The following is a 56129-nucleotide window of genomic DNA, read 5'->3' as shown; positions in this document are numbered from 1 at the left end:
ACCCGCCCGCCGACGACGCCGTCCACCTGATGGCCACGGTCTGGGATCCCGAAACCGAGGTCGTTATCCCCGTCGCCGTCGGCTCGACGATCGAACTGACGAAAGACGGCGAGTCCGTCTCCGAACGCTCTCCGTGGACGATGATCTCCCAGGGGATGGGGTTCCACCTCGGCGACAACGTCCCGATCGACGGCAACGGCACGTACACCGCGACCGTCTCCCTCGAGTCGATCTCCGACGTCCGACTGACCGGCGAGCTGGCGGACCGTTTCGACGAGGGCGCGACGGCGACGTTCGAGTTCGAGATTACCGACGAGGCGCGCCACGGTCTCGTCGATCGAATCGAGTTCTTCGAGGAGGACCGCTGGGGCGACCGCGATGCGGTTCCGCCGATGGGGCAGAGCCACGATCACGGCGAGCACGACGAAGACCACGGCGAACACGGTAACGACCACGACGACGGCAATGATCACGACGACCACGATGGACACGCTGACGGCGACGACCAAGGTGACGATGCCCACGACCACGGCGACGACCACGGACACGGCCGCGACCACCACGACCACGAGATGCCGTACTCGTCGCTTCCGCCGACCGAAGACCTACCCGGAGAACTCCTCGGCGAGCCGACCCTCGACGACGGCGTTTACGCGACGACGTTGCTATCCGCGGGGTCGCGGTTCGTCGACGGCGACGAGCGCTATCTCGCCGTCTCGCCGCGGACGCCGTACAACCGCTGTGTGCTCTCCCAGCAGTCGCTCTCCGTTCGACTCGAACGCGAGGACGAGACGGTCGTCGACGAGGAACTGACCCCGACGCTCGACCACGAACTGAACTTCCACTACGGAGTGGCGCTCGAGGACGTCGAGGCGGGCGACGAACTCCACATCGTGGTCGAGAGCCCGCCGCAGGTCTCCCGCCACCAGGGGTACGAGACGGCCTTCCTGTCGACGGGCGAACTGACGCTCGAGGTCGAGGACAGCTGACGATGGGGAAAGGGAGACAGCCAACGATGGGCCGGGTGAGACATCTTTTCGCGGTCGTTCTCGTCGCGGCGCTCTGCGTCAGCGTGGGAGCCGCCGGCTTCGCCGGCACCGCCGGCGCGGGCGACAGCGCCACGATCTTCGAGGTCGAACCGGCGGACGCACAGGCACCGCCGGGCGAGACGATTCACGTCGCGATCGTGATGACCAGCGACGGTGGCTACGGCGGCGTCGGCGTCGAACGGGTCGCCTTCGGCGTCGAGTACGATAGCGACGTGCTGGCGCTCGAGGAGATCACCCGCGGGCCCTGGTTCGAACAGGACAACGAGACCGAGATCGTCGCCGAAACGGATATCGACGACGAGGAGGGGTACGCGTTCATCGATCAGTACCGCGACCCACCCGACGGCGGCTCGACCGGGCAGGATCGGATGGCGACGCTCACGTTCACCGTCGCCGACGACGCCCACGGGGAGACGTCGCCCGTGAACGTCACGGACGTCGAGTCCGAACTGATCAACGACTGGCCGCTTCAGTCGTTCACCCACAACGGAACCGTCTCCGTAGACGACGATACCGAGGTCGTCGGCGCATCGCCGCCCGAACCGGTCGAGGACGACGAGACGGCGGACGGAGACGGTGGAGCGGACGACGAACCGCTCTCCGGCTTCGGTATCGCGGCCGCGGTCGCAGTCCTCGTCGCGCTCGCGGCGGGCGTCGGCTATCGACGTGCGTAAGGTCCGATCGCTCGAGGGCATCGTATCGGGAACCCGCTTTTGTCGAAAAGTCTCGCTGAAACCGACCGTCGCCGCTAGCCCCGTCGCTCGAGGATCCGATCGATGATCAGCCGCGTCGAGAGGATCTCCTCGTCGTCCGCGGGGTCGCGCCCGCTCGCACGCTCGACGGTGCAGTCGATCCCGCGACGCTCGAGTTCGCTTTCGATACCCGCGGCGTCGTGGTGCTGGTCGTGGCCCAGCGCGATCACGTCGGGATCGATCTCCTCGATCGGGACGAAGATGTCCTCCTCGTGGCCGAGGATCGCCTCGTCGACGGCCTCGAGGGCGTCGACGACGTCCCGGCGCTGCGTCGCGGGACAGATCGGCTTCTCCTTGTGGTCGACGTTCGCCTTGCGCGCGACGATGACGTACAGTTCGTCGCCCATCGCCGCGGCCTCCTCCAAGTAGTGGACGTGGCCCGGGTGGATGATGTCGAACGTCCCCTGGGCGATGACCGTCCGCGTCATGTCCGCCTCCGCCGGGCGGCCGAACGGCTCGTCGCGAGTGTAGTCGTGAACACGGTCGTCGTCGTCGGCGTCGTCTCGAGAATCATACTAACGTCTGAGTTCGTCGTCGATATCCGCCTGCGTAAAGTCGAAGAAGTCCTCGGTTTCGGGAAGCTCCACGTCGATCACGTTCAACTGGGTCCGCTGGCCCTGTGAATCGAAGGCCTGCCAGTCCGAGCGGCGGTACGGCGCGCCGATGATGATGTGGACGCTGCCCCGACCGAACGTCTCTAAGTCCGCAGCGCTCGGGCTGATTACCCCGTTCGGGTGGGAGTGAACGCTGCCGAGTGCCTTCACGTCGTTCGGAATCTGGCTCGTCTTGACGGTCGCGCTGACGCTGTTGGACTCGGTACCGGGGACGACGAGAATGTCCGTGATGACGAGTCCATCACTGTCGAGCCCCAGTCGCTCCGCCTCGGTTCCCCGGAGGAATCCCATGTACTCGTTCGGGTGGGAGGCCTCGGAGGACTCGATGGCGAACTCGAGCGTCTCCTCGGCGATACCGAGAATCGAACTCGAGCGAAACAGCGCGTCGAACAACCCCATGTGACGTCCTGAGTGCTTGCGGTTGCTAAACGTTCCGATCAGGTACTCGACTCGAGTTTCCGTCCCGATTGGCCGCTACGTCGGTCCGGTCCAGTCCGCGCAAACTATGTGAATCATCCGTGATAATTATCGGCGGTCGCTCGGTGTGAATACACTTTTACGCGGAATAGCGGGGCGTTTTTCTGGAGGGTGTTCGTACCACGAGTCATGTCATTAGACGAAGACTCACTCGACTACCATCGCGAGGATCCGCCAGGAAAGATCGAGATTCGGACGACGAAATCGACGAGTACCCAGCGCGACCTCTCGCTGGCGTACTCGCCCGGCGTCGCCGCGCCGTGTCTGGCGATCGACGACGATCCGACCGAGGCCTACCAGTACACGGCGAAGGGGAACCTCGTCGGCGTCGTCTCGAACGGCTCTGCGGTCCTGGGTCTCGGCGATATCGGCGCGCAGGCCTCGAAGCCGGTCATGGAGGGGAAAGGCGTCCTGTTCAAGCGTTTCGCCGACATCGACGTCTTCGACATCGAACTCGACCACGACGACGTCGACGCGTTCGTCGAGTCGGTCGCGGCGATGGAGCCCACCTTCGGCGGGGTCAACTTAGAGGACATCGGCGCGCCCGACTGTTTTCGGATCGAAGAACGGCTTCGAGAGCGGATGGACGTCCCGGTCTTTCACGACGACCAGCACGGAACGGCGATCATCTCCGGGGCCGCACTGCTGAACGCCACCGAAATCGCCGGGAAGGATCTCGAGGAACTCTCCGTCACCTTCGCTGGCGCGGGCGCTGCGGCGCTCGCGACCGCTCGGTTCTTCGTCTCGCTCGGCGTTCGGAAGGAGAATATCACCATGGTCGATATCGACGGCATCCTGACGACCGCTCGAGCGGAGGCCGACGATCTCGACCCCTACAGCCGCGAGTTCGCCCGCGACGTGCCCGACGGCGAGTTGGAAGACGCGATGGTCGACGCGGACGTCTTCGTCGGGCTCTCCGTCGGCGGCATCGTGAGCGCGGAGATGGTGCAGTCGATGGCCGACGAACCGATCCTGTTCGCGATGGCCAACCCTGACCCCGAGATCGACTACGAGACGGCGAAAAACGCCCGCGACGACACCGTCATCATGGCGACCGGACGCTCGGACTACCCGAATCAGGTCAACAACGTCCTGGGCTTCCCGTTCATCTTCCGCGGGGCGCTCGACGTCCGCGCGGCCGAGATCAACGAGGCGATGAAGGTCGCGGCCGCGGAGGCCATCGCCGACCTCGCGAAGAAGGACGTCCCCGACGCCGTCCGCAAGGCCTACGGCGAGCAGCCCCTGCAGTTCGGACCCGAGTACATCATCCCGAAACCGCTCGATCCCCGGGTGCTGTTCGAGGTGGCCCCCGCCGTCGCCCGAGCCGCGATGGAGTCCGGCGCCGCGCGGGCGGAGCTCGATCCCGAGGCGTACGTCGAACGCCTCGAGGCCCGTCTCGGGAAGTCCCGAGAGATGATGCGGACCGTGTTCAACAAGGCCAAGAGCGATCCGAAACGCCTCGCGCTGGCCGAGGGCGGCAACGAGAAGATCATCCGGGCGGCGGCCCAGATCGACGAGCGCGAGATCGCCCAGCCGGTCCTGATCGGCGACGAAGACGAGATCAAGACGACCGTGGCGAATCTGGGACTCGAGTTCCAGCCCGAGGTCGTCGATCCGAGCGCGGGCGACTACGAGGGGTACACCGACGCGCTCTACGAGCGCCGCCAGCGCAAGGGCGTGACGCGAACCGAAGCGGTGGACCTGATCCGGGACAGCAACTACTTCGCGTCCGTGATGGTCGATCGGGGCGACGCCGACGCGATGCTCACCGGGCTGACGAACCACTATCCGTCGGCGCTTCGACCGCCGCTGCAGGTGATCGGGACGGCTCCCGACACCGACTACGCCGCCGGCGTCTACATGCTCACGTTCAAGAACCGCGTCGTCTTCCTCGCGGACACGACCGTCAACCAGGATCCCGACGAGGAGGTGCTGGCCGAGATCACCCGTCACACGGCGGATCTGGCCCGACGGTTCAACGTCGAACCGCGCGCCGCACTCCTCTCGTACTCCGACTTCGGCAGCGTCGACAACGAGGGGACGCGAAAACCCCGGCGGGCCGCCGAACGGCTTCGCGAGGATCCGAGCGTCGACTTCCCGGTCGACGGGGAGATGCAGGCCGACACCGCCGTCGTCGAGGAGATGCTCGAGGGCAACTACGAGTTCACCGACCTCGACGAGCCCGCGAACGTGCTCGTGCTCCCCAATCTCGAGGCGGGGAACATCTGCTACAAGCTGCTCCAACGACTCGGCGGCGCCGAAGCGATCGGCCCGATGCTCGTCGGCATGGGCGAACCGGTCCACGTCCTCCAGCGCGACGACGAGGTCACGGATATCGTGAATCTGGCCGCCGTCGCGACCGTCGACGCACAGGGCGAGTAGCTACTCTTACAGCTCCGTCGAGCCCCATTCTTCAGCGGTGTTTTAGGTGAAACGTACGCTCATAACATATGCGAACATACTGCTGAGATTCCTACCAGTTCCAAATGATATCCGGCGAGCCGTGCTGAATACAAAGCGCGTGTGCCTCATTACCAGTGAGACTATTCGTCGCCCTGTACCGTCGTCATATAACTATCCAGAATGACTCTCGGCCCAGTCACGCGATCAGCAATATGGGTTGCTTTTTCCTAGATACCTCCTCACAGCGCCTCTTAAAGTGACTCGGCATAGTGTATTTTCAAATTCTCGTGATGCACCCAATAAATACGTCTTAGATGTTTCCGATTGAAAATCACGGGATAGAAATTTATCACTGTTTTCAGAGAGTTCCTCACTGAGTTTCTCAACGATATCATCTGGGTCGATATCCTCTTCTCGATAAGATTGACCAAGAACAACTTGATTAGGATCTCTATCAACCAATTTATCTATATTCCATAATGATCCAACGACCCAGGATTCGCTTTCGTCCGATAATAGATATCCATATTCGATATACACTTCCTCAATGTCATTGGAGATCTCCTCAAGAGCCTTATCACGCAGATGGTGTGGGATTTCACCCTTGATCAACAACCTAAGCCTTCTGAAGGGTAAGGAAAGTCTCCTTAAATTTTCTATGTCTTGTCGATAGATGTCTAATATTTGGCTAAGCACTACTGCTGCTAAACCACCAGAAAACGAGAACAAAACAACCAGAAGCGTTTCCATACGATTATTATTATTCAGCCGACTTTTAAAATTCACCTTTTAAATTCACCTGTTCATCGATGAGTTTTCTGAGCAGTTATTCTCAAACTCGTCTGATTGTTTCGTTCCCATTTGGTCCACCACTCATATTTTCCGCTGCCGGTACTGTCATTCATCCGCAGTTTTATATTACTGCTTTCCGCGTCCCGTTCGTAGAAAATCCGATATTCCACGCGATCCGATAATCCAGTGAGGGATACTGTGTCCCGACTTGGGTTTTCTTCCCGATCGATTAGCCGAGAGACATCACCTGTCCACTTACCGTCCCGATCCTTGCTGTTCCTGTACTTACCGCAGAGGGTGCCAAACCTATCATGTTCTACGTGTTTCAACAGAGCCATCCCATCGGTCTCGCGGTCGGTCTCGAGGACACGAGACAGTCGGTAACGATGGGCGGTGGTGACGACCGCCGCGAACGACAGCGTCGCTCGCGGGCCGAACTGTGTCTTCACCGACAGCCTCCGGCGACAGCGTCGCTTCTTCTTGACAAGGGTTATACGCGACCGTCCCAAACTACGGGCCAAGATGACACGAGCGTCCGCCGGGGAACCCGGCGCAGACGACGGGGATTCCGTCGTCTACGATCTCGCTGCCGAGTGTACTGCAGACGACGTCGAACACGGCCAGGCTTACCTCGCCGCAATCAACGGCATCGTCGACTACGGCGTCTTCGTCGATCTCTCTGAATCCGTCTCTGGGCTCGTCCACGAATCCGTTCTCGAGGGCACCTACGGCGTCGGCGACGAACTCGTCGTCGAACTCGAGGCCGTCCGAGACAACGGCGACATGGCGTTCGAACCCGCCGACGTCGGCGACGACTACGCGGTCGAAGCCGTCGCCCACGACTACAGCCTCACCGGAACCGACCGCCTCGAGGCCACGATCGGCGACCAGATCCACCTCGAAGGCGAGGTCGTCCAGGTCAAACAGACCGCCGGCCCGACGATCTTCCACGTCGCAGACGAGTACGGCGTCGTCCCGTGTGCGGCGTTCGAAGAAGCCGGCGTTCGCGCCTTCCCCGCCGTCGAAGTCGGCGACGTCGTTCGCGTCACCGGCACCCCCGAACACCGCGAGGGATCGGTCCAGATCGAGGTCGACGGCCTCTCGAAACTCGAGGGCGACGACGCCGAGGACGCCCGCGAGCGACTCGCAGAGGCCCTCGAGGCCCGCGCCGAACCCCACGACGTCGAGCCGCTGATCGACTGGCCCGCGTTCGAGAAGCTCCGACCGAACCTCCAGGAGGTCGCGAAACTGCTCCGCCGGACCGTCCTCGAGGGCCGTCCGATCCGCGTCCGTCACCACGCCGACGGCGACGGGATGTGCGCTGCCGTCCCCGTTCAGATCGCTCTCCAGCGATTCATCGCCGAGGTGCACGAGGACGAGAACGCGCCGCGACACCTCATCAAGCGTCTCCCCGCGAAGGCTCCCTTCTACGAGATGGAAGACGCCACGCGGGACCTGAACTTCGCGCTCGAGGACCGCGAGAAACACGGCCAGCAGCTCCCCCTCCTGCTCATGCTGGACAACGGCTCGACGGCCGAGGACGTCCCGGCCTACGAGACGCTTTCGCACTACGACATTCCGATCGCGGTCGTCGACCATCACCACCCCGACCCCGAGGCCGTCGAGGATCTCCTCGACGCCCACGTCAATCCGTACCTCCACGACGAGGACTACCGGATCACGACGGGGATGCTCTGCGTCGAACTCGCGAGGATGATCTACCCCGACATCACCGACGAACTTCGCCACGTCCCCGCCGTCGCCGGCCTCTCGGATCGTTCGAAGGCCGACGCGATGAGCGACTACCTCGAACTCGCCAACGAAGAAGGCTACGACGATGAGCGACTGCAGGATCTCAGCGAGGCGCTGGACTACGCGGCCTTCTGGCTGCGCTACAACTCCGGCGATCAGCTGATTCAGGACTTGCTTCAGATCGATTCGAACGACGAGGAGCGCCACCGCGAACTCGTCTCGTTCCTCGCGGACCGCGCTCGCGACGACGTCGACGTCCAACTCGACGCGGCGATGCCGCATCTCGAGCACGAGGATCTCGACAACGGCGCCCACCTCTACCGGATCGACGTCGAGAACTACGCCCACCGCTTTACCTACCCCGCACCGGGGAAGACCACGGGCGAGATCCACGACCGCAAGATCGAGGAGACCGGCGACCCCGTGATCACGGTCGGCTACGGTCCCGACTTCGCCGTCCTCCGCTCCGACGGCGTTCGACTGGACATCCCGCAGATGGTGACGGAGCTCGAGGAAGAGATTTCGGGCGGCGGCGTCTCCGGCGGCGGCCACCTCGTCGTCGGCTCGATCAAGTTCGTCAAGGGCAAACGCGAGGAAGTGATCGACGCCCTCGTCGACAAGATGGAGGACGCGGAGATCGACGAGGCGCTCTCGAGTGCCGCGCCGATCGACGACTGAGCGGCTCCCTTTCGGTCGGTTCCATCCTTCTCTGCGATCCGTTTTGAGACGGAGCGACAGCTGGATTCGGTTTTCGTTTGGAACTGAGTGAATCACGTACAGCGGCGCGCGCCGGATCGTGATGGCTAAAACGAGGACTGCGGTGTGACTCCGTGCGAGAGCTGTTGTCGACTCGAGTTTAATCCGAACCGTGTCGCGGCGTGTAGCCACAGTCGACGCACTCGAGCGACTCGTGGTGGGACTGGAGGGAGCCGGTACATTCGGGACAGCGGTAGTCGTGGGTTGTGGACTGACTGGTTGCCATGTTCGGACCGGAGCACTCGATGCGTATAAGCTCGCCTATTATCGAGGTAGAAGTATTCTGTGACAATAAGATGCGTATATATGACTGTGTATGCTGTTGAACGGTCACTCGAGTAGACGGTCCCGACGATAGATCAGTGGCGTCTGTCGGATCGCACTCTCGTCGACTAGAACTGGTAGCGTCGCTCGTCGTCCATCGTCGGATACTGGTCCGCGCCGGTCATCTCTTCGAATGTCATCCCCGAGAGGTACTCGTCGTAGGTGACGTCGTAGGCCGAGCGAAGCTGGAAGTCGAGTTTGCCCGTTTCGACGGTCGACTGAAACAGCATGTGGATCGCCCGCCGGACGAGTTCGTCCGTCTCGTCGGGTTCGAGGGCCGCCTCGAGCAGGGCGAGTTCGTTCGTGGTCTCCCGGTCGAGTGAGACAGCGAGGTCGTCGCCGAAGGCGGTGTAGGACTCCTGTACGTCGTCGTTGAGGTCATCGAGGCTCATACGGGTGGAGACTCGAGCCGACGGGATAGGGCTTTCGTGCTATGGGTGTCCGATTTGGGAGGTGGCGGCTGTGACGACCAGTGTGCTGTGGTATTGCATTAAAAAGGACATCTACGAAGACGAGCACTCTGCTGGCACTGGCGGCGAGGATTGCCACGTCCTCCCCAACCGATTCGCTCGCTCTTTCCAGTCGCTCACTCATCCCTCGCACGAAATTGTGCCGCGGTTCGCTCTCCGCTCACCGCGGGCACAGCGCGCGCCACCGCACGTGGTCCGATCGGACTACAGAAACACGCTTCTCCCCCACCGAAACGATCGACCGAGAACCGCCACCAGTAAGACGGCCCGGTCGCTAGCCCGACCAATGAGCGAGCGCGACGGTGCCGGCGACGCGGACGGGGTCGACGACTGGTCGCTGCCCGAGGACCTCGAGGCCGTCCAGACGGCCCTGATCGAGTGGTACGAGGGCGACCACCGCGACTTTCCGTGGCGGCGGACGGACGACCCCTACGCGATCCTGGTCAGCGAGGTGATGAGCCAGCAGACGCAGTTGGACCGCGTCGTCGAAGCCTGGGAGGAGTTTCTCGAGCGCTGGCCGACGACGGCCGACCTCGCCGCGGCGGACCGGGCGGACGTGGTCGGCTTCTGGACGAGCCACAGCCTCGGCTACAACAACCGGGCGAAGTACCTCCACGAGTCGGCCGGCCAGATCGAAGCGGAGTACGACGGCACCTTTCCCGAAACGCCCGACGAACTGCAGGAGTTGATGGGCGTCGGTCCCTACACCGCCAACGCCGTCGCGAGTTTCGCGTTCAACAACGGCGACGCCGTGGTCGACACGAACGTCAAACGGGTCACCTACCGCGCCTTCTCGCTTCCGGACGACGATTCGGCCTTCGAGGCGGGCGCGAACGACCTCATGCCCGAGGGCGAGTCGCGGGTCTGGAACAACGCGATCATGGAACTCGGCGGCGTCGCCTGTACGCAGACTCCCCGTTGCGACGAGGTGGGCTGTCCGTGGCGCGAGTGGTGTGACGCCTACGCGAGCGGCGACTTCACCGCGCCCGACGTCCCCACCCAGCCCTCCTTCGAAGGGAGCCGTCGGCAGTTCCGCGGGCGCGTGATCGGGACCCTCCGGGAGTACGACGAACTCGAGTTGGACACGCTCGGCCACCGAATCCGCGTCGACTACGCGCCGGAGGGCGAGTACGGCCGCGAGTGGCTGACGGGGCTCCTCTCCGACCTCGAGTCCGACGGACTGGTCGACCTCGAGCGAAGCGACGCCGACGACGAACTCGTCGCGCGACTGCAGCGCTGATCGACGGTTCGAACCCAACCGACGGTCAAATCACGAGGAAGACGAGAATCGCCACGACGATGAAGATCGCTTTCAAGCCGGTGTTGACGACGATCACCTTCGTGCCGAACTCCGAGCCCCAGATGCCGTACTGAAACGGGATCGAGCGCTTGACCGTGCCGATGGTCAGCGAGAACAGGCTCCCGACGAGCAGCGTGATCACCGCCTCGGTCGGCGTAAGCACGTCCCCGATCATCGGTGCCACGGTGATCGCCCCCGTCGTCGGATCGACGAGCGAGACGAGGATCACCGGCACCGCCGCGGCCGGGAGTCCGAGGAGTCCGGCGATCGGATCGACGACCGCAGCGGGCTCTTCGACTCCGACTACGGCGAGCGCGCCGACGAGTTGCTCGCTGTACTCGAGAGCCACGAAGACCAGCGAGTAGACGACGGCCAGCCGCGGGACGATCGATCGGAGCCGCTCGAGCGTCTTCTCACCCGCCTGTCGAAGGGTGTCCCGATGCGTTCGACCCCCATCGTCACCCTCGCCGTCTTCGGGCACCTCGGGGTCGACGACGCTCCCGTCGTACTCGTAGCCCCGCAGTAGGAGCGCGCCGGCGAGGAGCCCGACGACCGAAATCGCGAGCGAGATGCCGGCCCGCGCCCCGACGTACATGAGTCCGGCGTGGAGCCCCAGAATCGGGATCAGGACGGGGCCGTAGTAGGTGAAGATGTGCTGGACGAAGCCGAAGAAGGTGTTGATGACGACGGCGACTAGCGTCGCGCGGTCGTCGAGCAGTCCGGACTCGCGAAACTCCGCGAGCATCCCGTAGCCGGCGGTGACCGACACCGTGTTCGTCAGGACGGCGGCCCCGACCTCGTCGGGCAGGTTGGCCGGCTCCGTCAGGTATCGTCCCACGCGGGCGATCACGTCGACGATCCCGTACGCTACGGCCAGGTTCGCCAGTCCGACACCGATGCCGATGAGCACCGAAATCGTCAGGACCCGCGGGAGAGCTTCGGTCAACAGGACGGAGACGAGCGACTCCACGCCGATCCGTTCGAATCGCCGAAAGAAATGGCCGTCGGATCGCGTCAGTTCCTGGAACCAGTCGACGCGACCGGTCGGAAGCCCTGTCGCTTGGCCCGCATATTTGAGTCCCGTTCCCGAAGACCACCCATGGCCGACGTACACGTCACCGCAGTCTGTGGCAGCCTCCGCGACGCGAGCACTACCCGAATCGCCCTCGAGCGCGTCCTCGAGGCGGCCGAAGCGGGCGGTGCGAGCACGGAACTGATAGACCTTCGCGAGTACGAACTGCCGATCTTCGACGCGGATCAGGATCGAGAAGACGCGGGCGACGCGGCGGAACTCGCGACCAGCCTGCGCGAGGCCGACGCGATCGTTCTCGGCTCGCCGGTGTACCACGGCTCGTACGCGTCGCCGCTGAAGACGGCCCTCGACTACTGTGGCTTCGACGAGTTCAGGGGGAAGACCGTCGGCCTGCTCGCGGTGTCGGGCGGCGCGTTTCCCGTGACGGCCCTAGAGCACATGCGCTCGATGTGCCGAGCGCTGAACGCGTGGGTAATTCCTCACGAGGCCGCGATCGCGAACTCCCACTCCGCGCTCGAGGACGGCGAGTTCGTCGAGGAAAAACTCGAGGAGCGGGTCGCAACACTGGGGCGACGTGCGGTGCAGTACGCCACGATCGAGCCGGATCCGGACTCGTTCCAGGGCGACCAGAACGTCGGTGCGGAGGGGAAGTAGTCAGGGCTCGAGCAACTGTTCGAAGCGCCGCTGGTGGGCGAGGAAGGCGAACAGTGCGAAGACGACCACGCCGACTTGCAGCGCCTCGATACGAATCACGAGCGTGGTGACCTCGAACGCCAGCGGCGGCGTCGCGATCGCCCACTCGGTGAACCAGGCGGACGCGAGCAGCAACGACGCCCCGACGGCGAGCAACAGGCCGGGGACGAACGGCGTCCGTGCCGTCCGGGACGGCGACCGGTGCCGGAACACGTGTCGCTCGAGGGTAAACTGCCCGACGAGCACGCCGGCGAGCAGTCCCGTCGCGACGAGCACGCCGGCGACGCCGCCGATCCGTTCGGCGACGAGCAGCCAGCCCACCCAGCCGCCGGTCAACAGCAACGCGGCGGCGAGTCGTCGCGGCTCGAGGAGATCGCCCAGTTCGCTGATCGTCGCGCCGAAGACGCCGGCTCTGAGGAGCGCGCCGCAGAAGAGAATTCCCAGTCCGGCGAGTGCGGTTGATGTCGTCCGCGAGTCGACGACGAGGGTAAACCAGAGACCGACCGCGATCGCTTCCACGGTGGCCGCCGAGAGCGCTGCAGTCAGCCCGACGACCCGCCTGCGGGTCGTTCGGCCGAGGACGCCAGGCTGACGGATGACGCTCATACACCGTCCCACTCAGGCCGTCCCTTTCGTTATGTGAGCCATTCTGCCACATGGTGGCGCGGACGTAATCGCGCCTTTGCCGGCTCGGAATTTATACGGCGGTAACGAATCGTTTTGCTAATAGGTCGACCGAGACGGTACTCTCTCGAGCGGATACCCCAAGTAGCATCGTCGGATCGATACGACAGCGACCCCGGTATCGTTCACAGGCCGAGAACGATCCGGACCGGCGGTCTCGCTGCCGCCGGGCCGCTCTCCGTGGTCGTTGGACGGTCGCTCGAGGAACTGAAACCGGCCGCTCGGGGGATCGTTCGATCGAGTAGGGGACGGTTACTCGAGCGAACGGACGATGGTAGTCGACGTGTACTGTCCGCACAAACGATTCGTGCGACCGAAACGTTGGACAGAACTATTTAGGGGGATGTGGTCGGCACTGATTATGCCCGAAACCGAGCAACAGGACAAGACGCTGGCCGAGACCGTCGTCAGAGAAGCAGTCGGAATGGGAATGGAGTCGCCCCTGCGGGATTCCATCCTCGAGGCCGTCGAGGAGGCGGACGGATCGACGGGCGGGAAGACGAATCTGCCGCTGGCGGGCGCCCTCTTCGGGGCCGGCGCTGCGCTCGGCTTTCTCGCAGGTCGACAGTCGCCCGAACTCGAGGACACCTCGCTCGAGGATCTGCAGGAACCCGAGATCATCGAAGACGTCGTCGAGGAGACGACGTCGACCGCCGAAGAGACGATGAACGACGACGACTCCGAAGCGGAGATGGACGCCGAGGCGGAAGGCGAGAGCGGCTCGAGCCGGCTGCCGCGGATGCTGCTCGTCGTCGGTCTCCTCGCCGGCGTTGCACTTATTCGCCGTCGGCTCTCCGCCGACGAGGAAGACGAGTGGGAGCCGATCGAGGAGTTCGAACCCGCGACGAGTGCGGAGCCGGAGGAGTTCGACGAGGAAGACGAGATGGAGGTCGACGCTGACGACGAGGAAGAAGAGGAAGAGTAAGCCGCGGAACTCGGTGCCGAGTGTCGTCGAGCGGCCGATAGCCGAAGCGTTCGTTTTCGCGGAGACGGTTGCGACCGACGGTGGTCTGAAACGGCGTTTCGTCCCATCTGTCCGACCGAAACGCGAAGATGCTCGTTCGAGCACGATTACCTAACCGTAGTGGGACGAACGGAAGCTGGCCGACGGCTGACGAAGGAGCTAAGGGGGCGACGCCGACAGTGTGAACCCAATGGAGACGACCCACCGCGTCTTCGTCGGTGACTCTCGAGACCTCGCCGCGATCGACGACGACTCCGTCGAACTCGTCGTCACGTCCCCGCCGTACCCCATGATCGAGATGTGGGACGAGCTGTTTACGGCGCTCGATCCGGCGATCGGCGACGCGCTCGAGTCCGGCGACGGCCGCGCGGCGTTCGACGCGATGCACGCCCAGCTCGACCGCGTCTGGGCGGAACTCGAGCGCGTGCTCGTCGACGGCGGCATCGCGTGTCTCAACGTCGGCGACGCGACGCGGACGATCGACGGGAGCTTTCGCGTCTATCCGAACCACGCCCGCGTGCTCGAGGCGTTCGAGTCCCGCGGCTTCGATCCCCTGCCGGACGTGCTCTGGCGCAAGCCGGCCAACAGCGCGGCCAAGTTCATGGGCAGCGGGATGATCCCGCCGAACGCCTACGTGACCTTAGAACACGAGTACGTCCTGCTCTTCCGAAAGGGCGGCGAGAGCCGCGGCTTCGAGCCGGGGGCCGACCGGCGCTACGAGGCCGCCTACTTCTGGGAGGAGCGCAACCGCTGGTTCACTGACGTCTGGACCGACGTCCAGGGCGAACTGCAGGCTCTCGACGGCGGCGACGGGGAAGCGGACCTCCGCGATCGGTCGGCCGCCTATCCGCTCGAGATTCCCTATCGTCTGATCTGCATGTACTCGGCCTACGGCGACACCGTCCTCGATCCGTTCTGGGGGACGGGAACCACGACGCTCGCGGCCATGTGTGCCGGCCGCAACTCGCTCGGCTCGGAGCTCGAGGCGGCCTTCGTCGAACGGTTCGACGACCGCGTGCCCGACGTGCCGGCGCTGTCTCGGTCGGTCGGTCGGGCGCGCCTCGAGCGCCACCGCGAGTTCGTCGCGAGCCGTCGCGAGGACGGGAAGGGATTCGAGTACGAGGCCGACTACTACGACACGCCGGTCGTCACCAAGATGGAGCGCGGAATTCGACTGCGCGAAGTCGAAGCGATCGAGTCCATCGACGCCGATACCGACGATGGAAACAGCGGCGACGGCGACGAGTACGGCTATCGGGCCGAGCACGCGCCGCTTGGCCTCGGCGAGGACGGTCGATAGCTCGTACCGGCCACGTTTTTTGGACCGGAGCGCGAACGAGCGACTATGACGCTCGACGAATACGCGACGGCGGTTTCGGCCCTCGAGCCGAGCGAAGGCGAGATCGAAACGACCGAACTGGCCGTCACCGACGACGTGCTGGTCAAGGCGTTCGCGCTCGGTCCCGACGCCGAACTCGAGGCTCACGACCATCCCGACAGCACGAACGTCTTTCACGTGCTCGAGGGAACGGTGACGGTCGTGCAGGGCGACGAGAGCGAGGAGATTTCGGCCCCCGGCGTCGTCCACCACGAACGGGGCGTAATCCACGGCGCGCGAAACGAGACCGACGAGACGGTCGTGTTCACGGCGAGCCTCTGTCCGTTGCCGTCGTGATTCTCGGCTGCCCCCGCCGCTTCCGTCGTGATTTAGTGGTGGCCCGCGTAGAACCGGTGTGAACGACGCTATCGATCTCGACCGATTCGACTCGAGGCGGTCGACGGTCTACGGAAACCGGGGGATGGTCGCGACCAGCCAACCACTCGCCGCAGAGGCGGGCCTCTCGATCCTTCGCGACGGCGGGAACGCCTTCGACGCGGCCGTCGCGACGGCCGCCGCGCTCAACGTCGTCGAACCGACGTCGACGGGACTGGGCGGCGACGTGTTCGCGCTCTATCGAACCGCCGACGGCGACGTCGGGGCCATGCGATCCTGCGGTCCCGCGCCGGCCGACGCGACGATCGAAAACGTGACGAACGCGCTCGAGGAGACCGACGAGGAAATCCTCGAGCGCTACTACCCCGAGTCGCGGGGCTACGCCGTCGACAGCGGGGCGGGCGCCGACGAGTTGGGAATGCCGTTCCTCGGCCCGCACGCGGTGACCGTCCCCGGTACGGCCCGTGGCTGGGAGACCACCGTCGAGGAACTGGGGCGACTCTCGCTCGCCGACGCGCTCGAGCCGGCGATCCACTACGCGACGGAGGGGTATCCGGTCTCGCCGGTTATCGCCCACCACTGGGAGGGGGCGAAGCGACTCTTTACGGACGAACACGCCCGCGAGGCGTACCTCTTCGACGGCGAGAGTCCGGATCCCGGGCAGACGGTTACCATGCCGCGGCTGGGCGAGTCCCTGCAGCGGATCGCCGAGTACGGGGCCGACGACGTCTACGAGGGCGATATCGCGGACGCGATCGTCGACGAGATCCAGTCCGCGGGCGGCTTCATGACCCACGAGGACCTCGCCGACTTCGAACCCGAGTTCGTCGACCCCGTCAGCACGACCTACAACGGGGCCGAGGTGTACGAACTGCCGCCGAACAATCAGGGGCTCGTCGCACTCGAGGCGCTGAACATCGCCGAGGAGATCGGTGCCGGCGAGCACGCGTACGACTCCCCGGAACGGATCCACGCCTTCACCGAGGCGATGAAACTCGCGTTCGTCGACGGCCACCACTACATCACGGATCCCGAATTCGAGGAGGTTCCGCCGCTCGCCTCGAAGTCCTACGCACGCGAGCGTGCGGCGGCGATCGGTGACAGCCCGATCCAGAATCCCGCGGTCGGCGTCCCGAACGCCAACGCCGAGGACGCCGACACCGTCCTGTTGACCGTCGGCGACGAGGAGGGGAACCTGGTCTCGTACATCAACTCCCGCTTTGCCGGCTTCGGTAGCGGCCTCGTCGCGGGCGACACCGGCATCGCCCTGCAGAACCGCGGCGCGTCGTTCTCGCTCGACGCCGATCACCCGAATCGCCTCGAGCCCGGAAAGCGGCCGTTCCACACACTGGTTCCGGCGATCGCGAAACTGGACGAGGACGACTGGCTGGCCTTCGGCGTCATGGGCGGCTACATGCAGCCCCAGGGCCACGTCCAGGTGCTCTCGAACCTCGTCGACTACGGCATGAGCCCGCAAGCAGCGCTCGACGCGCCGCGCTGGCGATACCGGGAGAGCGGCTCGCTCGGGATCGAGGAGCGACTCCCGAACGCGGCCAAACTCGCTCGGATGGGCCACGACGTCGGCGTCCTGCCCCCGGTCATGTTCGGGGGTGCACAGCTCGTTCGCAACCGCAACGGGACGCTCTCCGGCGCGACCGAACCCCGAAAAGACGGCATCGCGATCGGCTTCTGAGTCGTGAGGGCTCCGAGTCGGTCATCGTGCTCGAGGCACTCGAGTGAGCCTCGGCGAACGTATCCAGTCTCGGGTAACACGACCTTTTTACGCGCGCCGGTTCCATCGGAGATATGACTCGCGGTCTCGAGGTCCCTGAGGCGGTTCAGGTCCGAGTGCTTGCAGTCGGCTCGTCGCCGTGGCTGCAGACGTCGACGAGCGGGCTGGAAGACGGCGATCTCGCCGTCGACGGACCGGTCGAAGCCGTCTCCGAACTCGACGCAGCGCGATTGGACGCTGTGGACTGTGTCCTCACGGACGACGACGCGGTTCTCACGTCGCTCGGCGAGACGCATCCGGTCGTCTACGCCATCGATGCAGCGGCGTGTGAGTCGATCGAACGGTTTCGGTCCGACGGTGCGACCGACGTGATCGTCAAGCAGCGGGCCGACGATCCCGAGTGCGAGCCCGCCCTTCTCGGCCATCGGCTTCGGCAGGCAGCCGAACTCGCCGCCGTCCGTCGAACGGCCTCGCGGCAAGAAACGTGGTATCAGGCGTTGCTCGAGCAGTCGTCGGATCTAGTAGTCGTCACCGAGGCCGACGGGACCATCACCTACGTCGGCCCATCGGTCGAAGCAGTCGGTGGCTACGATCCCGAATCGCTAGTCGGCAATCACGTGACCGAGACCGTCCACCCCGAGGACACCTCGACGGTTCGCACCGCGTTCGAGGAGCTCCGTGAACAGGCACCGGGGACGTCGGTCTCGATCACCTACCGGTGTCAGCACGTCGACGGCTCCTGGTACGTCCACGAGGCCGATCTCACGAACCGGCTCGCGGACGACGACATCGGCGGAATCGTCGCCTCGATACGGGACATCACGGAGCACCAGCAGGTCGAACAGGAACTGGACGACGCGCTCGAGCGCGTGACGGACGCGTTCTGTGCGCTCGATTCCGACTGGCGATTTACGTACGTCAACGAGCGAGCGGCGACCTTGCTCGACACCGATCCGGGGGAGATCCTCGGCCGAAAGATACACGATCAGTTCCCGGAGCTTCGGGATACCACCTTTCAGACGTCGGCGATCGAAGCGATGGAGACGCAAGAACCCGTCTCCTTCGAACGGTACTACGAACCCACCGACTGCTGGTACAACGTGCGGCTGTTCCCTTCCCCGTCCGGTATCTCGATCTACTTCACGGACGTCACTGACCGGATCGAACGCGAGTCTGAGCTTCGGGAGCGAACGGAGCGACTGGAAACGCTCGTCCAGAACGTTCCAGTCGTGCTCTTGGTGCTCGACGCCGACGGGACGATCACGCTCGCCGAGGGGCGCGCCCTCGAGCGATTCGATCGCCGGTCGGACGATATCGTCGGCGAGTCGCTGTTCGACGTCTTCGAGGGTCACTCCCAAATTCTCGACGACGCCACGGCAGCGTTGGACGGGGAGGCGGCCCACTCTTCGGTCCGAGTCAAGGATCGAGTCTTCGAATCGTGGTACCGGCCGATCGTCGACGATGGGTCGACCGATCGCGTCATCGCCATCGCCGCCGACGTCACCGAGCGCGCTCAGTATCAGGAGGCACTGAACGCCCTGCACGAGGCGACGAGTCACCTGCTGACCGTCGAATCCAAACAGGCCGCCTGCGAGTACATCGTCGACGTCGCGGCGGACGTCCTCGACCTCGAGAGCGTCGTCTACCGGTTCGACGACCAGCACAACGAACTCCTGCCGGCCGCCTACTCCCAACAGTTCGAGTCGACCTTCGGTCGGCCACCTCGCGTCAGCCCCGACCAGAGCTCCGTCTGGCAAACGTTCGTCAACGGGGCCCCTTCACGCCTTCACGACACGCCGGAAGCGGATCGATGCTGCGAGGCGGCCGTCACCGCTCGCAGTGGCCTCTACGTTCCGATCGGCGAACACGGAACACTCGTCGCTCTCGATCCCGAACCGGCGCAGTACGACGACGACACGTTCGAACTCGCCCAACTGTTCGCGACGACGGCCGAGGCCGCCCTCGACCGGATCTCCCGGACGCGTCGACTCCACGGTCGCGAGCGGGAACTCCAGCAACAGAACATCCACCTCGAGCGGTTGAACGCCGCCAGTCGGGTCCGCCAGGACATCGAGCAGTTGCTCCTGATGGCCGACTCTCGAGCCGAGATCGAACGGGGGATCTGTGACCGCCTCGCGGATCTCGAGGCCTGCTCGTTCGCCTGGATCGGCGAACCCGACCCGAGCGGCAATCGACTCGAGACGCAGGCCAGCGCCGGACGTGAACGGGAGTACCTCGACGCGGTCTCGGTGACGACCGTCGACGACTCCGCGGCCGAGCCGACGGGGCGGTCGGCACGGACGCGGGAGCCGACGTACGTCGAAAACGCCGCCGATTCGATCCGAGACGGAACGTGGCGGGTCGAAGCCCTCTCGCGAAACTACCAGTCGGTCTACGCCGTGCCGCTCGTCTACGACGGATTCCTCTACGGCGTGCTGTCGATCTACGGCGACGACCGCGACGCGTTCGACGAACCCCTTCGCGAGACGCTCGCCGAACTCGGCGAACCGATCGGGTACGCGATCGACGCGGTCAAGCGCAAGGTTGCACTGCGCGACGACGACGTTGCGACCGCCGAACTCGAACTCGAACTCACCGACGAGTCGTTGCTCTGTCGGCTCGCCAGTCGGCTGGGAACGCGCGTGACGTTCGAAGGTGCGACGATACGGGAGGACGGACCGCCGACCGTCTTCGCCGTGGCAGACGCGCCGGTCACGGCCGAGCAGACGACCGACCTCGCCGATATCGGCGGAATCCACGGCGTCACGGTCATCGCCGAAACCGAGGACGAGACGCTGTTACAGCTTCAGTGTACGGAGCCGTTTTTCGGCACCGTCGTCGACTCTCACGGTGGAACGCTCCGGTCGTTCGTCACCGACGAGTCGACCACCAGAGCCATCGTCGACGTTCCAGAATCGATCGAAATCAGGGACCTCCTATCGGGGCTCAACCGCCGCGGCTTTTCGGTCTCGATGATCGCGCGCCGCGAACAGGCGACCGCCGACCGGTCGACCATCGACGCCAGCGCGCGCAACTCGCTGCTCGAGCAACTCACCGATCGGCAGCGGGAAGTCGTCCAGACGGCGTACCACGGCGGGTTCTTCGAATGGCCTCGGCAAACGAACGGCGAAGAGATCGCGGACTCGCTCGACATCTCCTCGCCGGCTTTCCACAAGCACGTGAGGGCCGTCGAGCAGAAGCTCTTCAGGACGCTCTTCGACGAGGCGTTGTCGGAGGGTTAATTGCTTAACCCCTCTCTGAGAGGGTGGGCTACACAGTTAACGGTCAGGCTCTTCAGTGCAACTCGTGAACGGAAAGATGTCTTCCCACAGACCGCACTGGGGGTGCGCAGAACTCTATGACCGAGATGACTTCACAATCACCGTCCGTTCTAACGGAGGAACAGTACGCTGTGCAGTACGATAGACTCGATAACGAACCACTGAGCGTCGCCGTCGTCGACGCGGTTGCGACGTTCTGTAACGACGACGTAACCGAACTCGAGCCACTTCACTATACGATCAACGCCGACGCACTCGAACGGCTGTTCGAACCGCGGGCAGACGGACTCCGATCCGGCGGCTCGGTAACGTTCGAGTACAACGACTGTCTCGTAACCGTCGGTGCCGACGGCGAAATTCTGGTCGAAACGGCGTAACTCGCTCGACGTCACGACGCTTCGACTCGCGGGCCGGAACCGAACGTCTCTGCTCTCGACTTCCGTTCCGTCGGTTTTTCTCGGATCAATCGTCAGGAGCGTCGCCGTCCGGGGCATCGAAAGTACCACCGCTGCAACCGTCATCGCGAGCAGCCATCTCGCTATTCCAGCGTTCGACACATCGCTCACCGCGTCGGCGCGGCTCACGACGGTCGAACCGGCGGCAGCTCACAATGGTCGATATCAGTCGCCGTGGGACTCCTCCGTCGAATCGCCGGTCGAATCCGGGAGGTGATCTCCCACGGTCAGATCGACGGCGCCCGTGCTGTCGACCCGAACCGTGTACCCGCGGTAGGGAAACTCGATCGTCACGACGCGGTCACTCGAGGCGCGTCCGCACGAGTCGACCAGCCGGTCGAGCGCCTCCGGATCGATGACGTCGTGAAGCGGTGGCTCGAGGTCCGTCGGTGAAACGCCCTCGGACGATGCGATCTGCGCCAGTACTTTGTGGCTCGGTGGGACCCCCGTCCCCATACCACGCCATGCTATGGTGTGTCGCATAAAACTAGCGAAGCACTCGCGAAAGAATTAGTTGCCTCGTGCGGGACTCAATAGAGTCACAACTCGCTCGAACAGTCGGTAGTCGGCGCGTTCGACGGGAATGGTTGTAAACGGCAGTGCGATGGCGACCGATCGTGTCCAGTGCCGGGCGGCCAGTAGTTTTAATCGACGATGGTCGAATATCCATCCGGCGAGGGGAGGACTACTGTCGTTGCCGATGGTACCCGGCCACTCGAGACGGCCGGACCTCGCCAGTGATCGAGATCCTGTCGCTCGAGACGATCGACAGCCGATCTTCGATCGGCCTGTCCACTGACACACCACGGCGGATGGGGTACGGTGACGCCGGCTCCGGCCGGCGTTTTTCGAACGGCTATAGGTACATGTCTCTCTTCACGCCGGTAAAATCAGCGTCGTATCGTCGTACTGTGGAGAGTCCGATCACTCGTACGATGGCCGTGGGTTCAGTTACGAATCAGCTATTTCTGTGAGAGGCGCGTGTCGAACTACCACCGTCGATCGGGTACTGTCGGAGCTCAGTGGAAGGATCGCGCTCGATCCAGTCCGGGAAAATGACTGTCAACGGACCGCGTGTTGGCGTTAGTATCCGGTGTAGAATACGAACCGCAATGACCTCACCACCCAGACGATTCGCGCTCGGAGGATCGGTCGTTGCTGCAGCCGTCGTGACGATCCTCCTCGCACCGTCGACCGCAACTGCGACCGCGCTGTCGTTCGGTGTGGTGATGATCGCGGGGATCACGCTCTCGTACGGGATCAGGTATCTCGGACTGTCTTGGGCGGATACCGCATACCCGATGCCCGAACCGACGAGTAATTCGCCCGAAGCGGCGACTGAAACGTCCTGAGCAGATGCTAAGGCCCTCAAATGGGCGATTCAGGAGGGAGATTGGCGTCACGATCGCGTCGTTGTTCGGACTGTTACTGCTCGCGTCGTTCTCGCTCGAGGAAACCGAACTCGTCGGCTCCCAAAATCTGACCGTCGGCGAGATTGGTGAGTGGCGCGACTAGTTGTTCCCGCGCTCACGCTTCTCGTCCTCGCGCCCCCTTCGTCTTAACTCCGTCATCGTGGTGGGACAGATATGCCCGGTTTCACCACCCGATTCGGATTCGATTGGTCTGTGACGACACTCATCACCGCGGTCGGCCTCCTCTCGATTGTAACGGGATTACTGGCAATGGTAACCGAGCCGATGCTCGAAGCGGACGGGGTGTTCGCTGCCCTGCAGATCGCGTCCGGATTTAGCGGCGTTCTCGTCGGCTTCGGATTGTTGGCCGCCGCGTGGGGGATGCGCCGTGACTACTGGCTTGGGTACGCGGCCGCCGCACTACTGCTCGTTCTCTCGACGGTTCACGGTGTCGTGCAAACGCGTTTCGTCTCGATTCCGTTGGTCGTCGTCTCGCTCGCCGGAGTCGCGTTGCTCGTCCGCCAACGACGGGTGTTTACGCGGTCGATTTCGCTCACTCCGACGCAGGCCGGAACGCTGTTCGCCATCGGTGCCTTCTTCGTGTACGGGACCGTCGGTACGTACGTTCTCCGAACTGATTTCGACCAAGTGGACACCCTCGTCGACGCGCTATACTACACCTTCGTCACGGCAAGCACCGTCGGCTATGGGGATATCCATCCGACGACCGAAAACGGACGGTTGTTCGCCATCTCACTCGCTACTCTCGGCCCGGCTACCGTCGCCGTCGCCGTCGGGAGCCTCTTCTCTCCCTTTCTCAAATCACGCTTCGAGCGAACGCACGCTCGTGTCCGGCAGTTGAACCGCACGACGAGCGACGACGTCGTCCTGCTGGGCGATTCGAGTCTCGATGAGGCGGTGGTCGAAAACTTGGCGGAGCAGGTCTCGTTGACGGTGCTGACGGCTGAGGAAGAGTGGGCACGCAGCCTCTCGGATCGAGGGATCGACGTCCGCAGTGGCGACCCGACCGACGAAGAGACGCTCGAGGAACTGGCTCTCGAGGATCTGACGGCTGTGGTGATCGCAGTGGACTCCCAAACCGTTCCGTACGCCGTAGTCGCAGTGAGACGAGCCGACCCCGACGTCTCGATCGTCGCAGTGGCGACGACGGGAGATGCGGCGGACGTGGCGGAGTTCGACACGGACGTGACGATCGACCCGAAGGTATCACTCGCGAGAACGGCCGCCGCCGCGGCGCTCGGCCGCGATGCTGACGCCGTCTGAGTACGTCTCGAGTGGGTGCGCCACGATCGGCTCACGAGATCGCTGATGAGAGCGGGAACTCGTTCGAGCTACCGGTTTCGTTGCTCAATCGCGAAATTGCGGTACGTTTCACCCGCTGTCCAAACGAGGGACGGTGCGACCAGGAGGACCGCTCCCGGTTACTTCGAGCGAAGATAACGATGGTCGCGGCGATTGCGGGTCTAAGCAACAGGATGACGGGGAGTCCGCCGCAGGTAGACCAACGACCGAAGAAAACGAAACTTCAGGCCGCATTGCGTGTTACCTAGCGGACGAACAGCCCCTTCGCGCGCCGCGCCTGGGCCGTTGTTTCCTCTCGGTAAATCAGATGGAAGGGCATACCCATCAGCGCAAACAGCACCCCAGGGGACCTCGGACGCGTCGAATCGGTATTCATCCTGTTGCTCGTTACGACCGCAGGCGTTCCGGCACCGGAAGCGACGACTGCAACGCTTCTGTATCGGGCGGCGACGTACTGGGCTCTCTTCCGCTTGGGGTCGGAACCGTCACGGTGTTCCAGCCGATTCGGTTGCGGACGAATACCCAGAAGGCGAAGTAAAATCTGAGGTAGCGTCGTCGAACAGCGGGAGAAGGGATAGTCTCGAGTACCCCGTCGTGAATCGGTGTGCTATACACTCGAGCGAAGTATTACGGTTGTGCACGGTCGCTCGACACCAGCCATCGGTAGCAATCGTGCTCGTATTCGGTAGATCCTCTCCCAGCTACGGAAGAGAAGTGACACAAGACTACGAATTGCGTTGCTACTCCCTCTCACCAGTCCCGGACGTGCGTTGATCAGCGTGGAGCAGTCGCGGTAATTGCTGTTGAACGAACACTACCGTAACGACCATGACGATCGGACCGAGAAAAATTCCGTACCAGCCGAAGACCGGCGGGCCCAGAATATACGCAAATAGGATCAGCCCAGTCGGAAACAGTCGTCCCGAAAGCGTCGGTCGCACGTAGGTTCGGATGATGCCGTCGAAAAGGACGCCCATGACGACGTAGAACGCGACGGGAAACCAGAGGCCGGTGGGGTCCGTTCGAATCGCCGTCAGCGCGAGGTAGCCGACGATACTCGCGTACACGATATTTCGGCCGACGAGCGGAATCACCGACGCGAACCCTGTCACGATCGCCAGCAAAAGGACCTGTGGAATCTCGAGTCCCGCCGGTGCGATCGCGTTGAACCCTGCGTATACGACGCCGGCTAACAGGACGATCGCGAGAATCGTCAGCGTATACCCGAAAAAGATCGACTGCAATCCCGCGTCAACGTTCCGTAGATACGTCGTTACGTTGGGTCTCTCCCCGACGATTTCGGTTCGAAGCCAGCGTCCGAGACGGCGTTCGTCGCGGACCAGGAAGAACGCGAACAGAAACGTGACGAACAACAGATACGACGCGGTGAGAAATCGACCGACGAGCCCGCTGAGCCACTGTCCGACGGTGGCGAGTCGCGGATCAGTCGCGAGGTCCTCCGCGACCGGATACAGTTCCATATCGGTCGTCGGGAGTTCGTCGGTGTCTACGTCCGGCAAGAACCGCTCGAGAACGGCGTCGAAATCGGTTAGCTCCAGGGTCGCGATCTGAACGATCGCCAGCGACGCGACGACGAACAACACACCGACGAACGGGAGGACGACGAGCACGAGCGTTACGGTCGCACTCGTTCCCGAAGAGAGACCTCGTTGGTGGAGCCGTCTCGAAACGGGCCGAGCGACGTAGTAGAGGAAGATCCCGAAGACGATCCAGCCGAGGTAGTCGCTCAAGGCAGCGATCAATACGATCGCGAGCGCGAACGCGAACGTCCACCACCAGCCTCTCGACCGAAACCACGCTGCGTCGGCGTCCCCGTTCGGGATCATGGGCAGGGAACGGACATCGTTGAGGAAAAAGACGCTTTGGGTGGTGTCAGGTAGTTATGAATCTCGACGTCGTCCGTACCCCATGGTCGTTCCAGTATCCGTAGAAGAAGTCATGGGTGCCGTCGAGACGGCACCACGGGACGATACTGCCGATGCGGTCGCCAGACGCTTTGCCGAGTCCGGACACGAACCGATCGTGACCGTCGACGACGGCGATCCGATCGGTATGGTTACGCGCTCCGATTTCGTGTCGCTAATCGCGTCGAACGAGCCGATGACGCGGACGACGCGCGAGTTCACGGCGGAGCCACGCATCTCTATCGAACTTTTCATCGATCGACTTCCAACCGCCGCAAACGGGGAGCATTCCGACGAATGAGCGATCGAAAGTTGCACACCCGTGACCGACTCTTTTGGGTACTACTCGCCACGGCGATCGGTCTCACCGGCATCGGGTTGTTGTTCGCGTGGGAGCACGAAATGAGATACGTCAGCCTCGCACTGTTCGCCGCGTTCGTGTTGTTCGTTCTCGTGCTGTACATAATCGGTCGAGAAGAGAACGAAGAGTTCAGCGGGTGAGTCGAGTGCTGGGATCCGTATTCGGTAGTCGATTGCGCAACTGCGTCTCTCGACTACTCCGCTACCGTTACTGGGTCGGTGCTGGCTCGGAATACTCTCGAACCCAGATATCGATGATCAGTTTCATCCGTGGATGGTTCGATCGGTGCCACAACTCGAGTTACAGCAGGTCTGCGCGATGAGCCTCGTACAGATTCTCCCGCTGGCCGTCGTGATGATCGCAGGGCCACAGATACTCGCGCCCATCTTCCTCGCCACGAGCGAAAACTGGCGAGCGAACTCGACCGCGTACGTCTTCGGTGCGGCTCTCTCTATCAGTCTCGTCGTCGGCATCGCGTACCTGATCGGAAACAGTCTCGGCGGTGGTGGTGGCGGCCTGTTGGGGCCGACCGGACAACAACTCCTCTACGGCGCCGTTTTCGTCCTCCTCCTCTATGCGGCAGTAGAGACCTATCAAAAGCGGAACGTATCGGAGCCACCAAAGTGGATGGGGAAGTTGACCACCGCGACGCCGCGGTTCTCGTTTCGATTGGGATTTCTCCTGCTTGGGTTCTTCCCGACCGACATCGTCACGTCGATTAGCGTCGGCACCTACCTCGCAGCCAACGGTGATCCGATCACGCACGCGGCAGGATTCGTCCTACTGACGCTCTTTATATTGGCGACTCCATTACTCAGCGTGTTCGTGCTCGGTGAGCGAGCCGAAGCCGCACTCCCGACGCTTCGCGACTGGATGGACGACAACTCGTGGATTATCTCCGAGGCGGTGATTGTCCTCTTCATTGTCCTGGTGCTTCAGAACCTCCTCGGATAGGCGTCCACAACTGCCGAACGGGCGTCCTGCTGTCACCCACGAGTACGTCTCCGATTGGACGTCGACGCCATCATCACTGGGTCACACGGCCGGTCGAATCTTACGCGACAGTTGCTCGGAAGCGTGACCTCGAGCGTTCTACGGATGGACGATATTCCCGTTCTGGTCGTCGAACGGTCCTCGTGAAGGCAGTTTCGTCACCGCTCGTTTCGAATCGTCCGAGACGGAGACTATCCCGTTTGTCGACGAGAACTTCACCGTCAGCGCACCAGCGGAGATGTAGTGTTAGGAACGAAATGTCCTCCGTGCAATACCCGTGCCCGGTGTTCGACAAGATCGTGGCGGAACTTGTCACCGATCGACGCACGGCCGCGGACCCCCTCAGCTCTATTGGGATACGAGTCGTTCGATATCTATGCGATCCATACGAACGACACTACTCGGGACCGCCGCACTGGTCGGGTTGTGGATCGGGTGGGGTGCGTACGTCATCCGAACGACCGAACGCGTCCCCTCGGAAACGCTGGAGACCTTCGACGACATCGAGATCCGCCGCTACCCGCGCACGGTCCGTGCCGAGACGACGGCTCCGGACGCGGCGACGGCGTTCAGGCGACTCTTTCGCTACATCTCGGGCGATAACACGCGAAGCGAAGACGTGGCGATGACCGCACCGGTTACAGTCCGCGGGACGTCGATTCCGATGACCGCTCCCGTTCGAACGGGGTCGGGCGGCGACGACGTGACGATGGCCTTCTACCTCCCGCGAACGCACACCGGCGAGACCGCTCCGGTGCCGACCGATTCGGACGTTCGGCTCGTCGTCGATCCGCCGCGTACGGTGGCGGTACGGCGTTTCTCGTGGTACGCGACCGACGAACGCGTCGATCGAGAGCGAACCCGTCTGCTCGAGGGCCTCTCTCGGCGAGCTATCGAGATACGCGACGAGCCGGCGCTCCTCCAGTACAACGATCCGTGGACGCCGCCGTTCATGCGTACGAACGAGGTCGAAGTCGAGCTCGAGGCCGTACCGGAGTCGACGCGACACTGAGAAGCCGGTAGCGTACGACGACTTTTAGTCGGATTCGAGGGAGGGCTCCGAACCTACGAGAGAGCAGAGCTCTCTCGAGCCTTCGCTCGTTCGTTTCACTCACTCGCGAAGACCACCGGGTTCTCCGCCTCCCCGGGCATTTTCCAGCGTCGTCACTCACTACGTTCGTTGCTTCTTGGGAAAATGCCCGGGGAGGGCTCCGAACCCCCGGAAGAGCTTCGCTCTTCCGTGCCCTCGATCGTTCACTGCGTTCACTCTCGAGGACCTACGGATTCGGAGCGAACCAGTCATGCTTCTCAGTGTTATCACTCGTCTTCGACTCGTGATGTGTTGAGAAGCATGCCCGGGGAGGGCTCCGAACCCTCGATCTCCGCATGTCCCAGGTCCGAGGCTCGGCATGAGTCCTCGCGGGGACACGGAGGCTTCCAAGGCGAAACCGCACCGAATCTCTGAACCCTATGAGTGCGGCGCTATGTCCAGCTAAGCCACCCGGGCTCACTCTCAGATAGCCCCGTCTGTTTCTTTAACCTTCTCATTCGACCCCGGCGTGCAACGCCGACCCACGGATTTATCACACGGCCTTCCCAACTACCCGCGCATGAGCGTTCCCGGAATCGTCCAGTCTACTCTCAACGGCGAGGAAATCGCGGCGCGCGTCTCTCTCGGTGGCGAGAACGAACTCTTCATCACGCCCTCGAGTACGCTCGTCTACAGCTCCGAAGGCCTGCTGAGCGACGAGTCGATCGACGAATACCCCCACGAGGCCGACCGACTCACTCTCTCGGAAGGCCGACGCAAGACGAAGTTCACCCTCGAGTACCCGCTCGAGGGAACGAAATCGTTCAGCGTCCCCAGCGGCAAAACTGACGACGTCTTGCACCCGGTGCTGGCCGGCGTCCTGAACGGCAACGGGATCACCGATCCCGGCGAGACCGTCGCCAAGACCTACCGCTTCAGCGAACTGACGCTGATCATCACCAGCGACAGACTCGTCAAACACATCGGTGCGGCGGTCTGGGACGGCGACTACGAGGAGTACCACTTCGAGGATGTTACGAGCCTCTCCTTCGAGGACGGTAGCGTCGCCACGCAGATCGTGCTCACCGTCGACGGCCGACCGCAGCGGATCAAAGCCCCCAATGAGCAGGCAAACGACCTCCGGGAACGGCTCCAGCGAGCCCTCTTCGAGTACCACGACGTCGGTTCGCTCGAGGAGCTCAACGAGAAAGTCGGCGGTGACGACGAGGCCGAGCAGAGACAGCGGAGCGCGTCGGTCGACTTCGGCGAGGGCGTCGATCCCCTCGACGCTAACCCGCCGTCGCTGGACGATCACGAACGCGTCGACGAGGCGGCCGGTGGCGACCAGGAACCCGTAGCAACCCCCGATCCGCTGACGGATGAGACGCCGCTCGCGGGCTCGGACGCGAACGAACCACAGTCCGCGGCAGACTCGAGGCAGACGAGTGAACCACAGGGCCAGGACCCCGCACAGGCGTCCACGCACCGCGAGCAGACCGAGACGCAGTCGGCGACGCAGGCGCCAACCGAGACCGACCCGGCCAAGGGACAGGAGACTGACCCGGCGGCGAGCGAGGCCGAAACTTTCGAAATGTCGGCTGAGACCGTGAGCGAACACGACCGCGACCTCGAGGGAACCGAGCCGACCGAGATCGACGCGAAGCCTGCCGAGATCGATACGGTCTCGACGCAGGACGACGGCGGACTCGGCACGGACTCGACGCCATTGCTCGGGACCGACCCCGAACTCGATGACGACGTCACCGACGAACTACTCGAGCGCGTCGAGGCACTCGAGGTCGCCGTCGAGCGACAGACCGAGGTCATCGAACGCCAGCAAGGGACGATCGAGCAACTGATCGCCGAACTCCGCAAGCAGCGATAAGAGCGTCCCAATTCTCTCCACAGGGAGCGTCCTCAGTCCTCTCGGCCGGTCACCTTCCGAATGCACGAGGAGCCGAAGGGCCCCAATTCGCCGGCGTCGAGATCGATGAAGTAGCCCGTCGAGACGCCCGTCCCGCAGCGCTGGCAGGAGAAGTCGCCCTCCTTCGTGATCACGTCCTGTTCGAACCGGACGTACTGTCGGCTCTTCGGGCGGATGATGCCGTCCTCGCGCTCGACGATGCCGCGGAGCTCCGCCTCGTCGAGGATCGTCCGCGTCACCGTCGGATCGGTCGTCACCGTCTCGATCCGGTCGACGACCTCGGGCAAGGGAAGCGACTCGTGCTCGAGGCGCTCGAGCAGCGCCAGGCCGAGCGCGACCCGGTCGTCGCTCACGTCGGCGGCCGTGTCGGGTCCGGTCTCGTCGCGATCCATCGATGAGTGCTGTCGGCCGCGAGCGAATAAACGTTGTGTCGTCCGCCATCGACGGCGCCCGATCTTACCCATTGAGACACAAAAGTTTCAACGCTCGATGAAAAACTGGAATCGATGACGCTGTCGTCGGTGAAACGCCGCGCGCTCGTCGGGGCGGTCGTGATCGGTGCGATCGTCGCGATGGGCGTGCTCGTCTCGCCGTCGACGGTGCTCGGGGCCGTCGAGTCGTTCTCGGCGGATCCCTATCTGTTCGGACTCGTCGTGGTCGGGCTCTATCTCGTCCGACCGCTGCTCGTGCTCCCGACGACGCCGCTGGCCGTCGTCGTCGGCTACGGCTATGGCGTCACGCTCGGGATCCCGATCGCACTCGTCGGTGTCGTGGTGACCGTGATCCCCGTCTTCCTCGTCGCTCGCTGGTTCGCCGACACCGGTACGAGTGCGTCGAGTAACACGCGCGCCGACTCCGTGCAAGCCTCGATCGAAAGCGCGTTCGGCTCGCTCCTCGAGCGGGCGGGGAGCGTCGTCGCCCGGTACTATGATACCGCGGGTCCGACGCGCGGCGTCGTCGTCTCTCGATTAGCACCGATTCCCTCGGACGTCTCGACGTGTGCGGCGGCGGTCAGCGGCGTGCGACTCCGACAGTTCGTGGTCGGGACGGTCGTCGGCGAACTCCCGTGGACTGTCGCGGGCGTCGTCGTCGGCGCGTCGGCCGCCACCGTCACCGCGGGCGGGCTCGGCGAACTCGGCGTTACGCTCACCGTCGCCTGTCTCGTCGCCGCGTCGGTGCTGCTCGCCGGTCCGGCGTATCGCGTCGTTCGAACGCACAGGCAGACGGGGACTACCGGTCGGTCCACGGAGAGCTAACTCGAGATCGGTTCGCAAACGCGTCTCATATCTTCCGCCTCACTCCTCGACCAGCGAGTCGCTCAGCTCCGTCAGATCCGACTCGAGTTGCCGGTAGGCCTCGGTCTCTTCTAACTCGTCTACCGACTGCTCGTCCTCGAGCGTCTCCATCTTGTTCGAGAGCGCGGCGAGTTCGCGGCGGCCGTCGTTGCTGAACTTGGCCTGCACGCGAAGGCTCTCGATGATTCGGGTCAACTGGGTTCGCGTCACCGGTTTAGTCACGTAATCGTCGATATCCAACTCGACGATGTCGAGTCCGGGATCGACCGCTGTGACCATGATCACCCAGCAGTCGTGGCCCGCGGCTCGGATTCGTTCGAGAACTTCGTCGCCGGTGAGATCCGGCATGTGCCGATCGAGCAGGACGACGTCGACCGCCGGACTCATCGCCCCGAGCGCCGATCGGCCGTCGTAGGCGGTCAGCACCTCGTACTCTCCATCGACCCACATCGCGTAGAGGTCGGCGAGTTCGCGCTCGTCGTCGACGACGAGGATCGTCGGTTGTGTAGACATACAGGTCGCTTACTCGAGACCACAGCGCGTCGACTTGTATCAGTACCGCGCAACTCACGTCCTGAGTCGGGTGCTGAGTCGCGATCACCGGAAGGGATCCGAGCAATCGATAATGGGGCCGTGTTGCGGACAGACGTACTTGCAGTGGCGTTTGAACAACGGTTCCCCGCAGTGCGGACAGGCCGGCGCGCCGCCCGAGTCGACACTGGGCCCGTCCACTCCATCCGCCCCGTTCCCGTCTCCGTCGTCGTCGGCAGCCATACCGCTCGGTACCGCCCCGACCGTGCTAAGTGTGGTGCTCCCAGTCGAGGCGGCCGGCTGTTCGACTCGCGGCTGACGGTGGGTGGCTTCCTTCGAGCGAGAGAATCGCTATCGAACGCGCCGACCGAAATCGACCATTTATGAGGCGGCGCTCGAGTGTCCTCACCAATGTCCCATCGGTGGCTGTACGCGTGGGCGCTCGGCTCCGTCGCGTTCGGTGGCGTCTCCTTGATCGTCCCGCTCTACGTCGTCTCGCTCGGCGGCGATCCGTTCACGCTCGGCGTGCTCGCCGCCGCAGCCGCGTTCGCCGGAGTTCCCGGCGCGCTGGCGTTCGGCGGGCTGGCGGATCGCACGGGTAAACGCCGCGGCTTCGTCGTCGCGGCACTCGGTCTCGTCGCCGTGATGGCGGCTCTCGTTCCGCTCACGGGGTCGATTCCGATCGTCGTCGGCGCGAACGCCGTCGTCTGGTTCGCCTCCGCGGCGGCGTTACCGATCCTGACGCTCCTCGCGGTTACTGACGTCCCAGACTCCCAGTGGAGCGCCCAAATCGCCCGGCTCAACACCTATCAGGGCGTTGGCTGGGCGCTCGGACTCCTCGCGGGTGCCGTCTGGACCGCCGGCGCGGAGCTGGTCCTCGACCCGCTCGCCGCCCAGCAGGGGTTCCTGCTCGCCTGTGCCGGCTGTGCCGGTCTGAGCTGTCTTGCCGCGAGCCGACTGTTACCGCCGGACCCCCGGCCGGGCAAGGAGCCCACGCCGCAAAAGCTTCGACGCGCGATTCGGCGCGCCGGTCGGTTCAACATCCGTGGCGTCACGTTTCCGTTCTCCCCGGTGCGCGTCGATCCGCGAGACCTCCACCCCAGCAGACTGGCCCGTCGGTTCACGCCGGATCTCACCCTCTACTTCGGCGCGATCGTCCTCGTCTTCGCCGGCTCCGCGGTGTTTTTCGCCCCGCTTCCCGCGTTTCTGGGCGACGCTGGCTACGGTTCCGACGGCATCTTCGCGCTCTATCTGGTCTCGAGTATCGCGTCGGCGATCTTCTTCGACCGCGTCGGTCGTCTCGCGACGAGACACGACGCCGAACTCGTCCAGATCGCCGGACTCCTCGGCCGAGCGGTCGGACTCCCGCTCGTCGCCCTCGTGGGCATCGTCTTCGGCGCGACGACGATCGGTCTCATCGGAACCACGGCCGTCTTCGCCCTGATCGGGCTCTCCTGGGCCGTGATCGCCGTGACGACGGGGACGATCGTCACCCAACTCGCGCCCGCGGGAGTCCGCGGCGAGGCCCTCGGCGTCTACAGCGCGCTCATGGCGTTCGCCGGCGGGCTCGGGAGCCTCCTCGGCGGTTGGCTCGCCGCCTCGAGTTACGGCCTCGCGTTCGCCGTCGCCGGCGGACTGGTGCTCTCGGGTGCCGGATTGGTCGGCCTGTTGTGGCACCGAACGGCGGCCGTGACGGCGTTGCGTCGGTCGGCTAGCTGATCGGTGGACGATTGTTCTGCGGACCAGCGACAACGGACTCGAGCGTCCGCTGGCGCTAATTCGGTGGCGTCAAAAAAGATCGGTCGTGCGTCGTTCGAACCGTTACTGAGCCGTGAGTACCGTTGTTACCGGCTCAACACTCCGACCAGCCACAGCTCTCGCACGTCTTGCAGCCTTCGGAGAAGTACAGCGACATCGAGCCGCAGTCGGGACACTCCGGCGACTCGCCGGCGTCGATGAGGTCCTGTGTGGCGTCGTCGTCGGCGTTAGCGCCGCCCTGTGCGGCGGCAGCGCCGCCGTCGGTCTGCGGACCGTCGTACTCGACTTCGGTGTCCGCGTCGGCGGACTCCTCGAGGGTCTGCTGTTTCGGGTACGGCTTGTCGATCTCGTCGTCGAGGTAGCGCCGCATCGCGGTGCCGATGGCGTCCGGAATCGACTGAATCTGCTCGCCTTTGTCCCAGGCGACTTTCGGACTGCGCGTCCCGCAGAGTTCGTCGACGATCTCCTCGGGGTCGACGCCGGAGCGAAGCGAGGTCGAGATGACCTTCGCCAGCGCCTCGGTGAAGGAGTTGGTGAAGCCGCCCGAGTGGCCGATGTTCGCGAACAGCTCGAACGGCTGGCCGGTCTCGGGATCCTCGTTGATCGTCACGTAGACCTTGCCGTAGCCGGTGTCGATGCGCTGGCTCACGCCCTGCAGCGCGTCGGGTCGCTCGCGCTTCTCGGTGAAGTCGACCGTAACCTGCTCGTCGTCGAGCAGGCCGCCGACGTCCTCTTCGAGGACGTCTCGGACTTCGTCGCTCTCGAGGAACTGCTCGAGTCCGCCGAAGATCTCGTCGATCTGTTCGACGAGGGCCTGTGCGGCTTCGGTCTCGTCGGCGAAGTCTGCGTTGTCGGCGCGCGTGGTCAGCACCTGCTTGGAACGGGTGCCGTCGCGGTAGTAGGTGACGCCCTTGCCGCCGTTCTCGTAGACCCACTCGAAGACCTCCTTGGCGTCCTCGAGCGTGGAGTCGTTCGGCGCGTTGACCGTCTTCGAGATGGCGGAGTCGACGCCGGCCTGTGCGGCACACTGGACGGCGGCGTGCTGTTTCGCCGAGAGATCGCTCGTGATGACGAACAGCTCGCCGATGGCGTCGGGAACCGTCGAGAGCCCTTCGACGCCCTCGAACTGATTCGTGGCCATCTGCTCTTGGGCCTCCTCCTTGACGGCGTCGACGTCGATGCCGTTCTCCTCTAAGGTGCGCAGGAAGTAGTCGTCGAACTCGACTAACATCTCGTCGCCCTGCACGTCGTCGGTGACGTTCTTGTAGTAGGCGACGTTGTAGATCGGCTCGCAGCCGCCGGTCGTGTTGCCGACCATCGAGGTCGTGCCGGTCGGTGCGATGGTCGTCACGTTGTGATTTCGGATGGGGAAGCCGTCTGCCCAGTCGTCGGCGTCCTCGCCGGTCTGGTGCTCGAACCACTCGCGGTACTCGGTCGGCGTCGCGTACTTCGAGTCCTCCCAGTCGGCGAAGGAGCCGCGCTCTTCCGCGAGGTCGTGGCTCGTCGCCTTCGCGCCGTGGTTGATGTGGGTCATCAGCTGACGGGCGACCTCGTTCCCCTCGTCGCTGCCGTACTTGATGCCGAGCTGGATGTACAGCTGTGCGAGTCCCATGACGCCGAGACCGATCTTGCGCATGTCTCGGACCTTCTCCTCGATCTCTTCGACCGGGAAGTCGGACATGGTGACGACGTTCTCGAGGAATCGCGTGCCGTACTCGATTCGCTCGTCGAACTCGGCGTAGTCGATGGCCTCCTCGAGGAAGGCGTCGACGGCTTCGGCCTGCGTGTCGTACTCGTCCGCGTGTTGCTCGCTCCAGACGCGCCAGTCGGGCGCCTCCTGATCGGCGAGCGTCGAGAGGTTGATGTGGCCGAGGTTACAGGCCTCGTGCTCCTCGAGCGGCTGTTCGCCACACGGGTTCGTCGCCAGAATGCGGTGGTCCGGCTCCGCTTCGACGTCGAAGGAGTGCTGTTTATTCACTCGCTCGAGGTAGATGACGCCCGGTTCGCCGTTCTCGTGGGCGCCCTCGACGATGCGCTCGAAGATGAGTTCGGCGGGGATCGAGAGCGGTTCGCCGACCTCGACGTGCTCGCCGAGGTCGTAGCGGCCGTACATCTCTTTGGTTTCCTCGGTGGCGATGTGGGGCTCTTCGGTCCGCGGGTTGGTGAACGTGAACTCCTCGCCGTTCTGGACGGCCGCCATGAAGTCGTCGGTGACGCCGACGGAGATATTGAAGTTAGAGAGATGGCCCTCGACGGCGTTACGCAGATGTTTGGGAACGCGACCGTCCTCGTCGATGAGGCTGCGCGCCTCCTCGAGCGCTTCGGAGAAAGTAGTGTAGGTGTAGTCGTCCGGGTCGTTCAGACGGAGCGTGTGCGCCAGCGAGACGTCCTTGTTCTTCGCGTGGATGAACTCGATGACGTCCGGGTGGGAGACGCGCATGATTCCCATCTGGGCGCCGCGTCGGGTTCCACCCTGTGCGATCGTCTCACAGAGCTGGTCGTAGGTCCGCATGAACGTGATCGGTCCGGAGGCGATGCCGCCGGTCGAGCCGACGGAGTCGCCGAAGGGGCGAAGCTGCCAGAAGCCGTAGCCGACGCCGCCGCCGGACTGGAAGACCTCCGCGGCCTTCTTGGCGGTCTCGTGGATGTCCGAGAGATCGTCGTCGGGCGACATGACGAAACAGGCCGAGAGCTGCTGGAGTTCGTCGCCGGCGTTCATCAGCGTCGGCGAGTTCGGCATAAAGGAGAGTTCCGACATGCCCTCGATGAACGTCTCCGCGACGTCCTCGACGTGTTCGCGTACCTCGTCGGGGAGTTCGGGGACGATGGTGTCGTAGGCGAACTTGTTGACGTTGCGCTCGGTGAGGACGGTTTCCGCGTCGTCGTCCGCGGTAATTCCTTCGCCGAAGACCTCCGCGGCGAGTTCGTCCCGGCGCGGGTGGCCTGGCTTGAGCTGGTCGGGCGTGACCGTGATCTCGAGGTCGCGTTTCTCGGCCTCGTAGACGGCTTCAGCCAGCGCGATGTTCGTGCCGACGCGCTCGAAGAGATCCTCCTGGGTCTCGGTGAGTTCGCCGTTGGAATCCTTCCGCAGGTAGCGTGCGGGGAGGATGTTGTGATAGGCGTTGTCGGTCATGCGCGCCTCGAGCGTGTCGCCGTCGGTGCGCTTGATCGGGAGTGTCAGTTCTTCCGCGGAGAGCTCCGATTCGCTCATGCGCGGGTCACCTCGAGGCGACCGCGCCGCGGGGTGGCGATTCTGTCGTGGGTCCGGGTCCTGCATTTCATCGTTCGTGACGAAGGTTCGGTAGTCATCGATACATCTTAAAACTGGGTGTTGTTGTCCTGCTTTTCTTGTATTAGGACAACTGTGGTTGTATAGATGGCTCTGTACGCTATGGTTTCGTCTCCGACCACGACGTTCGAAACGGTCGTGATCGGTGCTGTCTGGGACTACAACGCGGACGCTCTTAACGATTTTCAGACCGAACTGAAAGTAGCCGTGAGTGGGATAACCCACCCCTGTGTCCGGTGATTTTCAGTTTCAGAGCGGTCGTTTCCGGCCCCGTCGGCGTTCTCCCGTCGATGGTAGTCACGATCCGAATTTTGTCACGATATCCAGAAAGATTACGTCCCTGTAGTACGGGGAGTCGATATGGTCGAACCATCATCGATGGTCCTGCTCGTACTCGCGGGACTTGCTGCCGTCGCGGTCGCCATCATTGCGATCCGCATCGCGATCAAACTGGCAATCCGAGTCGGAATCGTCTCCGCCGTCGTGCTCGCCGGCCTCTATACGGCCGGCGTGACGGACCTGTCGTTCATCCCGTTCTTTTAATTCGACCGAGAGCTGTCCTCTCGGCTACTGACCCGTGACGTAAATATCCGTCCCCGGGAGCGGCCCGGTGCGAACTCGAACGTATAGTTAGCGTGCGTTACAGCAGTGCGCTACCGTTGACGAAGATACAGCAACGAATCCCTCGGCACTGCCGGACAGTTCAGTCCTCCGCGACCGACTCGAGGAAGTTTTCGATCACGTCGTGACCGACCGCCGTGAGCACGCTCTCCGGGTGGAACTGCACGGCCTCGATCGGATGCTCGCGGTGGCGGACGCCCATGACGAGCGTCTCGTCTCCGTGTTCGGCCGTCGCCGAGACCTCGAAGCAGTCCGGAACCTCCGTTGCGACCAGCGAGTGATACCGCCCCGCGCGGAACCCCTGCTCGAGCCCCGCGAAGACGCCCGCACCGTCGTGGTCGACGGCCGAGGCCTTCCCGTGGATCGGGTCGGGCGCTCGGCCGACGCTGCCGCCGTACTCGTAGACGGCGGCCTCGAGGCCAAGACAGACGCCGAGCGTCGGCACCTCCGGACTCAGTTCCCGGAGAACCTGCATCGTGACGCCGACGTCGCGGTCGTTCTTCGGATGTCCCGGGCCGGGGCTGATGATGATGGCATCCGGGTCGACCGCGCGCACGTCCTCGAGCGACGCGGTGTTTTTCAGCACTTCTGTCTCGGTGCCGGCCTGCTGGCTGACGTACTCCACGAGGTTGTACGTAAAGGAGTCGTAGTTGTCGACGAACAGCACCGTCAGCGGCTCCGTCTCGCCCTCACCGTTCGCGTCCGCTACGCGTTCGTCGCCCGTCGCGCTCATCGGCTCACCTCCGGGCTCTCGAGGGTGTCGTCTGCGGCGCACTCCTCGTCTTCGTCCGACTCTTCGATCTCCTCGAGTGCGGCGAGCACGCCGCCCATCTTCTTCTCGGTCTCCTCGTACTCGGACTCGGGATCGCTGTCCGCGACGAGTCCGGCGCCTGCTCGCACGGTAATTCGATCTCGCTCCCCTTCTGTTCGCGGGTCGTCCCTCCCCGCTCGCTGATCCGCGGCGTCACGCGCCGCGCCTTCTTCCACCGTCGCGGTCCGAATCACGATCGCGAAGTCCGCGTCGCCACACCACGAGTAGTAGCCGACGCCGCCGCCGTAGAGGCCGCGGGGTTCGGTCTCGAGGTCGTCGATGATCTCCATCGCCCGAATTTTCGGCGCCCCCGAGAGGGTGCCGGCGGGGAAGGAGGCGCGCGTCGCGTCGAAGGCGTCGGCGTCGCTCGCGAGGTCGCCCGTCACCGTCGACTCGATGTGCTGGACGTGGCTGTACTTGAGGACGTTCATGAACTCGTCGACGCGGACCGAGCCGGCTTCGGCGACCCGGCGCACGTCGTTGCGGGCCAGATCGACCAGCATCGTGTGCTCGGCGCGCTCCTTCTCGTCGGCCAGCATCTCGCCCGCGAGCCGTCGGTCCTCGACGGGACCGGTTCCTCGGTCGCAGGTGCCGGCGATCGGGTTCGACATGATCTCGGGGCCGCGCACGGAGACCAGCGTCTCCGGACTCGCGCCGACGACGGTCAGGTCGTCGTGCTCGAGCAGGTACATGTACGGCGAGGGGTTCACGTCCCGCATCGCCTCGTAGAATCCGAGCGGATCGACGTCGCCGTACAGCTCTCGCGTCCGGGAGACGACGCCCTGGTAGATGTCGCCGTCGAGGACGTGCTCTTTGGCGCGCTCGACGCTCTCCTCGTAGACGTCTTTGGCGCCCGCGACCTCGTCGGTTTTGACGAATCCGCCCGTCTCAGGGGGCTCGGCCCCGCGCAGCGTTGCCGCGACCGCGCTCGCCTCCTCGAGGAGCGCGTCGTAAACGGCGTCCGGATCGTCGTCGGCCTCGAGGATCGGCGTACAGACCAGCGAGATCGTCCCGTCGCGCTCGTCGAACGCGAGCGTCTTCGTCGTCAGGACGAACTGCGCGTCGGGGAACCGCGACTCGGGCCGTTCGAGGCCGACCTCCTCGAGCCAGAGGTCGTAGACCGCGTCGTAGGCGAGAAAGCCGACGAGCCCGCCGGTCAGGTGCTGGCGATCGTGGTTCGGCGCGTTCGCGAACCGAACGTCGGGCATCGCCGCGCGGAGGGCGTCGACGGTGTCGCCGTCGTCGGTCGTCTCGACGAGGTCGAGCGGGACGTCATCTTTGAGTGCTTCGACGGTCGTCCCCTCGGGTTCGACCGTGACGACGGCGTCCGGATCGTAGCCGACGTAGGAGTAACGGGCGTGGCGATCCGTCTGCGCCGAACTCGGCCGGAACGCGCCGTCCGGATCGCTCGAGGCGGTCTTCTCCGCGCTCTCGAGCAGGAAGGCGTACGGCGACCGCTCCCGGTCGCTCGAGGGCGACCGTCCAGTGAGCGCGGCGTAGGCTTCGAGGGGCGTCGTCTCGACGTCGAGCGTTGCGACGGTTCGAACGACCGCCGGTCGGTCGTCGCGGTCGCCCGCGTGCTCGCGGAAGGTCTCGCGGTCGATGTCGAGCGTCGGCGTCGCGTCGGATTGGGGGTCTGGGTCACTCATGCTGGAATCGATTGGTCAGAGCTCCGCCGGTCGGCGGGCGTTCGTGGCTCGGGTGATAAACGATCGAACGGCGTCGGGGTCCTTGACGCCACCTTCTGCTTCGACCCCGCTGGCGACGTCGACGGCGAACGGTTCGACCGTCTGGACTGCGTCCTCGACGTTCTCGGGGGTGAGTCCGCCCGCGAGGATCAATGGGGACTCGAGGTCGACCGCGGCCAGTCGCGTCTGTTCCCAGTCGTGGGTTTCACCGGTGCCGCCGCCGCCGTTCTCGCCCGGCGTGTCGACGATGAGCCCGTCGACCACGTCGTCGTAGGTCGCGGCGGTCTCGGCATCGTCCGCGTCGACCGCGAGCAGGAGTTGGGCGTCGATCTTCGCGCGCAGGTACGCCAAATCCCCCGGTCGGATGCTCCCGTGGTACTGGACCGCATCTGGTTCGATCTCCTCGACCAGTTCGATCGCCCGGTTCGGTCCGGACGGCATCGTCACGAGCACGGTCGTCACGAACGGCGGGGCCGCGGCGACGAGCGCTTTCGCCCGCTCGATGGAGACCTCTCGGGGCGTGTCGACGGACACGTCACAGATGATCCCGAGGGCGTCGGCTCCGGCGTCGACGGCCGTCTCGAGGTCGGTCTCGCTGGTCAGGCCGCAGATCTTCACGCGAGTCATCGCTGGACCTGCTCTGCGGTTCCAGAACGGAGTTGCTCGAATTTCGTCGCCGCCGACCCGGAGTCGATGGCCTCGCGCGCGGCGTCGGCACCGGCCTCGAGCGAGTCGGCCTCGCCGGCGACGTAGATCGCCGCGCCGGCGTTCGCGAGGATGACGTCCCGTTTGGCACCCGTCACCGTCCCCTCGACGATGCCGCGCATGTCGTCGGCGTTCGCTTCCGGCGAGCCGCCCGAGATGGCCTCGATATCGTGTTGCTCGAGACCGAGATCGGACGGCTCGAGGGTGTATGCCTCCACGTCGGAGCCAGTTACTTCCGCGGCGACGGTCTCCCCGTGGATCGCGATTTCGTCGGTGCCCGCGCCGTGGACGACCAGCGCGCGGTCGACGTCCATTCGCGCGAGGGCGTCCGCGAGGACGGGGACGAGATCGGGGTCGTAGACGCCGACGACCTGTGCGTCTGCCCCGGCGGGGTTCGTCAACGGCCCGAGCACGTTGAACACCGTCCGCATCCCGAGTTCCTTGCGCGGGCCGATGACGGCCTTCATCGCGGGGTGGAAGACGGGCGCGAGCATGAAACCGATCCCGTCGCGTTCGATGGCGTCTTCGACGGCCGGCGGTTCGGCCTCGACGTTGACGCCCGCGACCTCGAGGACGTCCGCGCTGCCGGACGAAGAGGAGACGGAGTAGTTGCCGTGTTTGGCGACCGGAACGCCGGCGCCGGCGGTGACGATCGCGCTCGTCGTCGAGACGTTGATCGTGTCGTAGTCGTCCCCGCCCGTGCCGCAGGTGTCGACCAGCGGCTCCCGATCGGGGGAGATCGTTCGCGCCGCCTCGCGCATCCCCTCGGCGAAGCCGGCGATTTCGGCTTCCGTCTCGCCTTTCGCTCGCAGCGCGGCGAGCAGCGCGCCGATCTGTGCCTCCGTGGCCTCCTCGAAGACCGCCGTAGAGGCCGCTCGAGCCTCGTTCTGTGTGAGATCCTCCCCGTCAGTTACTCGTTCGACATACTCCTGCATAGTGAACACCAATGTACGTAGTTGTCTTGTAATGTCCAAATCAGTACATCAACTTAAGCGTATCGGCGGGGTGCGTGGGTGCGAGTCGCGTACGGCGGTCGATTCGAAACCTTCAATTACGGTGGTGGGCAATCAATGAGTGCAGACAAGGTGGCGACGGAGGCCACGCAAGCGAAACCAGGCGGGTTGGTGGTCTAGTCTGGTTATGACACCTCCTTGACATGGAGGAGGCCGGCAGTTCAAATCTGCCCCAACCCACTACTTCTGTCGCGAGCAAATTCGCGAGCGACAGGATCGTGACGTTGGGCAGATTTGAATCAGGGAGTGAAGCGAAGCGGAACGACCGTGGTTCAAATCTGCCCCAACCCCATTTACCGACGTAACAATGAGGTGCGGAGTCGTTCAGAGCGGCTTCGCCGTTTCGTGATGACAAAAGATGCTCCGCGCCTTTCGAACTACGACGAGTCTGCGTTGGAACCATTGTCCGGGCAATTTGAACGAGACGAGTCGCAGTTCGCGCAGCGACCGAAGGGGGCGAGCAAGAACGTCTCGGCGTCGTTCAAATCTGTCCCACCCTATTTCTGACGACCAACATCACTTCGAGCTCTCGAGCGTGTCGCGAGTCGACGATACCGCTCGAGCACCCATCAGTCAGCCGAAACCGCCGGTTCGCGGCCGTCGATGGCACTCGAGACGTGATGGAGGAGCGCTTCGAGTTGCGGCCGCTCGAGTTCCCACCACGTCGGAGAGTGATGGTACGCCGCGAGGACCGTCTGGATCGCGTCGAGTTGGGCGATCGTAAAACGGGTGTGACCCGTATCGAGCGTCTCGAACGCCTGGAACACCTCGACTGGCGGCGGATCGATGGTCGTTGGATCCGTTGCCGTGCGCTCTTGTTCGATACGATCGAGGAGGACGTGATGGAGCGTCCACCGCTCCTCGAGCGGCAGCGATAGCGTGACGGACTGGGTGTGTGCTGACTGTTCTGGCATGGGCACCGATCTCGTGTCGGTTAGACGTTCCGTATGCTATGGGTGGTGTTAACCTTTACCATGGGGGGTTCGTTCTCACTCCGATGGACGAGATTACGGCCACGTCGAATCACAACCCGATCGAAGCGGGTTCGATCTCCGCTCGAAACGACCGATCGGCGAGCACACGGTCTCGAGTCTCAGCCCTCAATCGTCCGCAACGGCCACGTCCGGCCGGTACGTCTCGCTGATCGCCTTCCACTTGTCGGTGCGGAATCGCCAGTAGTTGATCGCGGCGGGCACGCTCGTCTCCGCGACGAACGCGAGGTACAGGCCCCAGTAGCCCAGCGCGGTCGTCGCACCGAGGTACGCCAGCGGGATGGAGACGAGGAACATCCCGACGAACTGGCTGGCGAACGGGACTTTCGTGTCACCGCTGGCGTCGAGGGGCCCGGCGGCGGCGCCGGCGACTCCCTGAAAGACGACCGCGACGCAGGAGGCGTAGACGAGTGTGATCGCGATCGGAATCTCGGGGCTCGTCGGATCGTCCGCGAAGAGCACGACGATCTGTTCCGCGAACAGCGCGATGAGGACCGCGCTGACGAGATAGGTTGCCACGGCGAATCGAATGATGTCACGCCCGTAGGCCTCGGCCGTCCGCTCGTCGTTCTGCCCGAGCGCTTGGCCCACCAGACTCGAGGAGGCCAGCCCGAAGCCCCAGCCGGGCGTGTTCATGATGCCCCAGATGCGCCGCGCGATGACGAACGCGGCGACGGTGTTCTCGCCGAAGATGTCGAGGATGCCGAGCATCGGGAACTCGGCGACGGTCCAGACGAGGTTTCGTCCGCCGACGGGGAGTCCGATCGTCACGATGTCCCGAAGCGTCTCGTGATCGAGGTAGGTGCCCAGCGGATCGACCTGTATTGGCAACGCACCGATAATCGGGAGCCAGCCCGCACTGATGCCGGCCGCGAACGTCGCGGTGACGGCGACGTTCGCGAGCACCGTCCCGAGCGCGGCGCCGGCGACGCCCCATCCGAGTTCGAAGATGAACAGCGCGCTCAGTCCGATGTTGATGATCGCGCCTCCGGCGCGGATCTGCATCGCGATGTAGGAGTCGTCCGCGCCGACGAGCGTCCGGCTCCCAACGAGGTTGAGCCCGGCAAAGGGGATGCCGAGCGCGACGACCTGTAAGTACGTCGCACCGTGATCGATCGCCGACTCGTTGCTGCTGAGCAGCGAGATGAACTCGTGGGAAAAGAACCAGAAACACGCCGCGACCGGGAGGCTGACCACGACGACGAGCAGCGTACTCGAGCGGACGGCCAGCCCCAACTCGTCGTAGGCGTCGGCCCCGTATCGCTGCGAGACGAGCGCGATGGTTCCGCCGGCGACCCCGCCGCCGATGGCGAACGCGAGCCCCCAGAACGGCCCCGCGAACCCGACGCCCGCGACGGCCGAGGTGCCGACCGCGACGCCGACCATCGCGACGTCGACGGCGCTCTTGGACATCCGCGCGATCCCGGTGACGATGCGGGGCCACGCGAGGACGGTCGTCTGGACGGCGCGCTCTCGGTCGATCAGCCCGAGACGTGCAAGCGAGAGACCGATGTAGAGGATCGTCAAACGCAGCGGGTTCGGAATCCGACTCACGGCAGTACCAGTCCATTATCGAATGCGTTCAAAGGGCTTCCGACCTGTCGGTCGGTAGCCGAACGTATCGACACGTCGATCAGTCGACTCGCCGCTCGGTCCCTGTCACGTGTTTGCACAGTCACCCGTAACCGAACGGTAAAAACGTCCGAGTCGACTCGAGACCGCTGTGGAAGTCCTCGGCCGGCTCCTGGCGTTGCTCGTCGTGCTCCTCCTCGGAACGGGGCTTCGAGCCTCCGGCGTCCTCGATACCGGCCGAACTGCGACGCTGAACGCCGTGGCCTACTACGTCGCGCTGCCGGCGCTGATCTTCGTCTCGACGTACGATCAGTCGGTCGGCGATCTGCTCTCGCCGATGCTGATCGGCGGGCTACTGTTCGTGCTGTTCGCGACGGCCGTACTGGCGTGGTTCGTTCACCGCAACCGAGAGTCGACCGGACAGCGCAGCGTGGCGATCATTCAGTCCTATCACTCGAACCTCGGCTATCTCGGGCTTCCGCTGATTGCAGCCACGTTCGGAGCGTCGGTCACCGCGGTCGCGAGCGTGATTCTCGGGGTCTTGTCGCTGGTACAGGTCCCGCTGACGATCGTCCTCCTCTCGACGCTCAACGAGGCCGACGCGGCGATCGGCGACGAACTGCGCGGACTCGCGACGAACCCCGTGTTGGTCGCGCTGTTCTGCGGTCTCTCGGTCGGCTCGCTCGGACTCGCGGTTCCCGGAACCGCCGCCGTCGGGCTCGACGCCGTCGGCTCGCTCGCGCTCCCGCTGGCCTTACTCTGCGTCGGCGCGACGCTCCGGGTCGATCTTCCGACGGCCGATCTCGGCGCGACGGGCTCCATCGTCGCGCTGAAGATCGTCTGCATGCCCGCGCTCGCGTGGCTCGTCTTCTCGACGCTCCCGGTCAACTCGGCGACGTTTACCGCGTCGGTCGTAATGTTAGGGACGCCGACGGCCGTCTCGACCTACGTCTTCGCGTCCGAACTCGGCGGCGACACGGAGTTCGCCTCGCTGAACGTCTTCGCGACGACGCTCGTTTCGATCCTGACGCTGTTCGTACTGATCACGCTGGTCGGCTGAGGCGTACCGAACTCGAGAAAACTGGGAGGCGCTCCGAAACGAGCCGCTCGCGTCGTTATCCGCCGAAGAGTCGCTTGAGCCGGCCGAGCAGTCCGAGAGATTCGGCCTCGTCCTCCCCGTCGTCGCTCGAGTCGCCGTCGTCGCGCGGAATCGAACCAGCGAGCGGGCCGGCGTCGTCACCGAGGTCGGATCCGGAAGCCGTGCTCGGGCTGCCGGTTTTCGATTGGGCCTGCGTGGCCTCGAGGTCGTCCATCGACAGCTCGATTTCGTCGACGTCGGGCGTCGACTCGCGCCCGTCACCCGCTTCGGCTGCCCGAACGTCCGCGCCGGTGACGCTGCCGGTTTCGATGCGGGCGGCCAACTCATCGATCGACTCGGTTTCGTCCTCCGTGCGGGCCGTCTCGGCCTGGAGAGAGGAGGCCGCCGCGTCGACCGACGATGTGGCGTCTGCGTCCGTTTTAGCGCCGTCAGCATCCGTTTCGGTATCGTCCGAATGTTCTTCGATGTCTGCGTCCGTTTCGGTACCGTCCGTATCCGGCTCCGTGTCGGCTTCGACGCTCGAGCCGGTGTCGGTCGCTGCGTCCTCGGCTGCCGGCACCTCGTCCTCGTCGAACTCGACCGTCGTGGATTCTTCGTCCGCGGTCGTTGCCGGAGACTCGCTCGAGCCCGTCACGTTCGCTTTCGTCTCGCCGAGCGAGTCGAGGATGTCGTCGACGCTCTGGTCGGAGACGACTCGCTGGGGACCGCCGCTCGGTGCGAGGGCGTCGCCGTCCGCGTCGTCGGCCGACTCGCTCGCGTCGGCACCGGAGTCGGCGGCGGACCGCCGTGACTGGTCGTCGCTCATTGTGGAGGTCTGGCCGTGCCGGAACCATAACTGTTCCCCACAGCGGTGGTGGCCGACGACCGGGGCCGTCCCTCCCCGTTCCAGTGTCGCGTTTTCGGCCGCCTACTCGGCGAGGCGAAGCTCCGAGAGGACGACGTTGAGCACCGCGCCGAACAGGATGAGCATGCCGGCGAAGTAGAGCCAGGTAACGAAGAGGAGAACGGCGCCGACCGCGCCGTAGGCCTGATACTGGCCGGCGTTGGCCGCGTACAGCTGGAAACCGGCCTGAAGAACCGTCCAGCCGACGGCGGCGAAAACGGCCCCGGGAAGAACCTCGAGCGCGTCGACCGGAATCGGCGGCAACACGTAGTAGATCGGGAAGAAGACGAGGACGAGCCCGACCAGCAACACGGCCCAGCTCAGCAGGCCGGCGAACGGGACGACGTCGGCCGCGAGCCCGATCACCGTCCCGATACCGATCATGAGCGCCAGGGCACCGACACCGGCGAGAATTACGGTGGCGCCGTCTTTGAGCTGATCGACGAGCGTGTCTTCGCCGGTCCGGCCGTAGACGGTGTCGAAAGCGCGACTGAGGCCGCGAAAGACCTTGAGCGCACCCCACGAGGCGACGCCGAGGGCGACGATCGTCGCCTCTGCGCGACCGGATTCCGTCGTCAGCGCCTCGAGCACGAGGTCCTCGCCCGCTTCGGGGAGGAAGTCGCCGGCGACCAGAATCAGCCGTTCGGCGGCGTCCTCCCCGCCGAGAAACGAGCCGACGACGAGCGCGAGGATCACCAACGGGATCAGCGAGACGAAAGCGTAGTAAGCAAAGCCGGCCGCGAGAAAGGAGATATCACGGTCGGTTGCCGTTCGATAGACTGACTTCGCCGTCTCAGGGACGTCCATACCGGAACCCAGGGATCCAGCCTCAAAGCTCTGTCAATCCGGCACAGATTCCGGGTCGGGTGAGTGTCGGCTCAGATACCAACCGATCGTGCAGCGAGACTCGAGACGACACCGGTCGGTCAGTACTCGCGACAGAAGTTGTGCGACGCGTAGGCCTCGCCGTCGTCAGTGAGGTAGACGCCGACGCCGGCTCGATCCCAGTCGGGCACGCCGTCTTCCTCGAGGATCGCCTGTCGGTGCGGCGGGGAGTTCATCCACTGATCGACGAGCCCGTTCGCGAGTTCCTCCGCGGTCTCGTGGCGATCCGTCTCGTCCGTGTCGGGGTTCTGGACGGGCCGGTCGATGTAGGTCAGGGCGATGTTCTCGCCGTACCCCCGGCAGTAGTCGTCGACGTCGTTGAAGCGGTCCATCGGCTCTTCGCCGTCGGGGGTGACGTGGTCGAAGTAGTCGCGGTCGGCCATGTCGTAGCTGTGAGCGCGGGAGACGGAGGCGACCGTGCCGTCCCACTCGAGGGGCTCGAGGCCGTGCTCGGCTCGCTGTTCGTTGACCCCGGCGTGGACGAAGTCCTCGACGGTCTCCGAATCGATCGTCTCGACGTCCGCGTCGTACGTCGAGTTACCGGGGTCGTTCGGATCCGTAACGTTCGGATCGCGCTCGCCGGCCGGTGGCGGATCGGAACTGGGCGACGGCTGCGTGCCGATATCGACGCCGTTGGGGCTCTCGAACTCCTCGACGCCGCCGATATCGTCGATAACCGTCGGTGCGAACAGCACGGCGCCGAACGCGAGCGCCCCGATCAGCGCGACGGCGACGAAAAATCGCAGGATCCCCCGAATCAGGGCTCTATCGGTGGGATCGCTGTCGTTCGGATCGGTCGACGGACGCCGGTCTTCCATCGTCCGTACGGTTGTGAGGGCGGGATAAGACAGTCGTGGTCCATTGCAGCGACTGACACTCGAATCGTCGGCGTAGGTGGCGATTACTCCGCGCCGAAGATGGTTTCGTGGAAGCCGATGACGAGTCCGGGCACGACCGCCATGAAGAGGTGTTCCTCGAGCGGGATCCCCGCGATATCGATCCCGGTCCGAAGCTTGATGTCGAAGACGCCGACGGCGAGGGTGTAGCGGTCCCAGAGGTAGGCGATTGGGTACAGTGCGAGGATCGTAACGGCGGCCTTCCGGAGCGCGTTCGCTCGATGGAGTAATACGAGGGCAACGCTTCCCCAGACCAGTTCCGTCGCGAGGTAGGTGTACCGACCGAGCACGCTGATGTCGGGTGCCATTACGTGTTTCTACGGGCGCGATGTCCAAAACTATCGGCCCTGCGTCGATTAGCGGCCTCGTTTCCACCCGGCCAAAACGTGCGGTATGTTCAAAAGCCCGGCGACAGTATACTCTGATAGAACGATGAATATCGCTGATATCGCCACCAGGGACTACATCGAAGTCGACGTCGGGCAGCGTATGGGGAAGGTTCGTTCTACGTTCGAGAACGGCAACCCCAAGGGAATTATCGTCACGGACGACGGGGCGTACGAGGGCGTCATCAGCGAGCGGGAGGTCCTCCAGTCACACGTCGAAGACGACGCGAAGGTGGCGGCGCTGATCAAACCGAGTCGAAACGATCCGGCACCGAAAATCGACCGCGAGGAGAACGTCCGGGAGACCGCACGTCTGCTGATCGAGAGTAACTCGAAGGTCGCGCCCGTGTTCGAACACGACGAGCTCTGGGGCGTGATCACCGACGACGCAATCCTCGAGGCCGTCCTCGAGAACCTGGACGCGCTCTCCGTCGAGGACATCTACACCGACGATCCGGTTACCTTACAGGAGGACGACGGGATCGGCAAGGCGATCAACTACCTGCGAGAGAACGGCATCTCTCGGCTCCCCGTCCTCAACGAGAACGGCTTTCTCACCGGCGTCGTGACCACCCACGACATCGCTGACTTCGTCATCCGAGAGAACCACACGACGACGACGGGCGACCGCGTCGGTGACTCCCAGCGGCTGCTCGACGTCCCCGTCTACGACATCATGAACAGCCCCGTCGAGACTACGACGCTCGACGTGACGGCCAAGGAAGCCGTCGAAACGATGCTCGAGAAGGACTACGCCGGTCTGATGGTCACCCCCGAGGACGACGACCGCGTCGTCATCGGCGTCATCACCAAGACCGACATCCTGCGCGCGCTCACGTTCACCGAGGAGGAGCACATGGACGTCCAGATCACCAACATCTCGATGCTCGACACCATCACCCGGGAGTCGATCGTCCAGAGCATCGAGGAGGTCGCCGACAAGTACGCCGACATGCAGGTGATGCACGCTCACGTGCGGTTCCACGAGCACAACGAGAAACTCCGCGGCACGCACCTCGTCCAGTGTCAGATCCGCCTTCGGACCAACAAGGGCCAGGTCGCCGGCACCGGCGAGGGCTACGGCGCCGAGAACGCCTTCCGCGTCGCCATCGACAAACTCGAGCGCAACGTCTTGGAGGTCAAAGGCGTCACCAGCGACGAGGAGTACCGCGGGCAGCTCCTCCGGAAGCTGAACGAGCTGTAAACGTACCGACTGCTCGATTTTACGATTTTTTGCTGCTGGCTACCGAACGCGCCAGCGAGTGCGCCGTCCTACAACCGACTCGAGTCGTCGCCACCCTCGAGTCCCGAATCCGTGATTCGGAACTGGACGGACTCGCCCACCGCCTTCGATCGGTGTTTCTCGAGCGTGGCTCGCCGGTTGCCGCCGCGGAATCGCTCGAGGCGGAGGACGACGCCGGTCCAGTGCTCTAAGGTATTGCCACCGAGCGCGCGCGTGCGGTCTGCCTCGGGATCCGCGAACACCTGGTTCGTCAGGACGACCGCGAGGTCGTGTTTTCGGGCGAGCGAGAGCAGGTGGGTCACCTGTCGGGCGACGCCGCGAAGCGCCTCGCCGTCGTCGCTGTCGCCGGTTCGCTCGAGTCGGTAGAAGCCGGTCGCGCTGTCGAGGACGATCAGGTCGGCGCGCTCGGCGAACTCCTCGGCGTCGCGGACGGCCTCGGACTGCTCCTCGAAGTCCAGCGCGTCCTCGACGACGATCCGGGAGGCGACGGCCTCGACGTCGTCCTCGCCGACGCGCGCGGTGAGCAATTGTTGAAAGCGGTCGACCGAGACGCCTTCGGTGTCGATGTAGACGGCGGTGCCGTCGTCCGCGGCCGTCTCGACCGCCGCCGAGAGCGCGAGGTTCGTTTTCCCTGCGGCCGGCGGGCCGTACACCTGCGTGACGGTCCCGCGTTCGAATCCCCCACCGAGTAACTCGTCGACCGGGGCACAGCCGGTCGGGATCGCCTCGTCGTTCACGGTTCGAGTTGGCAGGAAGCGTGCAAAAAGCCCCCGGAATACGTCGGTGATCGGCCGACTCGCCGATCCGGAAGCGGGTTTCGAGCGGACTCGAGTGCCTCGCAGATCGTCCACACCCTCTTCGGACCGATCAACCCACGTGCGGTGGCGCGCGCCGGACCGCGGCGAACGTGAAGTGAGACGCGGTCCGTTGCCGTGCGAGGGATGAGCGAACGACCACGGGGAGTGAGCGAATCGGCTGGGGAGGATGTGGCAACCCTAGCCGCCACGAGTCGCAGGAAACTCCGCTTTCTTCGTTCTCTCGAGTCACGGCTGGCCGCCCAAAGTGAACAGAATGCGCACGCGTATCGATCACTGACAGCGACGGCGGTCGCTCTACAGTTACTGGCAACAGGGATTTCCACGCCCTCCCCAGCCGATTCGCTCACGCTGTTCGCTCATTCATAGGAAGACGCTTCGCGTCTTCCACGCAGTCGCTCGTGTTACTCGCGACGTCCTCGCACAGTGTAGGCGATCGGCCCTCGCTGTCGCTCACGGTTCACTCCGTTCACCGTTCTCTTTCCGAGGTTCTCACTCCGCTCGAACCTCGCTTCGCTCGGACACGATCGACAGCGCGCGCCACCGCAACGGCGGCTTCTCGGGCCAAATTGACACACGTTTATTCACGCTCGAGACCAACACCGACACGTGATCGTCGTCGCCACGTCAGATTTCGAGGTGTACCACGGCGTCGTCAACGAACTGCGGGATCGCGGCTCCGAGTTCACGACCATCGAACCCGACGCCGAGCTGCCCGAACACACGACGGTCGTCGTCACCGGCGCCGACAACGCCGACGCCTTCGCGGGCGTGACGACGATCGTCGCCGACCCGGACGACCCCAGACGCACCGTCGACCAGGCGCTGACGGCGGTTCGAGGGGAGGGAGGCCGAACCATCATCGGCGTCGATCCGGGCCGCAAACCCGGCATCGCCATCCTCGCGGGAGAGATGATCGTCGCGGCCTTTCAAGTCCCCATCTCCGACGCCGTAGACGTGATTCAGCGCGAAGCCGACGAGGCGACCTCGCCCGTCGTCCGCATCGGCGACGGCTCTCGCCTCGAGAGCGCAAAACTCGTCAACGACCTCGAGGACGTCACGGTCGAACTCGTCGACGAGACGGGGACGACGCCGTACCTCGGTACGGGCTCGAGGGGGATGGGGGACGTGCTGGCGGCGGTGAACATCGCGCGCCTCGAGGGCGAGGTGGTCGACACGCGCGAGATCGAGCCGACCGCGGGCGAGCTCCAGGTGATCAAGGATCGTTCGCGCGAGCGGAGCGAGGAGAATCGGGCGATCGACGAGTTGCTGGCGCGTCGGGTCGCCGCGGGCGAGTTGACGATCGACGAAGCGCTCGCGGAACATCGGGACGCGGACGACGATATCGACGCCTCGGCGGCCGACGAGACGCTCGAGTGAGCGGTCGCGGACACTGTCGTCTGTAGCTGTATTATATACGTACCGAGTGTACACTGACAGCTCGTACCCGAGCCGTTGCCATACGTGTGGCACCGCTCTCGGAGGTAGTGAGCGCAGAGAAAATGAATCGCTGAAATTGAATCGCCGAATCTCGCGGTCAATTCCGACCGGAGCTAATTACTCGCGAGCGGTGCTCAGTGTTCGAATCGGGCGAACATCGCGGCGGCGAGCACTGCGACGAGTGCGACGACGACACCGAAGCCGGGCACGGAGTCGTCCTCTTTCTTCTGCTCGTCGTCATCGGCGTCGGACTCGTTCGCTTCGATGGTGGACTTATCATCGTCGTCAGTCTTGTCCGCATCGTCGTCGGTCTTCTTCTCGTCATCGTCGTGGTCCTTCGCGTCCTCGTCCTCGTCGGCGTCGTCGCCGACTGCGCCTTCGGCGACGGTCGCCGATTCAGCGGACGTGAACTGGACGTTCTCGTTCTCCTGCATCGTCATCTGGAACGCGAAGGCGTCGCCCTCGTCTTCGGCGATCGCGAGCGCGTTGTTCGACTGCAGGTTGGTCTGTGCGACTTCCTGGCTCTGTTCGACGTCGGCGCTCGAGTACTGCTCAACGTCGTTGAGCTGCTCGTTGTCGCCGTCGTAGTCGAAGGTCGTGCTGTTGGCGTCGGCGAGGCCGTCACCGTTGACCATCGCGGTCGTCGTCGAGGTCTTGATGGCACCCTCGTACTGGTCCTTCGCCTCGTCGTAGTCGATCTCCTCGTCTTCCAGGAAGACGTTCAGCGCTTCGGCGGAGCCGATCTGCGCGTTGACGTTCTGCTGGAAGGTCAGCTGAACGGCTTCGGCCGTGCTGCCGTCCGTGGCGATCGCCTGGGCCGAGCTGTCGAGGTTGATGTTCACCTGCTCGACGCTCTGGTACTGCGTGACGTTCGCTTCGGCGGTCTGGCCGACGTCGCTGGCCTCATCGCCTTTCAGTTCGGTGTCGCTGTACTCTTCGTCGGCGTCCTGGGTCACGACATCGGTCGCGCCGTCGGCGCTCGCGGTTGCGACGTGCATCCCCGCGGAGTCCATCAGGACGTTCATGGCTTCGGCGGTTCCGAGCTGTTCGTTCAGGTTGGTCTGGTCGGTGATCTGGACGGCGGTCGCGGAGGAGTCCTCACCGACTGCGATCGCGATCGCGCTGCCCATCTCGATGCTGTTTACCTGCTCGATCTCTTGGGCCTGTTCGACGGATGCGTCAGCGTCCTGCTCCGCGCTCGGAGCCGTGCTGTCACCGTCGTACTTCTTGTGTTCGTCGTGGAGGTCCTTGTCGCCCTCGAGGTCGGCGCCGTAGACGTTCGTCGCGCTTGCGTAGCCTTCCTGGAGGTTGATGTTGGACTGCTCGGTCATCTGCACCGCGGTCGCCTCGCTACCGTTCTCCGCGAACGCGAGTGCGGTGTTGTTCTGGACGATGTTCGCCTGGTTGACTGCCTGGGCCTGGCTGACGGAGGCTTCGGCGTCCTGGCTGACGGTCGTCTCACCGTCCTCGTCAACGGCGCCCCAGCCGTTGTACTCCTGGCCGTTCTCGTCGCCCATGACCACGAAGACGTCACCGACTTCTTCGATGGTCGTCTCCTGGCTGACACCTGCGTTGTTGTCCGCGGACGCGGCACCCTCCTGGGTGTTCGCGTTCTGCTGGTTCGCTTCCTGAATGGCCGTGGCCTCGCCGCCGTCCATCGCGATGGCGACGGCTTCACCTTGTTCGTTGATGTTAACTTGGCCAACGTCCTGGTACTGGATCACTTCGGAGACGGTGTCCTGGTCAGCTGCGGGTTCACCAGGGTTGTCCGTCACGTGATCGTCAATAAACTCCTCGACCGATTGATCGCCGAGGTCGACGCCGAAGACGAGATAGACGTCCTCCCCGTTCTCCATCGTGTGCACTGTTCGATCCGAATCCATACTCCCGTTCGCGCCCACGGTGCCGGCCATCCCGACCATCGAGATGGCGACCATCAGGGCGACGAATACTGTCGTAAGCTGTGATCGTCTGTTCATGGTTATTGTCGCATCAGCTTTGAAACGACCTGTGAGGGTCTTTCGCCGCTGAATGTCTGCGACGCAAACCAGTCTATCCCGAAGATGGTCTTTGTTATCTGTTGGTTGCCCTGAATAAGAAGCCGGCTAGAGATCTATTGGCGGTCCCTTCCGCCCGGCACGAGGGTGTTTTCACGCCGGGTCAGCGGTCGATCGACTCCGACCGGAGCTCACCGCGATAACATTTTGAAACCGCAGTACGTGATCGGTGTGAACGCGATCTCACTGCGGATCGATACGACTCGCCGGACCGTATTGGACTGGTTACTCGCGGTGACTTTCAGCTCCTGAGAACGGACTCACCAGCGTTGCCGGTAGCGCCCCGTCGTCACCACGGTCCGTTCGCTGCCGGCTCGGCGGTGGTCGTCTCGAGTACCGATTCGGATCCGGTGAGCGGCGACGAATACCCAGTCGTCGCTCTGTTCGCTCCAGTTTCCGTTACTGACCTCGGCGCATTCCGCCGACGGTCGCCGGGTTTCGCCAGTGGTCGCTTCGGGTTTCGACGACACCGTCCTCGAGAGTCCTCACCCGCCAGCGCGACGATCTGGTCGCCGCGTTCCGCACAGCAGTCGGGCGGTGGAGAGCCGGTCGACGGCGCAAAAGACGTTACGTGACCGATTGCCAGGCCGCCCGAACCGATGGGAGGGTCGTGAGCCACCAGCCGACCGCCCCGCCGACGCAGCCGACGAACGCCAGCCAGCCGTCGGCGTCGCCGCCGGTCGAAAGCACCGCGACGCCGCCGAGCACCGCCGCGCCGGCGAACGCCAACCTGGGCTCGCGGCCGGTGACTGCCGCTGCGAGAACGAGATAACCGATCCCCAATCCGACCGACGCGAGCACGTCGACGAGGTAGTGGACGCCGAGTGCGAGCCGGGAGAAGCCGACGAGTCCCACCAGTACCGCGGCCAGACCGAACCGCTGGCGACCGGTAAATCGCGCTCCCCAGAGCGCAAGTGCACCCCAGAGTACGGTGGCCGCCATCGTGTGCCCGCTCGGAAACCCGTCTCCCTCGCGCGGGACCGCCTGCAACGATTCGGGCGGTCGCGGGAATCCGAGCGTCGTCTTCACCACGAGCGTCAGCGCCAGCCCGCCGAGGACGACGGCCGAGACGAACGCGACGCGATCCGAGACGAGCCGGTCGGAGCCCCGCCGAACGGATCGGTAGACGTCAGCGGTGACGAACACCAGTAACACGCCGACGACGACGAGTTCGTCACCCAACAGCGCCGCGAGTTCGAAAAGCTGGACCGACCACTCCGGGAGGACGTCTCGGATGTATTCGGTCACGCCGACGGAGCGATCCAAAGCGATCTGTGATAGCATAGGGCTGAACGACGACGGGCGAACCCAACTCGTCACCTTCGACGTTTCTCTTCCCGACAAATAACCTTTCGAAGCGACGGCCTCGAGGTCCCGTCCGCGACTCGAGGATCGTCGCCGGTTCGAAGCAGCTGGGACAGTGGATCGCTACCGAGTGAACGAGAACCCGATCGGACCGGTCGCAACCACGTTACGTGAAACAGGCGCAAAGCCTCGCCCTTCAGGGCGGGGATACGCGCCGTAATTCTCGTTAATCTTCCGCCGCCGAAAGCACTGCCGGGGTTCTGTCGGCACGTTTAAGTATCAATCTGATTATAGTATGCATAGATGGTAAAGAGTACCCGTCACGCGAAATACGAACTCTACTACCACATAGTGTTCATCCCGAAGTACCGGGAGCCACGTCTGATGGGCGCAACCAAAGAACGTCTCAAAACCATCTTCGCGGAGATATGCGACGACAAAGACCTCGAACTCGTAGAGGTCGAAATCATGCCCGACCACGTACACCTGTTCGTGGGAAGTCCGCCGCGCAACGAACCGTCGTTGCTCGTCAATTGGCTAAAGGGCATCTCCGCGCGGTACTACAATCAGCGATACGACGACCGTATCAAATGGACGCGCTCGTACTACGTCGGAACGGCGGGTAGTGTCTC

The 56129-nt window shown here is 64.1% G+C and carries 54 protein-coding genes and 2 tRNA genes (1 of these 56 running past the window's edge); 29 read left to right on the top strand and 27 right to left on the bottom strand.

The features are described from left to right. Window positions 1-989 carry the 3' portion of a DUF7350 domain-containing protein gene (locus BLT08_RS16825; protein ID WP_090310260.1) on the top strand. The gene continues 286 nt to the left of window position 1, outside the view, so only the last 989 of its 1275 coding nucleotides appear in the window; the start codon falls outside the window, past its left edge; the stop codon is at window positions 987-989. A 2-nt stretch (window positions 990-991) separates the two neighbouring features. Beyond that, complete coding sequence (locus BLT08_RS16820) at window positions 992-1723, top strand: cohesin domain-containing protein (RefSeq protein ID WP_090310257.1); 732 nt, start codon at window positions 992-994, stop codon at window positions 1721-1723. A 74-nt stretch (window positions 1724-1797) separates the two neighbouring features. Here the strand turns inward: BLT08_RS16820 and BLT08_RS16815 are convergent, their stop codons facing one another. Together BLT08_RS16815 and BLT08_RS16810 are read right to left on the bottom strand one after the other, a co-directional pair. Then, the gene (locus BLT08_RS16815) at window positions 1798-2229 is read right to left on the bottom strand and encodes an FAD synthase family protein (RefSeq protein WP_090310255.1); all 432 of its coding nucleotides are present in this window, start codon (window positions 2227-2229) and stop codon (window positions 1798-1800) included. An 87-nt stretch (window positions 2230-2316) separates the two neighbouring features. Then, a complete protein-coding gene (locus BLT08_RS16810) occupies window positions 2317-2814 on the bottom strand; it encodes a Mov34/MPN/PAD-1 family protein (protein WP_090310253.1) in 498 nt (165 codons plus the stop codon). 207 nt (window positions 2815-3021) lie between these two features. Between BLT08_RS16810 and BLT08_RS16805 the strand changes: the two genes are divergently transcribed. Continuing rightward, a complete protein-coding gene (locus BLT08_RS16805) occupies window positions 3022-5274 on the top strand; it encodes an NADP-dependent malic enzyme (RefSeq protein ID WP_090310251.1) in 2253 nt (750 codons plus the stop codon). A 225-nt stretch (window positions 5275-5499) separates the two neighbouring features. Here BLT08_RS16805 and BLT08_RS22625 read toward each other — a convergent pair whose 3' ends face one another. Next, on the bottom strand, window positions 5500-6045 hold the full coding sequence (locus tag BLT08_RS22625; protein ID WP_139171322.1) for a hypothetical protein: 546 nt from the start codon (window positions 6043-6045) through the stop codon (window positions 5500-5502). A 564-nt stretch (window positions 6046-6609) separates the two neighbouring features. On the opposite strand from BLT08_RS22625, the gene BLT08_RS16800 reads away from it, so the two are divergent. Continuing rightward, entirely contained in the window at window positions 6610-8517 is a 1908-nt protein-coding gene (locus BLT08_RS16800; RefSeq protein WP_090310249.1) for a Hef-associated nuclease, read from the top strand. Window positions 8518-8695: 178 nt separating this feature from the next. On the opposite strand, the gene BLT08_RS23645 is transcribed toward BLT08_RS16800, so the two are convergent. Together BLT08_RS23645 and BLT08_RS16795 are read right to left on the bottom strand one after the other, a co-directional pair. Further along, window positions 8696-8821, bottom strand: a complete 126-nt coding sequence (locus BLT08_RS23645) for a hypothetical protein (RefSeq protein WP_281245273.1) — start codon at window positions 8819-8821, stop codon at window positions 8696-8698. A gap of 166 nt (window positions 8822-8987) precedes the next feature. Further along, window positions 8988-9311, bottom strand: a complete 324-nt coding sequence (locus BLT08_RS16795) for a ribbon-helix-helix protein (protein ID WP_090310246.1) — start codon at window positions 9309-9311, stop codon at window positions 8988-8990. Between the two features lie 364 nt (window positions 9312-9675). Between BLT08_RS16795 and BLT08_RS16790 the strand changes: the two genes are divergently transcribed. Next, window positions 9676-10629 carry an HhH-GPD family protein gene (locus tag BLT08_RS16790; RefSeq protein WP_090310243.1) on the top strand — a complete coding sequence of 318 codons (954 nt, stop codon included), beginning with the start codon at window positions 9676-9678 and terminating at the stop codon, window positions 10627-10629. 25 nt (window positions 10630-10654) lie between these two features. Here the strand turns inward: BLT08_RS16790 and BLT08_RS16785 are convergent, their stop codons facing one another. After that, a complete protein-coding gene (locus tag BLT08_RS16785; RefSeq protein WP_090310765.1) occupies window positions 10655-11659 on the bottom strand; it encodes a nucleoside recognition protein in 1005 nt (334 codons plus the stop codon). A gap of 129 nt (window positions 11660-11788) precedes the next feature. Here BLT08_RS16785 and BLT08_RS16780 point away from each other — a divergent pair, with 129 nt between their 5' ends. Next, entirely contained in the window at window positions 11789-12376 is a 588-nt protein-coding gene (locus BLT08_RS16780) for an NADPH-dependent FMN reductase (RefSeq protein WP_090310240.1), read from the top strand. Here BLT08_RS16780 and BLT08_RS16775 read toward each other — a convergent pair whose 3' ends face one another. Next, a complete protein-coding gene (locus BLT08_RS16775; RefSeq protein WP_090310238.1) occupies window positions 12377-13021 on the bottom strand; it encodes a hypothetical protein in 645 nt (214 codons plus the stop codon). A 439-nt stretch (window positions 13022-13460) separates the two neighbouring features. Here BLT08_RS16775 and BLT08_RS16770 point away from each other — a divergent pair, with 439 nt between their 5' ends. The 6 genes from BLT08_RS16770 to BLT08_RS16745 all read left to right on the top strand — a co-directional run bounded on the left by BLT08_RS16770 (window position 13461) and on the right by BLT08_RS16745 (window position 21167). Then, on the top strand, window positions 13461-14024 hold the full coding sequence (locus tag BLT08_RS16770; RefSeq protein ID WP_175529357.1) for a hypothetical protein: 564 nt from the start codon (window positions 13461-13463) through the stop codon (window positions 14022-14024). 229 nt (window positions 14025-14253) lie between these two features. Then, on the top strand, window positions 14254-15363 hold the full coding sequence (locus BLT08_RS16765) for a DNA-methyltransferase (RefSeq protein ID WP_090310234.1): 1110 nt from the start codon (window positions 14254-14256) through the stop codon (window positions 15361-15363). 45 nt (window positions 15364-15408) lie between these two features. Then, complete coding sequence (locus tag BLT08_RS16760) at window positions 15409-15738, top strand: cupin domain-containing protein (RefSeq protein WP_090310231.1); 330 nt, start codon at window positions 15409-15411, stop codon at window positions 15736-15738. Between the two features lie 58 nt (window positions 15739-15796). Further along, window positions 15797-17470: a gamma-glutamyltransferase family protein gene (locus BLT08_RS16755; RefSeq protein WP_090310229.1), complete on the top strand. Its 1674-nt coding sequence runs from the start codon at window positions 15797-15799 to the stop codon at window positions 17468-17470. A 113-nt stretch (window positions 17471-17583) separates the two neighbouring features. Next, a complete protein-coding gene (locus BLT08_RS16750; protein WP_090310227.1) occupies window positions 17584-20751 on the top strand; it encodes a PAS domain S-box protein in 3168 nt (1055 codons plus the stop codon). A 116-nt stretch (window positions 20752-20867) separates the two neighbouring features. After that, window positions 20868-21167, top strand: coding sequence for a HalOD1 output domain-containing protein (locus tag BLT08_RS16745; protein ID WP_090310224.1), 300 nt, complete (start codon window positions 20868-20870; stop codon window positions 21165-21167). Window positions 21168-21410: 243 nt separating this feature from the next. On the opposite strand, the gene BLT08_RS16740 is transcribed toward BLT08_RS16745, so the two are convergent. Next, on the bottom strand, window positions 21411-21701 hold the full coding sequence (locus tag BLT08_RS16740; protein WP_090310222.1) for a HalOD1 output domain-containing protein: 291 nt from the start codon (window positions 21699-21701) through the stop codon (window positions 21411-21413). Window positions 21702-22357: 656 nt separating this feature from the next. Here BLT08_RS16740 and BLT08_RS23480 point away from each other — a divergent pair. The 3 genes from BLT08_RS23480 to BLT08_RS16730 all read left to right on the top strand — a co-directional run bounded on the left by BLT08_RS23480 (window position 22358) and on the right by BLT08_RS16730 (window position 23941). Beyond that, window positions 22358-22597, top strand: coding sequence for a hypothetical protein (locus BLT08_RS23480; protein ID WP_245724261.1), 240 nt, complete (start codon window positions 22358-22360; stop codon window positions 22595-22597). A gap of 4 nt (window positions 22598-22601) precedes the next feature. Next, the gene (locus BLT08_RS23475) at window positions 22602-22760 is read left to right on the top strand and encodes a hypothetical protein (protein WP_245724260.1); all 159 of its coding nucleotides are present in this window, start codon (window positions 22602-22604) and stop codon (window positions 22758-22760) included. Between the two features lie 110 nt (window positions 22761-22870). After that, the gene (locus tag BLT08_RS16730; protein ID WP_175529356.1) at window positions 22871-23941 is read left to right on the top strand and encodes an ion channel; all 1071 of its coding nucleotides are present in this window, start codon (window positions 22871-22873) and stop codon (window positions 23939-23941) included. 779 nt (window positions 23942-24720) lie between these two features. Here BLT08_RS16730 and BLT08_RS16725 read toward each other — a convergent pair. Next, a complete protein-coding gene (locus tag BLT08_RS16725) occupies window positions 24721-25827 on the bottom strand; it encodes an AI-2E family transporter (RefSeq protein ID WP_090310219.1) in 1107 nt (368 codons plus the stop codon). 82 nt (window positions 25828-25909) lie between these two features. Between BLT08_RS16725 and BLT08_RS16720 the strand changes: the two genes are divergently transcribed. The 5 genes from BLT08_RS16720 to BLT08_RS16700 all read left to right on the top strand — a co-directional run bounded on the left by BLT08_RS16720 (window position 25910) and on the right by BLT08_RS16700 (window position 28271). Continuing rightward, window positions 25910-26206, top strand: coding sequence for a CBS domain-containing protein (locus BLT08_RS16720; protein ID WP_175529355.1), 297 nt, complete (start codon window positions 25910-25912; stop codon window positions 26204-26206). Next, window positions 26203-26406 carry a hypothetical protein gene (locus BLT08_RS16715; protein ID WP_090310215.1) on the top strand — a complete coding sequence of 68 codons (204 nt, stop codon included), beginning with the start codon at window positions 26203-26205 and terminating at the stop codon, window positions 26404-26406. Before BLT08_RS16720 ends, BLT08_RS16715 begins: the two co-directional genes overlap by 4 nt. A 178-nt stretch (window positions 26407-26584) precedes the next feature. Then, window positions 26585-27220, top strand: a complete 636-nt coding sequence (locus BLT08_RS16710) for a GAP family protein (RefSeq protein WP_090310764.1) — start codon at window positions 26585-26587, stop codon at window positions 27218-27220. 54 nt (window positions 27221-27274) lie between these two features. Further along, the gene (locus BLT08_RS16705; RefSeq protein WP_139171321.1) at window positions 27275-27406 is read left to right on the top strand and encodes a universal stress protein; all 132 of its coding nucleotides are present in this window, start codon (window positions 27275-27277) and stop codon (window positions 27404-27406) included. A gap of 229 nt (window positions 27407-27635) precedes the next feature. Then, a complete protein-coding gene (locus BLT08_RS16700; protein WP_090310213.1) occupies window positions 27636-28271 on the top strand; it encodes an SOUL family heme-binding protein in 636 nt (211 codons plus the stop codon). Window positions 28272-28611: 340 nt separating this feature from the next. Here BLT08_RS16700 and BLT08_RS23120 read toward each other — a convergent pair. After that, window positions 28612-28766 (bottom strand) — tRNA-Met (locus BLT08_RS23120). A gap of 103 nt (window positions 28767-28869) precedes the next feature. Between BLT08_RS23120 and BLT08_RS16695 the strand changes: the two genes are divergently transcribed. Next, window positions 28870-30174, top strand: coding sequence for a DUF7115 domain-containing protein (locus BLT08_RS16695; RefSeq protein ID WP_090310211.1), 1305 nt, complete (start codon window positions 28870-28872; stop codon window positions 30172-30174). Window positions 30175-30206: 32 nt separating this feature from the next. On the opposite strand, the gene BLT08_RS16690 is transcribed toward BLT08_RS16695, so the two are convergent. Then, a complete protein-coding gene (locus BLT08_RS16690; protein ID WP_090310209.1) occupies window positions 30207-30605 on the bottom strand; it encodes a DUF5830 family protein in 399 nt (132 codons plus the stop codon). Window positions 30606-30719: 114 nt separating this feature from the next. Here BLT08_RS16690 and BLT08_RS16685 point away from each other — a divergent pair, with 114 nt between their 5' ends. Next, window positions 30720-31469, top strand: coding sequence for a TVP38/TMEM64 family protein (locus BLT08_RS16685; RefSeq protein ID WP_175529354.1), 750 nt, complete (start codon window positions 30720-30722; stop codon window positions 31467-31469). Between the two features lie 39 nt (window positions 31470-31508). Here the strand turns inward: BLT08_RS16685 and BLT08_RS16680 are convergent, their stop codons facing one another. Together BLT08_RS16680 and BLT08_RS23705 are read right to left on the bottom strand one after the other, a co-directional pair. Further along, window positions 31509-32021, bottom strand: a complete 513-nt coding sequence (locus BLT08_RS16680; protein WP_090310207.1) for a response regulator — start codon at window positions 32019-32021, stop codon at window positions 31509-31511. A gap of 84 nt (window positions 32022-32105) precedes the next feature. Beyond that, window positions 32106-32282 carry an HVO_2523 family zinc finger protein gene (locus tag BLT08_RS23705; RefSeq protein ID WP_342707667.1) on the bottom strand — a complete coding sequence of 59 codons (177 nt, stop codon included), beginning with the start codon at window positions 32280-32282 and terminating at the stop codon, window positions 32106-32108. A 168-nt stretch (window positions 32283-32450) separates the two neighbouring features. On the opposite strand from BLT08_RS23705, the gene BLT08_RS16675 reads away from it, so the two are divergent. Beyond that, on the top strand, window positions 32451-33758 hold the full coding sequence (locus BLT08_RS16675) for an MFS transporter (protein WP_090310205.1): 1308 nt from the start codon (window positions 32451-32453) through the stop codon (window positions 33756-33758). Between the two features lie 133 nt (window positions 33759-33891). On the opposite strand, the gene BLT08_RS16670 is transcribed toward BLT08_RS16675, so the two are convergent. Then, on the bottom strand, window positions 33892-37008 hold the full coding sequence (locus BLT08_RS16670; RefSeq protein WP_090310203.1) for an adenosylcobalamin-dependent ribonucleoside-diphosphate reductase: 3117 nt from the start codon (window positions 37006-37008) through the stop codon (window positions 33892-33894). A 438-nt stretch (window positions 37009-37446) separates the two neighbouring features. On the opposite strand from BLT08_RS16670, the gene BLT08_RS16665 reads away from it, so the two are divergent. Continuing rightward, window positions 37447-37629 carry a hypothetical protein gene (locus BLT08_RS16665; protein ID WP_090310201.1) on the top strand — a complete coding sequence of 61 codons (183 nt, stop codon included), beginning with the start codon at window positions 37447-37449 and terminating at the stop codon, window positions 37627-37629. Window positions 37630-37789: 160 nt separating this feature from the next. On the opposite strand, the gene trpG is transcribed toward BLT08_RS16665, so the two are convergent. From trpG to trpD, 4 genes are read right to left on the bottom strand one after another with little or no spacing between them, the layout of a single operon-like run. Next, the gene (gene trpG, locus BLT08_RS16660) at window positions 37790-38440 is read right to left on the bottom strand and encodes an anthranilate synthase component II (protein WP_090310199.1); all 651 of its coding nucleotides are present in this window, start codon (window positions 38438-38440) and stop codon (window positions 37790-37792) included. After that, window positions 38437-40167: an anthranilate synthase component I gene (gene trpE / locus BLT08_RS16655; RefSeq protein ID WP_090310197.1), complete on the bottom strand. Its 1731-nt coding sequence runs from the start codon at window positions 40165-40167 to the stop codon at window positions 38437-38439. Before trpE ends, trpG begins: the two co-directional genes overlap by 4 nt. 15 nt (window positions 40168-40182) lie before the next feature. Further along, window positions 40183-40833, bottom strand: a complete 651-nt coding sequence (locus BLT08_RS16650) for a phosphoribosylanthranilate isomerase (protein WP_090310195.1) — start codon at window positions 40831-40833, stop codon at window positions 40183-40185. Next, window positions 40830-41846, bottom strand: coding sequence for an anthranilate phosphoribosyltransferase (gene trpD / locus BLT08_RS16645; RefSeq protein WP_090310194.1), 1017 nt, complete (start codon window positions 41844-41846; stop codon window positions 40830-40832). Before trpD ends, BLT08_RS16650 begins: the two co-directional genes overlap by 4 nt. 183 nt (window positions 41847-42029) lie before the next feature. Between trpD and BLT08_RS16640 the strand changes: the two genes are divergently transcribed. Then, a tRNA-Val gene (locus BLT08_RS16640) sits at window positions 42030-42104 on the top strand. 389 nt (window positions 42105-42493) lie between these two features. Here BLT08_RS16640 and BLT08_RS16635 read toward each other — a convergent pair. Both BLT08_RS16635 and BLT08_RS16630 read right to left on the bottom strand, forming a co-directional pair. After that, window positions 42494-42838, bottom strand: coding sequence for a DUF7853 family protein (locus tag BLT08_RS16635; protein WP_090310192.1), 345 nt, complete (start codon window positions 42836-42838; stop codon window positions 42494-42496). Window positions 42839-43024: 186 nt separating this feature from the next. Further along, window positions 43025-44470 carry an MATE family efflux transporter gene (locus tag BLT08_RS16630; protein WP_090310190.1) on the bottom strand — a complete coding sequence of 482 codons (1446 nt, stop codon included), beginning with the start codon at window positions 44468-44470 and terminating at the stop codon, window positions 43025-43027. 169 nt (window positions 44471-44639) lie between these two features. Between BLT08_RS16630 and BLT08_RS16625 the strand changes: the two genes are divergently transcribed. Continuing rightward, complete coding sequence (locus BLT08_RS16625) at window positions 44640-45548, top strand: AEC family transporter (RefSeq protein ID WP_090310188.1); 909 nt, start codon at window positions 44640-44642, stop codon at window positions 45546-45548. A gap of 55 nt (window positions 45549-45603) precedes the next feature. On the opposite strand, the gene BLT08_RS16620 is transcribed toward BLT08_RS16625, so the two are convergent. From BLT08_RS16620 to BLT08_RS16605, 4 genes are all read right to left on the bottom strand, one after another. Beyond that, a complete protein-coding gene (locus BLT08_RS16620; protein ID WP_090310187.1) occupies window positions 45604-46392 on the bottom strand; it encodes a hypothetical protein in 789 nt (262 codons plus the stop codon). A gap of 102 nt (window positions 46393-46494) precedes the next feature. Then, window positions 46495-47277 carry a YihY/virulence factor BrkB family protein gene (locus BLT08_RS16615; RefSeq protein WP_090310185.1) on the bottom strand — a complete coding sequence of 261 codons (783 nt, stop codon included), beginning with the start codon at window positions 47275-47277 and terminating at the stop codon, window positions 46495-46497. 119 nt (window positions 47278-47396) lie between these two features. Next, entirely contained in the window at window positions 47397-48173 is a 777-nt protein-coding gene (locus tag BLT08_RS16610; RefSeq protein ID WP_090310183.1) for a CAP domain-containing protein, read from the bottom strand. Between the two features lie 83 nt (window positions 48174-48256). Continuing rightward, window positions 48257-48559, bottom strand: coding sequence for a lycopene cyclase domain-containing protein (locus BLT08_RS16605; RefSeq protein ID WP_090310181.1), 303 nt, complete (start codon window positions 48557-48559; stop codon window positions 48257-48259). A gap of 124 nt (window positions 48560-48683) precedes the next feature. Between BLT08_RS16605 and BLT08_RS16600 the strand changes: the two genes are divergently transcribed. Beyond that, window positions 48684-49841: a CBS domain-containing protein gene (locus BLT08_RS16600; RefSeq protein ID WP_090310179.1), complete on the top strand. Its 1158-nt coding sequence runs from the start codon at window positions 48684-48686 to the stop codon at window positions 49839-49841. 68 nt (window positions 49842-49909) lie between these two features. Here BLT08_RS16600 and radB read toward each other — a convergent pair whose 3' ends face one another. Next, window positions 49910-50617 (bottom strand): DNA repair and recombination protein RadB, encoded by a 708-nt coding sequence (gene radB / locus BLT08_RS16595; protein ID WP_090310177.1) that lies wholly within the window; start codon window positions 50615-50617, stop codon window positions 49910-49912. A gap of 687 nt (window positions 50618-51304) precedes the next feature. Between radB and BLT08_RS16590 the strand changes: the two genes are divergently transcribed. Then, window positions 51305-52075: a hypothetical protein gene (locus BLT08_RS16590; protein ID WP_090310175.1), complete on the top strand. Its 771-nt coding sequence runs from the start codon at window positions 51305-51307 to the stop codon at window positions 52073-52075. Between the two features lie 194 nt (window positions 52076-52269). Here BLT08_RS16590 and BLT08_RS16585 read toward each other — a convergent pair whose 3' ends face one another. Together BLT08_RS16585 and BLT08_RS16575 are read right to left on the bottom strand one after the other, a co-directional pair. After that, complete coding sequence (locus BLT08_RS16585) at window positions 52270-54114, bottom strand: PGF-CTERM sorting domain-containing protein (protein ID WP_090310173.1); 1845 nt, start codon at window positions 54112-54114, stop codon at window positions 52270-52272. A 645-nt stretch (window positions 54115-54759) separates the two neighbouring features. After that, the gene (locus BLT08_RS16575; protein WP_090310169.1) at window positions 54760-55476 is read right to left on the bottom strand and encodes a phosphatase PAP2 family protein; all 717 of its coding nucleotides are present in this window, start codon (window positions 55474-55476) and stop codon (window positions 54760-54762) included. A gap of 324 nt (window positions 55477-55800) precedes the next feature. Between BLT08_RS16575 and tnpA the strand changes: the two genes are divergently transcribed. Beyond that, a partial coding sequence (gene tnpA, locus BLT08_RS16570; RefSeq protein ID WP_139171320.1) for an IS200/IS605 family transposase occupies window positions 55801-56129 on the top strand: 329 nt, incomplete at its 3' end.

The sequence above is a fragment of the Natronorubrum texcoconense genome, assembly GCF_900100335.1.
Lineage (GTDB): Archaea > Halobacteriota > Halobacteria > Halobacteriales > Natrialbaceae > Natronorubrum > Natronorubrum texcoconense.
Note: the sequence above shows the minus strand (reverse complement) of the source record. Positions and strands in the feature narration are given on the sequence as shown.

What these genes read in the sequence shown, in the direction of transcription:
- BLT08_RS16820 (WP_090310257.1), top strand. Translation starts at nt 992, where the DNA reads ATGGGGAAAGGGAGACAGCCAACGATGGGCCGGGTGAGACATCTTTTC.
- BLT08_RS16815 (WP_090310255.1), bottom strand. Translation starts at nt 2,229, where the DNA reads ATGACGCGGACGGTCATCGCCCAGGGGACGTTCGACATCATCCACCCG.
- BLT08_RS16810 (WP_090310253.1), bottom strand. Translation starts at nt 2,814, where the DNA reads ATGGGGTTGTTCGACGCGCTGTTTCGCTCGAGTTCGATTCTCGGTATC.
- BLT08_RS16805 (WP_090310251.1), top strand. Translation starts at nt 3,022, where the DNA reads ATGTCATTAGACGAAGACTCACTCGACTACCATCGCGAGGATCCGCCA.
- BLT08_RS22625 (WP_139171322.1), bottom strand. Translation starts at nt 6,045, where the DNA reads ATGGAAACGCTTCTGGTTGTTTTGTTCTCGTTTTCTGGTGGTTTAGCA.
- BLT08_RS16800 (WP_090310249.1), top strand. Translation starts at nt 6,610, where the DNA reads ATGACACGAGCGTCCGCCGGGGAACCCGGCGCAGACGACGGGGATTCC.
- BLT08_RS23645 (WP_281245273.1), bottom strand. Translation starts at nt 8,821, where the DNA reads ATGGCAACCAGTCAGTCCACAACCCACGACTACCGCTGTCCCGAATGT.
- BLT08_RS16795 (WP_090310246.1), bottom strand. Translation starts at nt 9,311, where the DNA reads ATGAGCCTCGATGACCTCAACGACGACGTACAGGAGTCCTACACCGCC.
- BLT08_RS16790 (WP_090310243.1), top strand. Translation starts at nt 9,676, where the DNA reads ATGAGCGAGCGCGACGGTGCCGGCGACGCGGACGGGGTCGACGACTGG.
- BLT08_RS16780 (WP_090310240.1), top strand. Translation starts at nt 11,789, where the DNA reads ATGGCCGACGTACACGTCACCGCAGTCTGTGGCAGCCTCCGCGACGCG.
- BLT08_RS16775 (WP_090310238.1), bottom strand. Translation starts at nt 13,021, where the DNA reads ATGAGCGTCATCCGTCAGCCTGGCGTCCTCGGCCGAACGACCCGCAGG.
- BLT08_RS16770 (WP_175529357.1), top strand. Translation starts at nt 13,461, where the DNA reads ATGCCCGAAACCGAGCAACAGGACAAGACGCTGGCCGAGACCGTCGTC.
- BLT08_RS16765 (WP_090310234.1), top strand. Translation starts at nt 14,254, where the DNA reads ATGGAGACGACCCACCGCGTCTTCGTCGGTGACTCTCGAGACCTCGCC.
- BLT08_RS16760 (WP_090310231.1), top strand. Translation starts at nt 15,409, where the DNA reads ATGACGCTCGACGAATACGCGACGGCGGTTTCGGCCCTCGAGCCGAGC.
- BLT08_RS16750 (WP_090310227.1), top strand. Translation starts at nt 17,584, where the DNA reads ATGACTCGCGGTCTCGAGGTCCCTGAGGCGGTTCAGGTCCGAGTGCTT.
- BLT08_RS16745 (WP_090310224.1), top strand. Translation starts at nt 20,868, where the DNA reads ATGACCGAGATGACTTCACAATCACCGTCCGTTCTAACGGAGGAACAG.
- BLT08_RS16740 (WP_090310222.1), bottom strand. Translation starts at nt 21,701, where the DNA reads ATGGGGACGGGGGTCCCACCGAGCCACAAAGTACTGGCGCAGATCGCA.
- BLT08_RS23480 (WP_245724261.1), top strand. Translation starts at nt 22,358, where the DNA reads ATGACCTCACCACCCAGACGATTCGCGCTCGGAGGATCGGTCGTTGCT.
- BLT08_RS23475 (WP_245724260.1), top strand. Translation starts at nt 22,602, where the DNA reads ATGCTAAGGCCCTCAAATGGGCGATTCAGGAGGGAGATTGGCGTCACG.
- BLT08_RS16725 (WP_090310219.1), bottom strand. Translation starts at nt 25,827, where the DNA reads ATGATCCCGAACGGGGACGCCGACGCAGCGTGGTTTCGGTCGAGAGGC.
- BLT08_RS16720 (WP_175529355.1), top strand. Translation starts at nt 25,910, where the DNA reads ATGGTCGTTCCAGTATCCGTAGAAGAAGTCATGGGTGCCGTCGAGACG.
- BLT08_RS16715 (WP_090310215.1), top strand. Translation starts at nt 26,203, where the DNA reads ATGAGCGATCGAAAGTTGCACACCCGTGACCGACTCTTTTGGGTACTA.
- BLT08_RS16710 (WP_090310764.1), top strand. Translation starts at nt 26,585, where the DNA reads ATGAGCCTCGTACAGATTCTCCCGCTGGCCGTCGTGATGATCGCAGGG.
- BLT08_RS16700 (WP_090310213.1), top strand. Translation starts at nt 27,636, where the DNA reads ATGCGATCCATACGAACGACACTACTCGGGACCGCCGCACTGGTCGGG.
- BLT08_RS16695 (WP_090310211.1), top strand. Translation starts at nt 28,870, where the DNA reads ATGAGCGTTCCCGGAATCGTCCAGTCTACTCTCAACGGCGAGGAAATC.
- BLT08_RS16690 (WP_090310209.1), bottom strand. Translation starts at nt 30,605, where the DNA reads ATGGATCGCGACGAGACCGGACCCGACACGGCCGCCGACGTGAGCGAC.
- BLT08_RS16685 (WP_175529354.1), top strand. Translation starts at nt 30,720, where the DNA reads ATGACGCTGTCGTCGGTGAAACGCCGCGCGCTCGTCGGGGCGGTCGTG.
- BLT08_RS16680 (WP_090310207.1), bottom strand. Translation starts at nt 32,021, where the DNA reads ATGTCTACACAACCGACGATCCTCGTCGTCGACGACGAGCGCGAACTC.
- BLT08_RS23705 (WP_342707667.1), bottom strand. Translation starts at nt 32,282, where the DNA reads ATGGCTGCCGACGACGACGGAGACGGGAACGGGGCGGATGGAGTGGAC.
- BLT08_RS16675 (WP_090310205.1), top strand. Translation starts at nt 32,451, where the DNA reads ATGTCCCATCGGTGGCTGTACGCGTGGGCGCTCGGCTCCGTCGCGTTC.
- BLT08_RS16670 (WP_090310203.1), bottom strand. Translation starts at nt 37,008, where the DNA reads ATGAGCGAATCGGAGCTCTCCGCGGAAGAACTGACACTCCCGATCAAG.
- BLT08_RS16665 (WP_090310201.1), top strand. Translation starts at nt 37,447, where the DNA reads ATGGTCGAACCATCATCGATGGTCCTGCTCGTACTCGCGGGACTTGCT.
- trpG (WP_090310199.1), bottom strand. Translation starts at nt 38,440, where the DNA reads ATGAGCGCGACGGGCGACGAACGCGTAGCGGACGCGAACGGTGAGGGC.
- trpE (WP_090310197.1), bottom strand. Translation starts at nt 40,167, where the DNA reads ATGAGTGACCCAGACCCCCAATCCGACGCGACGCCGACGCTCGACATC.
- BLT08_RS16650 (WP_090310195.1), bottom strand. Translation starts at nt 40,833, where the DNA reads ATGACTCGCGTGAAGATCTGCGGCCTGACCAGCGAGACCGACCTCGAG.
- trpD (WP_090310194.1), bottom strand. Translation starts at nt 41,846, where the DNA reads ATGCAGGAGTATGTCGAACGAGTAACTGACGGGGAGGATCTCACACAG.
- BLT08_RS16635 (WP_090310192.1), bottom strand. Translation starts at nt 42,838, where the DNA reads ATGCCAGAACAGTCAGCACACACCCAGTCCGTCACGCTATCGCTGCCG.
- BLT08_RS16620 (WP_090310187.1), bottom strand. Translation starts at nt 46,392, where the DNA reads ATGAGCGACGACCAGTCACGGCGGTCCGCCGCCGACTCCGGTGCCGAC.
- BLT08_RS16615 (WP_090310185.1), bottom strand. Translation starts at nt 47,277, where the DNA reads ATGGACGTCCCTGAGACGGCGAAGTCAGTCTATCGAACGGCAACCGAC.
- BLT08_RS16610 (WP_090310183.1), bottom strand. Translation starts at nt 48,173, where the DNA reads ATGGAAGACCGGCGTCCGTCGACCGATCCGAACGACAGCGATCCCACC.
- BLT08_RS16605 (WP_090310181.1), bottom strand. Translation starts at nt 48,559, where the DNA reads ATGGCACCCGACATCAGCGTGCTCGGTCGGTACACCTACCTCGCGACG.
- BLT08_RS16600 (WP_090310179.1), top strand. Translation starts at nt 48,684, where the DNA reads ATGAATATCGCTGATATCGCCACCAGGGACTACATCGAAGTCGACGTC.
- BLT08_RS16585 (WP_090310173.1), bottom strand. Translation starts at nt 54,114, where the DNA reads ATGAACAGACGATCACAGCTTACGACAGTATTCGTCGCCCTGATGGTC.
- BLT08_RS16575 (WP_090310169.1), bottom strand. Translation starts at nt 55,476, where the DNA reads ATGCTATCACAGATCGCTTTGGATCGCTCCGTCGGCGTGACCGAATAC.